We start from the raw sequence: 48,823 nt of genomic DNA, 5'->3' as shown, positions 1-48,823 counted from the left end.
TACTGCACCCGAGAGAGTGTGGGAGAGTAGGACACCGCCGGACAACCATTCAACGGGAAGGCCCCGCACCACCAGGTGCGGGGCCTTCCCCACTTAAACCACACCACCCCGCCGGCACACGGATGCGTGCGACCGGGCGGTGCGTATCCCGTCTCAGAACCGGCCTTTGCAGGGCGGATGACTCCTACAAGGGCGCGACAAGGGTAAGGTTCGGAGGGCTCCATCACATCTACGCCAAGCGCGGAGGTCGATGAAGTGGGCGGCGGCGCTTCGTGGTTCCATAGATAGGTAAGACCCACAGAAAAATAGAGATCCGCCGGCAGAGAAGCGCCGGCACCTGATGAGAGGACCCCGCTGCCATGGCTGAGCAGGAGCACACCGCTGGACGAGACGGGGAGTCCCGGAGTGGGGGAGATGGCACCGGCGGCCGTCAGGGAGGATCCGAGCAGGCGGGTCGTCGTCATTCGTGGGGCTCGAAAGCCGGCAATGCGGGTGCACGGTCCTCGTCACCCCGTAGTTCCAGCACTGATCATTCCCGTGACCGCCGGGAGTCCGGACGAACCGAGTCAGAGCCGGGCAATGCGACGCGCGGCCGGGCGGGCGGAGAGCGCGCGACGTCCAACGATGAACGCCGCGCCCCTCGTTCGGAGGGCGGTTTCCGCGGAACGAGTAGCGGCGGACGGCCCACGGGCGGACGTCCGGCGTGGAAGGGCCAGTCTGATCCACGAGGCGGCGATCGCACAGGCGGGTCGTACGGGCATGACGGTCAGGGTGGCCAGCGTGACCGCCCGGCGTACGGACGGGACGACCAGGGTGGTCAGCGGCGCAGCGAGGGCCGCAACGAACGCACAGGATCAGGTGCTGAACGGTCCTCAGAACGGTTTTCGGAGCGTCCGAGCAGGGCGCCCGAGGGCGGCAGGGGTGCGCAGCTCCGTGGCACAGCCTCTCGTGGTGGTTCAGCATCAGGATCTTCCAGCGACAAGCAGTCCCGTTTTGCGGGTCGGGGCGCCCCGACCAGCCGCACCGGTGAAAGCCGTGATCGTCCCTGGCAGTCGCGCTCAGCATCGGAGGAAGGACGCCCGGGGAGCGAACGCCGTTCGCCCGAGCGGACCGGTACCTTCCGTCGCTCGGCGGATCGACAGGACCGGGGCGGTAGCGGCGAGCGTCGCAATGATGATCGCCGCCGCGGGACCCGGCCCGACGAAGCAGTGTCCGCAGGGCCGCGCCCTCACAACGCGCGTGACCTCCGTAGCGCCAACAGGCCGGATCGCGAGCGTTCTCCCGAGATCGATGCGGACGTCAAGGGCGATGAACTCGATCGGGTGACCCGTGCTCAGGTCCGCAACCTCGAGGAACGCAGTGCCGAGTGGGTGGCGAAGCACCTGGTGATGGCGGGGCGGCTCATAGACTTCGAGCCTGAACTTGCCTTCCAGCACGCCCTGGCAGCGAGTCGTCGCGGTGGGCGCCTGGCTGCAGTCCGTGAAGCCGTAGGCCTGACGGCCTATGCTGCCGGCCACTACGGCGAAGCCCTCCGGGAATTCCGGACCTTCCGGAGGATCAGCGGATCGAACGTCCACTTGCCGGTCATGGCCGACTGCGAGCGGGGCCTCGGGCGTCCCGACAGGGCGCTGGATCTTGCTCGGAGTGAGGAAGCGGAGTCGCTCGACGCTGCCGGCAAGGCCGAGCTCGCCATGGTGGTTTCCGGCGCACGCGCCGATCTCGGTCAACTGGACGCTGCAGTCGCCGCACTCGAGATCCCGCAGCTGGACCTTCACCGGGCCTTCTCCTTCAGCCCCCGGCTGTTCCGCGCGTACGCGGATGCACTCGACGCTGTCGGACGCTCCGACGAGTCGGGTAAGTGGCGTCGTCAGGCAGGCGTTGCAGAGAAAGCCCTCGGGCTCGACGACGATCTCGAACCAGACATCGTGGACCTCGGCGAGGACGACGAGCCTGCGCCCGTGGTGGTGCCCAAGGTCGGTGACGTGCTCGGCAGGGCCGCTGCGGCTCCGGCCGTAGATCCTGCCGGCGATGCCCCCGCACAGGGTGGCGATATCCCTGCTCAGCATGGAGAAGCAACGGATACCAGCGATGCCGAAACCCCGGACGGTGCTACGGACGACACGTTTGAAGGTCTGCCCGACCCTGACGAGGATGCTGACGAGGATGCTGACGAGGATGCAGACGCGGGTCTGCCGCTGAGCACAGAGGGGGCAGAACCCGAGGCAGCAAGCGACCCGGCGGATGACACCGAAGAAACCGGGCGGGACGGGCACGAAGCCGAGGCAGTACCGGCCGATGCCGTGCCGGTCGGCGAGACCGCCCACCCTGTCCAGTCCCTCCAGACCGAGATGCTCTTCAGCATGGACGAGTCGGGTGCGGCGGACATCGCGCCGTCGGGCGACGAAGGATCAGCGGACGAACGCCGGCCCTCGGCGGGCCCGGCCGTCGAGTTCTCGGCAGCAGGATCGAGCCCAGCGGGGCGCAACGCCGGCACCGGCGAGCAGACAGGCGAGCAGACAGGCGAGCAGACAGGTGAACAGGCGGGCGACGAAGCCGATACGCGCGAGCGGACCGGCAAGGCCGAGGCGAGCCAGGACGACGTCGTCGATGACTGAGCGCCTCATCGACGGATACGACGGCGTGCTCGCCGACCTCGACGGCGTCGTCTACGCCGGGCCGCATGCCATCCCGGGGGCTACTGAGGCCCTCGAGAAGCTCGCCGGGGAAGGCAAGAGCCTCGCGTACGTGACCAACAACGCGTCCCGCTCCTCCGAGCAGGTGGCAGCCCATCTCCGGGAACTGGGGGCTCCGGCCACCGCGGAGCAGGTCTTCGGTTCGGCCCTTGCAGGCGCGGAGCTGCTGGCGGGCATGGTGGCCGCGGGGTCGACGGTGCTCGTCGTCGGGAGCGAGACCCTCGCTGACGCCGTCAGGGCGCAGGGCCTGGTCGTCGTCGCGTCGGCCGACGACCGGCCGAATGCCGTCATCCAGGGATTCGCTCCCGGGGTGGGGTGGAAGGATCTCGCCGAGGCCGCCTACGCCGTGGCTGCGGGCGCGGTCTGGGTTGCCACCAACACGGACATGTCCATTCCTCAGGAGCGGGGCATCGCGCCCGGGAACGGTTCCCTGGTGGCGGCGGTCGCCGCTGCCACGGCGAAGTCGCCGGCGGTCGCGGGAAAGCCCGAGGCCGCCCTCTTCGAGACAGCGGCCCGTCACTCCGGCGTCGACCGTGCGTTGGTGGTCGGGGACCGCCTCGACACCGACATCCTCGGCGGAAACCGCGCGGGGATGGCCACTGCACTCGTCCTCACGGGCGTGGACTCGGTCCGCACGGCCCTGGTGGCGCGGGTCGACGAGCGTCCGGACTACCTGATCGGCTCCCTCGCAGAGCTGTACGAGGAGTACCCGGAGGTGACGCACGACGACGGTTCGTACGGCTGCGGCGGGGCCGCGGCCCGTGCGACCGAGACGACGGTGACCATCAGCGGGCGCGAGGGCGACCTCGACAGCTGGCGCGCCGCGTGCGCGGCGTGGTGGGCGGTCCACCCCGAGGAGGCGCCGGCGGCTCTGCCGGAGATCCGATTCACGCCGGGTCGTTAGGCTGGAGGCAGGAACGACAGCTTCGGTACGGAAGGGCGATCAATGGACGACGACATGGGTAGCGGGGACGATGGCGGCCTGCGTCCGCTGACCGGTGACCCGCAGGTCGACCGGATCGTGGCCGTGCTCGACGGGCTGGACGACCTTCCCGTTCCGAAGCACGTCGACGTGTACCTCGACGTCCATGCCCGGCTGAGCAGCGAGCTGAACCCGGAACAACGACTCCGCCAGGCGGGAGCCCATGGCGCGCCTTGACCAGGAGCTCGTGACCCGCGGGCTCGCACGGTCCCGCTCCCACGCGGCGCAGCTGATCGCGGCCGGCCGGGTCCTGAGGGATGGTGCCGTGGCGAGGAAGGCCTCGGCTCCGATCCTCCCTGCCGACCGCCTCGACGTCCAGGAGCGCGGCGAGGAGTACGTCAGCCGTGCCGGTACCAAGCTCGACGGCGCCCTCCGGGCCTTCCCCGCCGTGGATCCGGTGGCCAAGCGATGCCTCGATGCGGGCGCCTCGACCGGAGGGTTCACCGACGTCCTCCTGCGGCGGGGCGCGCGCGAAGTGGCGGCGGTCGACGTCGGGCACGGCCAGCTCGTGCAGCAGTTACGTGACGACCCGCGCGTCCAGGTCTTCGAGGGCATGAACGTCCGCCACCTCGACCCTGCCGACATCGGGGGGCAGGTGCAGCTGACCGTTGCGGACCTGTCCTTCATCTCGCTCCGGCTCGTGATGCCGGCGCTCGCTCGAGCCACCTGCCCCGGCGGCGAGTTGGTCCTCATGGTGAAGCCCCAGTTCGAGGTCGGGCGCAGCGGGCTGAACCGGCTCGGCGTCGTCACGTCCTCCGAGGCCCGACGTGGTGCTGTGGCAGGAGTGCTGCGCAGCGCGCTCGAGTGCGGACTGGAGATCGCCGGGGTCGCGCAGAGCGAATTGCCGGGCCAGGACGGCAACCTGGAGTACTTCGTGTGGATAAAGGTGCCGAGCGGGGGATTGATGCCTAGGATCGAGGGGGAGCTGGACCGGTTGGTGGACCAGGCACTCGCTCAGGGAGCCCTCCATCCGCCACCGCCCCGCCCCACCGATCAGACGGAGCTTGATGAGTAGAAGAATTCTGGTGCTCGCGCACACCGGCCGAAGGAACGCGATGGTCGCGGCGCAGGAAGCATGCACGCGCCTCCACGACCTCGGACTCCAGCCGGTCATGCGTCCCGAGGAACTCGCGGACCTCCAAGGCGAGTACGGTGCCCTCGCCGCTCCTGCCGAAGCGCTGGGCGACGGCGTCGACTTCGGCGACGTCGAACTCGTCATGGTCCTCGGTGGTGACGGCACCATCCTCCGTGCGGCGGAGCTCGTGCGGGAGGCGGAGATCCCCCTGCTCGGCGTCAACCTCGGACACGTCGGTTTCCTCGCGGAGAGCGAGCGGGCCGACCTCGAGGAGACGGTGGGCTGGGTGGCCGACCGCAGCTACACCGTGGAGGAGCGGACCACCATCGAGGTCCTCGTCTGGCAGGGCGACACCCTGCTCGGCCAGAGCTGGGCCCTCAACGAAGCGGCCATCGAGAAGGCGAACCGTGAGCGCATGATCGAGGTGGTCATGGAGGTGGACGGGCGTCCCGTGAGCTCCTTCGGCTGCGACGGCGTCGTCCTTGCCACGCCGACCGGTTCCACCGCCTATGCCTTCTCCGCCAGCGGCCCCATCGTGTGGCCGGAGGTGGAGGCGCTGCTCATGGTCCCGATCAGCGCCCACGCGCTGTTCGCGAAGCCACTGGTGGTGGCACCCACGTCGGTGCTGGCCGTCGAACTCCTGACCCGCACCGAAGCCGCGGGAGTGCTCTGGTGCGACGGACGACGGAGCATCGACCTCCCGCCCGGAGCCCGGGTCGAAGTGCGGCGCTCCGAGCACCCCGTGCGCCTCGCCCGCACGCACCAGACACCGTTCTCGGAACGCCTCGTCCGCAAGTTCGAGCTGCCCATCCAGGGCTGGCGCGGCCCCGTGAAGCACCAGGACGGGCCGCGATGATCGAGGAGATGCGCATCCGCGACCTCGGTGTGATCACCGACGCCACTCTCACCCTCGGCCCCGGCCTGACCGTCGTGACCGGCGAGACGGGCGCGGGCAAGACCATGGTCATCACGGCGCTCGGGCTCCTGCGCGGTGCGCGCTCCGACGCCGGCGCCGTCCGTCTGAACGCGAAGTCCGCGTCGGCGGAGGCCGTCCTCCGGTTGGACCCCAACAGTCCGGCTGCCATCCGTGCCGTGGAGGCGGGGGCGGTGCTCGAGGAGTACGACGGCGTCGCCGAACTGATCCTCGCGCGGACCGTGACGAGCGAGGGACGAAGTCGCGCCTACGTCGGCGGCCGGGCCGCGCCCGTCGGTGTCCTGGCCGAGCTGGGGGACGAACTCGTCGTCGTGCACGGCCAGTCGGACCAGTTGCGGCTGAAAGGCGCCCCGGCGCAGCGGCAGGCACTCGACAAGTTCGGCGGCAAGCCCGTCGAGGAAGCCCTCCGGACCTATGGCGATGCGTTCCGCCAGTGGCGCGACGCCCTTGCCGAGCGGGACCGTCTGCGCAGCGAAGCCCGTGAACGGCTGCGTGAGGCGGAGGGACTCGAAGCCGCGCTGACCGAGATCGGGGATCTCGACCCGCAGCCCGGGGAGGACGTGGCGCTGAAGGCGGAGTCGATGCGGCTCGGCAACCTCGAGGAATTGCGCACAGCTGCCCTCGTGGCCCACCAGGCGCTCGTCTCCGAGGACATCGGAGCCAGTGCCGACGCCGTGTCGCTGGTCGACGAGGCGAAACGGCAGCTCGAGGCCGTCGCCGAGCACGACGCCGACCTGGGCGCGCTGGCCGAACGGCTCGCCGAGGTCGGCTACCTCCTGGCCGACATCTCCGCCGAACTGGCGGGGTACGGCACCGCACTCGACAGCGAGGGCGCGGGCAGGCTCGAGGAAGTCGAATCGCGGCGTGCGGCGCTCTCCGTCCTCGTGCGGAAGTACGCTCCCATGATCGACGAGGTGCTGGCCTGGCAGGAGGATGCCATCAAGCGCCTGCTCGAACTCAGCAGCGACTCCTCCCGTGTGGAGGAGCTCGACGACGTCATCGCGGACCTCGACCGCCAGGTGCACGAACTCGCGGACGGTCTGTCCGCCCTGCGCCGCGCCGCAGCCGAGAGCCTTGCTGCGAAAGTCAGTGACGAGCTCACTGCCCTCGCGATGCCGGATGCTCAGCTGCTGATCGACGTCACCCCGACGGAATCCCTGACGGCCCACGGCGCCGACGACATCGCCTTCACCCTCCAGCCGCATCCCGGCTCGGCGCCGCGCGCGCTCGGCAAGGGCGCGTCCGGTGGAGAGCTCTCCCGCGTGATGCTCGCCATCGAAGTCGTCCTCGCAGCCGTCGACCCCGTGCCCACCTTCGTGTTCGACGAGGTCGACGCAGGCGTGGGAGGCAAGGCCGCCGTCGAGATCGGCCGCCGGCTCGCCATGCTCGCGGAGCACGTCCAGGTCATCGTGGTGACGCACCTGCCCCAGGTCGCGGCCTTCGCCGCACGGCACATCCGGGTCACGAAGAACGTCTCCCGGGACGGCGAGGGCGGCGGCGTCACCGCCAGCGATGTCGAGGTGCTGCCCGAGGAGGAGCGCGTGCGGGAGCTGGCGAGGATGCTCGCGGGCCAGGAGGACTCCGCGTCGGCACGCGCACATGCGGAGGAACTCCTCGCCGATGCGGCCCGCACCTTCGCTCGGTGATAGGCTTGAATTCCGTGGCGCAGCAAATAAACTCCCGGTTCCTGAAATCCGCAACGACCAAGCACATCTTCGTGACTGGCGGCGTGGCCTCCTCACTCGGCAAGGGACTGACGGCATCCAGCCTGGGTCACCTCCTGAGGGCGCGCGGCCTCTCCGTGACGATGCAGAAGCTTGATCCCTACCTCAATGTCGATCCCGGCACGATGAACCCCTTCCAGCACGGCGAGGTGTTCGTCACGGACGACGGCGCCGAGACCGACCTCGACATCGGACACTACGAGAGGTTCCTCGACGAGAACCTCGACGGGTCGGCGAACGTCACGACGGGCCAGGTCTACTCGACCGTCATCGCGAAGGAACGCCGCGGCGAATACCTCGGCGACACCGTCCAGGTCATCCCGCACATCACGGACGAGATCAAGCGCCGCATGCGCCTGCCGGCCGATGCGGTACCGGGGAAGAAGACCCCGGACGTCATCATCACGGAGATCGGCGGAACGGTCGGCGACATCGAGTCGCAGCCCTTCCTCGAAGCGGCCCGCCAGGTCCGCCAGGACGTGGGCCGGAACAACGTCTTCTTCCTGCACGTCTCGCTGGTCCCGTACATCGGCCCCTCGCAGGAACTCAAGACCAAGCCCACCCAGCACTCCGTCGCCATGCTGCGGTCCATCGGCATCCAGCCGGACGCCATCGTGATCCGCTCCGACCGCGAGGTTCCCGCAGCGATGCGGGAGAAGATCGGCCGCATGTGCGACGTCGACCTCGACGCCGTGGTGAATGCCGCGGACGCGCCCAGCATCTACGACATCCCGAAGACCCTGCATGCCCAGGGCCTCGACGCGTACATCGTCCAGGCACTCGACCTGAAGTTCAAGGACGTCAACTGGACCAAGTGGAACAAGCTCCTCGAAGCGGTCCACAACCCGAAGCACCAGGTGGAGGTAGCACTGGTCGGCAAGTACATCGACCTGCCCGACGCCTACCTGTCGGTGACCGAGGCCCTGCGGGCGGGCGGCTTCGCGAACAAGGCGAAGGTCACCATCAAGTGGGTCCCCTCCGACGAGTGCCAGACCCCCGAGGGCGCGAAGAAGGCCCTCGCTGGCGTCGACGCCGTCTGCATCCCGGGCGGGTTCGGTATCCGCGGCCTCGAGGGGAAGCTCGGCGCGCTGACCTACGCCCGCGAGAACAAGATCCCGACCCTCGGGCTCTGCCTCGGGCTGCAGTGCATGGTCATCGAGTACGCCCGGAACGTCGTCGGACTCGAGGGCGCCTCCTCGAGCGAGTTCGAGCCAGACACCCAGTACCCCGTCATCGCGACCATGGCGGAGCAGCTCCACATCGTGGCAGGCGAGGGGGACATGGGCGGCACCATGCGCCTCGGCCGCTGGGAGGCGAAGCTCCAGGAAGGCTCGGTCGTGGCCGGGACCTACGGCAAGACCACGGTCTTCGAGCGCCACCGCCACCGCTACGAGGTGAACAACGAGTACCGCGAGCAGATCGCTGACGCAGGCCTCGTGTTCTCCGGGACGACGACGGACGGCAATCTCGTGGAGTTCGCGGAGCTGCCGAAGGACGTGCACCCCTACTACGTCTCGACGCAGGCCCACCCCGAGCTGAGCTCGCGCCCCACACGGCCGCACCCGCTGTTCGCGGGCCTGGTCAAGGCGGCACTCGAACTCCGCGGCGCGAAGGCCTGACGGTGCAGCCGGCCGGCAGCGCCGACGCCACGTTCAGCGACGAGCAGAGCCCGCGCCGCCTCCTCGGGACCACCAGGGTCTACGAGGGGCGGGTGTGGGACGTCGTCAGCGAGGAGTTCACCCTCGCGGAGGGCGGCGAGGCCATCACGCGGGACTTCATCCGGCACCCGGGGGCCGTCGCCGTGCTGGTCCTGAACGACGAAGGACAGGTGCTCCTCCTGCGCCAGTATCGGCACCCGGTGCGGATGGCGCTCTGGGAGATCCCCGCCGGCCTCCTCGACGAGGAGGGTGAGGACTTCGTCGATGCCGCCGCACGCGAACTCGCGGAGGAGGCCGACCTCACGGCGCGGCAGTGGGACGTGCTCGTGGACATGTTCCTGTCGCCCGGCTCTTCCTCGGAGGCCCTGCGCGTGTACCTGGCGCGGGGGATCGGGGACGTCCCGGAGGCCGACCGGCACACGCGCACGCACGAGGAAGCCGAGATCGAGCTCTTGTGGGCGGACCTCGACGCCGCGGTGGACGCCGTACTGGAAGGCCGCATCCACAGCCCGTCCGCCGTCGCCGCGATCCTCGCAGCACGCGTGGCACGCGAGACCGGCTTCCGCGAGCTCCGCCCCGCGACGACCCCCTGGCCCGAGCACCCGAGCCAGCATGCGACCTGGCCGCGTGGCGCCGTGCTGGAGAGCTGACGACCGTGTCGGATCCCGCGGCAGGGGACGACGGACCGATAGCAGCCCTCATCCGGGACTACCTGCAGCACATGTCGGTGGAACGCGGGCTGTCGGCCAACACACTCGCCGCGTACCGGCGCGACCTCCGGCGCTACGAGTCCTTCCTCGTGTCCCGCGGTACGGATGATGCCGCCCGGATCTCCCGGCACGACGTGTCCGCCTTCGCGCAGGCCGTCGTGTCGGGGGAGGACGGGTTCTCACGCCTGAGTCCGCGCTCCGCTGCACGCACCATCGTGGCCGTCCGGGGTCTCCACCGTTTCTGGGCGCTGGAAGGCGTGACCGACGGCGATCCTGCTCGTGACGTCCATCCTCCGATGACCGGCCAGCGCCTGCCGAAGGCGATCCCTGTCGCCGAGGTGGTGCGGATCCTGGAGGCCGTGGACATCGGGACGCCGTCCGGGCAGCGCGACCGGGCGCTGCTCGAATTCCTGTACTCCACCGGGGCGAGGATCAGTGAGGCCGTCGGCCTCGATGTCGACGACGTCTCCGTCAGTGACGCACTCGAGGGCCCCGCCGTCGTGCGGCTCACGGGCAAGGGCTCGAAGGAGCGGCTCGTGCCGGTCGGGTCCTTCGCTGCCCGGGCCGTCGACGCGTACCTCGTGCAGGGCCGTCCGGCCCTCGCCGCGAAGGGCAAGGGTAGCCCGGCCCTCTTCCTCAATATGCGCGGGGGCCGCCTGAGCCGCCAGAGTGCCTGGAGCATCCTCAAGACGGCCACGGAGCGGGCCGGGGTGACGCGCGAGGTGTCACCCCACACGCTCCGGCATTCCTTCGCCACCCACCTGCTCGAAGGCGGGGCGGACGTGCGGGTGGTGCAGGAACTCCTCGGGCACGCGTCGGTCACGACCACCCAGGTCTACACGCTGGTCACGGCCGACACCCTGCGCGAGGTCTATGCCGCGGCCCACCCCCGGGCCCGTGCCTGAGACCGGACCTGTGCCGCAGGCGTCCCCGGAACCGGAGCCTCCCGGCGAGTGGATGACCGTCGACGGCGTCGCGTACCGCTGCGTGGTCCTGTGCTTCCTCTTCCGGTCCCGCGGCCGCGGTCGGGAGGTCCTGCTCGGACTCAAGCGCACCGGATTCGGCACCGGCAGGGTCGTGGCGCTCGGCGGGAAGATCGACGGGCGGGAGTCCGCCGTCGAGGCCGCCGTCCGTGAGGTCGCCGAGGAGAGCGGCATCGAGCTGGCGCGAGGCGAGCTGCGCGACGCCGGCCGCATCACGTGGTCCTTTCCCGCGCAGCCGGCCTGGAACATGGCGGCGTTCCTCTTCACCGCGGACGCCGGCACCACCCCTCCGGTGGCGAGCGAGGAGATCGAACCGCTCTGGTACGCCGTCGACGACATCCCCTGGACCGGTATGTGGCAGGACGCGCCCTACTGGATACCGGCACTGCTCGACGGGCGCCGTATCGACGCGCGCATCGTGATGGACCCGGACAACGAGGGCGTGGCCAGCGCCGTTGTGGACTGAGCGGTGCGGGTCCTCAGCTGCCGCCCACGTGACGCTCGTCCGGGCCGTTGTAGAGGCTCAGGGGGCGGATGAGCGAGTTCGACGCCGCCTGCTCCATGATGTGCGCCGTCCAGCCGGTGATGCGCGCTGCGATGAAGAGCGGCGTGAACATCTCCGTGTCGAAGCCCATCAGGTGGTAGGTGGGGCCGGCAGGGTAGTCGAGGTTGGGCTTGATGCCCTTGGCCTCGTCCATGGCCGTCTCCAGCCCGGAGTACAGCCCGAGGATCTCGCTGCGCCCGTAGTACCTGATCATCGCGTCGAGTGCCGCCTTCATGGTCGGGACCCGGGAGTCGCCGTTCTTGTAGACGCGGTGCCCGAACCCCATGACCTTCTTCTTCGACGCCAGGGCGTCCTCCATCCACGCCTTCGCGCGGACGGCGGCCTCCTCGGCGGTCTCGTCCTCCCGGATGCCGATCTCCTCGAAGGTGTGCATGACAGCCTCGTTGGCGCCACCGTGCAGCGCACCCTTGAGGGCGCCGATGGCACCCGTGACGGCCGAGTGCAGGTCGGAGAGCGTCGATGTGATGACCCTCGCCGTGAAGGTGGACGCGTTGAACGAGTGCTCGGCGTACAGGACCATGGAGACATCGAATGCGTGCACGACCTCTGCCGGGGCTTCCTCCCCGAAGGTCATCCACAGGAAGTTGGCCGAGTAGCCGAGGTCGTCGCGGGGCTCCACGAGGGCCTGGCCGCGCCGACGGCGCTGGTCATAGGCGACGACGGCGGGGAAGACGGCGAACAGCGCCGCGGCTTTCTCTTTGTTCGCCCCGACCGAGTCGTCCCCTGCGAGGGGGTGGCTCGCCCCCAGGACGGATACGGCGGTCCTGGCCACGTCCATGGGGTGCGCCGACAGGGGCAGCAGGTCGATCGCCGCGACCACGTGCCCGGGCAACGTGCGGTGCGCCCGCTCGAAGGCGTCGAACTGGCGGCGCTCGGAGGCGTCCGGCAGCTCCCCGTTCCACAGCAGGTAGGCGACGTCCTCGAAGTCGCGGTGCCCGGCCAGCTCCTGCACGGGGTACCCCCGGTACAGCAGGGAATTCGTCTCGGGGTTGACCTTCGAGATCGCGGTGTAGTCCACCACGACCCCTGCGAGCCCCTTGTGGATCTCTGGTTCTGTCACGGCTTCTCCTCCTGGGGATGATCCTGCGGAATCCGGTGTGCCTGCCGGCGCGGTCAACGGTCGCTCCGGCCGGAGCGCCCGTCCGGCACCTCGAAGTTGAACACCGAGGAGTCGAAGCGGTTGTATCCCTCGTAGTCCACCAGTTCGTAGAGGCGGCTGCGCGTCTGCATGGACTCCACGGCAGGCTCCTGCGTCCCGTGCGTCCTGATCGAGTCCAGCGTACGCTCGGCGGCGCCCATCGCACTGCGCAGCAGCGTGACCGGGTAGATCACCATGGTCACGCCCGCCTCCTGCAGTTGGTCGACGGTGAAGAGGTCGCTCTTGCCGAACTCCGTCATGTTGGCGAGGACCGGTACGTCGACGGCGGCGCGGATGGCACGGAATTCGTCCAGGGTCCGCATGGCCTCGGGGAAGATGGCGTCCGCCCCTGCCTCCACGAGGGCACGGGAGCGCTCCTGCGCGGCCTCGAGGGTGTCGGTGCCACGGATGTCGGTGCGGGCCATGATGAGGAAGTTCGGATCACGGCGGGCATCCGCCGCGGCGCGGATCCGCTTCACTGCGGTCTCGAGGTCGACGACGTTCTTGCCGTCGAGGTGCCCGCACCGCTTCGGATTGAACTGGTCCTCGATGTGGCAGCCGGCGAGCCCGGCGTTCTCGAGTTCCTGCACGCTGCGGGCCACGTTCATCGGCTCGCCGAACCCCGTGTCGGCGTCGACGATGCACGGCAGGTCCGTCATGCGGGCGATCTGCCCGGCACGGTGCGCGACCTCGGTGAGGGTGGTGAGGCCGATGTCCGGCAGACCCAGGTCGGCGGCGATGACGGCACCGGAGATGTAGACGCCGTCGAATCCCTTGTCCCCGATGAGCCGGGCGGACAGGGGGTTGAAGGCTCCGGGGAACTGCTGGAGGCGTCCGGACGCCAGTCCGTCCCGCAGTGCACGGCGCTTCTGCTCGGGGGTCACGGTCGAGTACAGCACGGCGGCCTACAGGAGTCCCTGCGGCGCGGCGGCCGCATCGATGTACCCGGGCCGGGCGAGGATGTTCAGCTGTCCCAGCGAGCCTGCCGGGAGGTCGGGCAACTGCTCGACGGTGGCCAGGAAACGGTCCAGTTCCGCGTCCTCGACAATGCCCTCGGCGAGCATCCGCAGCTTGGCGATGTAGTCCGCCCGCGCAAAGGGCCGGGCTCCCAGGGGATGGGCGTCCGCCACCGCGATCTCGTCCGTGATCACGGTGCCGTCCGTCAGCGTGATCTCCACGCTGCCGCCGAAGGCCTTCTCGGCGATGTCGAGGGAGTGGTAGCGGCGCGTCCACTCGGGGTCCTCCACGGTGGTGACCTTCCGCCACAGTGCTGCGGTGTCGGGCCTGGCGGCTCGTGCGGGGGCGTAGGAGTCCTCGTGGTGCCAGCGGCCGTCCTGCAGGGCCACCGTGAAGATGTAGGGGATCGAGTGGTCCAGCGTCTCACGTGAGGCACTCGGATCGTACTTCTGCGGATCGTTCGCGCCGGAGCCGATGACGTAGTGGGTGTGGTGCGAGGTGGAGATGACGACGGAGACGACGTTGTCCGGATCGGTGGCCTCCGGGTGGGTGCCGTGCAGGCGCCGCGCGAGGTCGATCCAGGCCTGTGCCTGGTACTCCGCGGAGTGCTCCTTCGTGTACGTGTCGAGGATGGCGCGCTTCGGCTCGCCCGACGCCGGAAGGGGCACCTCGTAGTTCGCCTCGGGGCCGTCCAGCAGCCAGGCGATCACGCCGTCCTCGCCCTCGTAGATGGGCGTGGGGGAGGTCTGCCCGCGCATCGCCCGGTCGATCGCCTCGACGGCCATCTTTCCTGCGAACGCCGGGGCATGGGCCTTCCACGTCGAGATCTCGCCCTTGCGTGACTGGCGGGTCGCCGTCGTCGTGTGCAGCGCCTGGCCGACGGCGTGGAAGATGACGTCGGGCTCGAGTCCGAGGAGGGTGCCGATACCGGCGGCTGCGGACGGCCCGAGGTGGGCGACGTGATCGATCTTGTGTTCGTGCAGGCAGATCGCCTTCACGAGGTCGACCTGGATCTCGTAGCCCGTGGCGATGGCGCGGACCAGGTCCCGGCCCGAGGCGCCGGTGTGCTGCGCGGCGGCGAGGATCGGGGGGATGTTGTCGCCGGGATGGGAGTAGTCCGCGGCGAGGAACGTGTCGTGGTAGTCGAGCTCGCGCACGGCGACACCGTTGGCCCAGGCCGCCCATTCCGCGGAGACGGGGGAACCGACGCCGAAGACGGCGGCACCGGTGCCGTGCGCGGAGACCGGGTGACTGGTCGCCTGCGCGCGAGCGGCGATCACCGGGGCCCGGTTCAGGGACGCGAGGGCGACGGAGGCGTTGTCGATGATGCGGTTGATCACCATGTCGGTCACCTCGGCGGGAACCTCGACGGGGTCGGCGGCGACCTCGGCGATCTTCCAGGCGAGCTGCCCGGTGCGGGGGAGGTTCTCCTCGCTGCGGTGGACGCGGACGGGATGGAGTTCAACCATGGTGTTCCTCTCGGTGGTGTGTGTCGTGGTCCCCGGAACGCGGGGAGCGGAGGTGCTGCAGGCTGTTGTGGAGGTGCACGCGCATGGAGGCTTCGGCGAGCTCGGCGTTGCCCGCACCCAGGGCGAGGGCGATCTGCTCGTGCTCGCGGGCCGAGGCCAGGAGCCGGCGGGGATTGTCCCGTGCCAGCCTGCGCACGCGGGCGAGGTGCGTGCGGATCGGTTTCTGGGCCTGCAGCAGGTAGGCGTTCCGCGCCGCGTCGTCGATCTCCCGGTCCAGCCGTGCGACGAGGCCGTAGTATGCGTCCTGCCCGCCGTCGTCATCCTCGATGAGCCTTCCGGCAGCGGCGAACTCCTCCGCGAGCGCGGTGAAGAGGGCAGGGTCTCCCCGCTGGGCGGCGAGCCGGACGGCCGCGCATTCGAGGGGCAGCCGGACCTCGAACAGGTCCGTCACGGCATCGAGGGAGATGGCGGAGACGACGACGCCGCGGCCGGCGGGGGCGGCGAGCCCTTCGGCGACGAGCCGGGAGAGTGCCTCCCGCACGGGCGTTCTCGAGACGCCGAGCCGGGCGGACTGTTCGACCTCCGCCAGCAGGTCACCCGGGGCCAAGCGCCATTCGACGATGTCGGACCGCAGGAGGGAATAGGCGCGATCGCTGGCCCGCATCCTCGTTGCCTCCGTTCCTCCCGACATCTCCGCGTTGGGGCGCGGAATAGGCCCAATGTATACACAGCAGGAGGAATGAGCAACAGAAAGCAGGGCAGGCCGAACAGACCTGCCAGTTCTGTATACAGGTCCTCGGACTGGTGGGAGTGCCCGTGGTACTGTTCCTCCACGCGCGACGAAGGGCGATCATGGCGGCTGAAGGACACGACGTCGACCACGGGAACGTGGACCAGGCGAATTCGGGGCTGGACCGGTACCGCCGGCTGCACGCTGCGAGCCTGGCCGACCCCGAGGCCTTCTGGCGCGAGGCAGCCGGAGCGGTCGACTGGAGGACGCCTCCGGCGACGGTCCTCGATGCCTCCTCCGCCCCCTCCTACCGGTGGTTTCCCGACGCGTCCCTGAACACCAGCTACAACGCCCTCGACCGGCATGTCGACGCAGGCCGGGGCGGCCAGGCCGCACTGGTCTACGACTCGGCGATGCTCGGTGTCACCAGGACCTACACCTACGCCGAGCTCCTGGACGAGGTCGCCGTCTTCGCCGGTGTGCTGGCGGGGCTCGGCGTAGGGAAGGGGGACCGCGTCCTCATCTACCTGCCGATGATCCCCGAGGCCGTCGTGGCCATGCTGGCCGCGGCCCGGCTCGGCGCAGTCCACTCCGTGGTCTTCGGCGGGTTCGCCCCGGCCGAGCTGGCCGCCCGCATCCGGGACGCCCGGCCCTCGGCCATCCTCACGGCGTCGGGAGGGCTGGAGCCCGGCCGGCGCGTCGAGTACCTGCCGGCGGTCCACGCGGCGCTCGCGCTCGCGGAGAGCGCCGGCACTCCCGTCGTCGCCAAGGCACGCGAGGGCTTCGCGCACGGCATCCGGGACTACCAGGAGCCGGGGACCTCCTGGCTCGACTGGGACGACGCGGTGGCCACGGCCTCCGCTGTCCCACCGGTCGAGGTCGCGGCCACCGATCCGCTCTACATCCTCTACACCTCGGGCACGACGGGCGCTCCCAAGGGGGTGGTGCGCGACAACGGAGGACACGCCGTAGCCCTCACGTGGTCGATGCAGGGGATCTTCGGCATCGGACCGGGCGACGTGATGCTCACGGCGTCCGACGTCGGCTGGGTGGTCGGCCACTCCTACATCTTCTACGGCCCGCTGCTGGCGGGCGCAACGACGGTCCTGTACGAGGGCAAGCCGGTCGGTACGCCTGACGCCGGGGTCTTCGGCAGGCTCATCGAACAGCACTCCGTCAAGGTGCTGTTCACCGCTCCGACCGCACTGCGCGCCATCCGGCGGGCGGATCCCGAGGGCACGGCGCTCCGGTCCCACGACCTGTCCTCACTGACCACGCTGTTCTCGGCGGGCGAGCGGCTGGACACGGGAACGTCCGGGTGGATCGGGGACGTCCTCGGCGTGCCCGTCGTCGACAACTGGTGGCAGACCGAGACCGGCTGGCCGATCTGCGCAAACCCCCGCGGACTCGGCGGCGTACCGCTGCGGGCCGGTTCGCCGTCGCTGCCGTCTCCCGGATTCGACGTCGTCGTGCTCGATCACCAGGGGTCCCCGGTCCCGGCCGGGACGGAGGGGAGCATCGCCCTCCGGCTTCCGCTTCCACCGGGTACCCTGACCACGCTGTGGGGGAGTGAGGCCCGGTACCGGGACTCCTACCTGAGCTCCCTCGAGGGGTACTACACGAGCGGTGACTCCGGCTACGTGGACTCCGACGGCTACGTCTTCGTCATGGGACGCACCGACGACGTCATCAATGTCGCAGGCCACAGGCTCTCGACGGGGGCCATCGAGCAGGTGATCGCACAGCACCCCGCCGTCGCCGAATGCGCCGTCCTCGGCCTGCAGGACCCGCTCAAGGGACAGCGGGCCAGCGGGTACGTGGTCCTCAAATCGGGTGCGTCGGTCGATCCGGGAACGCTGCAGGCCGACCCCGTGGCCATGGTCCGCGCGGCGATCGGCCCGGTCGCGGACTTCAGGTCGGCAATCGTGGTCGAGGCGCTGCCCAAGACCAGGTCCGGCAAGATCCTCCGCAAGACCATGCGGCAGATGGCAGCGGGCGAGTCCTACGTGGTGCCGTCGACCATCGAGGACCCGGCTGTCCTCGCGGCGCTCGAGCCACTGCTGCGACCACCGCCGGAGTGACGCTCCTGCGGTGACGGTCCTGCGGTGACCGTTCCGGGCTCGATCCCGGGTGCCGGCCCTCCGGGAGGCGGCCCGTCATCCCTCCGTGCCGGTCCGCGCCCAGCTGTACTCGAACTCGGGGCGTCCCCGCGTGCCGTAGCGGGGGGTCCGGAGGACGGACTGCTGGTCCGCGAGGTACTCCAGGTAACGCCGCGCGGTGACCCTGGACATGGACAGCGCCTCCGACACCTCGATGGCCGACGTGGGCTCGCGGAGTCCCTTCAGCAGGCGCGAGACCGCCCGCAGGGTCTCGGCCGAGAGGCCCTTGGGAAGCGTGGACACCGTGACGGGCCGGAGGGAGGCGAAGGCCTGGTCCACCTCCGCCTGCGTGGTGGCGGATGCCTGGTCCACCAGGTTCTGGCGGAACTCCCGGTAGGCCTCGAGCTTCTCCCGGAAGGCGGAGTAGGTGAAGGGCTTGATGAGGTACTGCACGATGCCGGACGAGATCGCCGAGCGCACCACATGCAGGTCACGCACCGCGGTGATCGCGATGATGTCCAGCGGCAGGCCGAGCCCCCGCACCCGGCGGATGATGTCCAGGCCGTGCGCGTCCGGCAGGTTCATGTCCAGCAGCATGAGGTCGACGGCGGGTTCCGCCTGAACCGTCCCCTCGCCGGCCGGGTGAAGGAAGACCGCGAGTTCGGCACCGCTCCGGGCGACTCCCGCGAGTTCGAAGCCCTCGAGCCGCCGCACGTATTCGGCATGTGCGTCCGCAGCGACGGGATCGTCCTCCACCACGAGGACCCGGATCGCGCTCATGCCCCGCCACCGGTGTCGGCGCGGAGCGGGACGTCCCGGTCTCCTGCCGCTCGCGGAATGCCGTCTGGATCCTGCGCTGAACTGCCTGCCGGGCTGCCTGCCGGGCTGCCCGCCGGAGTGGCCGGGTAGGGGAGGCGGACTGTGAAACGGGCTCCGCCCTCGTCGCTGTCCGCCACGTCGAGCGAACCGGCGAAACGCTGGACCGCCTGGAGGACGAGGGCGAGGCCGATGCCGCGCCCGGCGCCCTTCGCGTCGGGCGATGCCTTCGTGCTGTAACCGAAATCGAAGACCTTCGCCTTCTCGGACTCGGGCAGGCCGTTGCCGCTGTCCTCCACGACGATCGCGAGCTCCGGTGTCCCGTTCCCGTCGGTCCTCCGGTGCACGGTGAGGAGCACGCGAGGGTCCTCGGAGGCGACGGCCTCGTCGAACGCGTTGTCCAGGAGGTTGCCGATGATCGTCACCAGGTCCACGGGGTTCAGGGAGCCTGCCTGCGCGTCCGGAGCGATGTCCGAGGTCAGTTCAATGCCGCGCTCGTTGGCCTGGGCCGCCTTGCCCACCAGGAGGGCCGCGAGAAAGGGTTCGTCGATGGCCTCGACCACCTCGTCGGTGAGCCGCTGCGACTGCTGCAGGTCCCTCGTCGCGAAGTCGACCGCATCCGCGCTCCTGCCGAGTTCCACCAGCGAGACGATGGTGTGCAGGCGGTTGGCGTGTTCGTGGGTCTGCGAGCGCAGGGCGTCCGTCAGGGTGCGCATGGTCTCCACCTGTCCGGTCAGGGCCTGGATCTCGGTGTGGTCGCGCAGGGTGGTGACGGTGCCGAGGGCCGCCGGGACATGGGCGCCGCGCCCGGCAGCGGTGGGAGGGACAGCAGGCTCCTGGTTGACCACCAGTACCCGGTCACCGGTCAGGTGCACTTCGTCGTGGGCCCGGCGTCCCGACATGAGGAGCTCGCGCAGCGACGGCGGGACCGCGAGGTGCGACGCCGGTACGGGCTCCTGCGTTCCGTCGAGTCCGAGTAGCCGCGCCGCCTGGTCGTTGTAGAGGACCAGGCGCCCCGACGCGTCGATGAGGAGGAGGCCCTCACGGACGGAGTGGAGGACCGAGTCGTAGAAGACGAAGGTGCGCGAGAGCTCGGCGGGACCCATGCCGAGGGTGGCGTCCCGCAGGCGCCGGCTGAGCAGGAACGAGGCGAGGGCACCGAGGGCGAGGGCACCGAGGGCGATGACGGCGACCAGTGGGAGCTGCGCGTTGCGCGCGATGGCGGCACGGTCCACGGTGATCCCCGCGGCGACCATCGCCTGCACCGTCCCGTCGTCGTCGACCAAGGGCACGATGGAGCGGATCGACGGGCCGAGGGTCCCTGCGTACGTCTCGGTGTGCGTACGGCCTGCCAGGGCGTCGGACACCGACCCGATGTAGGGCTTGCCGATCTGCTCCGGGTTGCGGTGCGTGAAGCGCGTCCGATCCGGAGCCATGATCGTGATGAAGTCCACCCCCAGCCGGTTCATGATGTCGACGGCGTACGGCTGGAGCGTGGCGGACGGGTCGGGTCCCTTCACGGCGTCGAGCACGGCCGGGTCGAGGGCGATGGTGGTGGAGACGGCGACCATGCGCTCCGCCGCGGCGTCGTTCACGCCCTCCGCCGCATCCGCGTAGAGGATCACCGAGAGGGACGCCGAGAGGACGAGGATGAAGACGAGTTGGGCCAGGAAGAACTGCCGGGCGAGGCTCCATCGACTCACGCGGTGATCCTGCTCCTTCCGGTTTCTGCGGGCCTCGGCCGGCGGCAATCGCGCCGGATTCGCCGGGCCACGACCAGTATGAACTCAATGGTGACCCCGGTCACTCCCGGTGCCATGATGAGGGGGAAACACTCAACAGTACGCTTCCTGGAGAGACCCCCGCGGACGAAGAACGACCTTCGCCGCCGGCGCCACCGGGCGGCCGACACCAAGGGAGAACATCATGGCTATGGCGCCATCGCGGTCCGACAGCGGACCCGCACAACCCCGCAAGCGGGTCGACAAGACCCACTTCCTCTACATCGCGGTCATCGCCGCCGTGGTGCTCGGTGCGATCCTCGGCCTCATGGCCCCCGAATTCGCCAAGTCGCTGAAGCCGCTCGGCACGGGCTTCATCAACCTCATCAAGATGATGATCGCCCCGATCATCTTCTGCACCATCGTGCTGGGCGTCGGCTCCATCGCAAAGGCGGCGACCGTCGGCAAGGTGGGCGGCCTCGCGCTCGGCTACTTCATGATCATGTCGACCTTCGCGCTCGCGATCGGCCTCGTCGTCGGCAACCTCATCCAGCCGGGCGAGGGCCTCGACATCTCATCGTCGACCTACGAGCTGCCCGCAGCCCCCGAGGGTGCGCCCGAGGGCACCGTCGGCTTCCTGCTCAGCATCATCCCGACGACACTCCTGTCGGCGCTGACCGGCCCCAGCATCCTGCAGACACTGTTCGTGGCACTCCTCGTCGGCTTCGCGCTGCAGAAGATGGGCTCGGCCGGCAAGCCGGTTCTCCGGGGCATCGGGCATATCCAGGCGCTCGTCTTCCGCATCCTCGTCATGATCATGTGGCTCGCGCCGATCGGTGCCTTCGGTGCCATCGCCGCCGTCGTGGGCGAAACCGGGGTGCAGGCGATCATCAGCATGGCCACCCTCATGGTCGCGTTCTACATCACCTGCATCCTGTTCATCGTGGTCATCCTGGGCGGCCTGCTGAAGCTCGTCACCGGCGTCAGCATCTTCAAGCTGATGAAGTACCTGGGCCGCGAGTACCTGCTGATCTTCAGCACCTCCTCCTCCGAGGCAGCACTGCCCCGCCTCATCGCGAAGATGGAGCACCTCGGGATCTCCAAGCCCGTGGTCGGCGTGACCGTACCCACCGGCTATTCGTTCAACCTCGACGGCACCGCCATCTACCTGACGATGGCCTCGCTCTTCGTCGCCGAGGCACTGGGCAAGCCGCTGGCCCTCGGTGAGCAGATCTCCCTGCTGGTCTTCATGATCATCGCGTCCAAGGGCGCAGCGGGCGTCACCGGTGCCGGCCTCGCAACCCTCGCCGGCGGCCTGCAGTCGCACCGCCCCGATCTGGTGGACGGCGTCGGCCTGATCGTCGGCATCGACCGGTTCATGTCCGAGGCGCGTGCGCTGACGAACTTCACCGGCAATGCCGTCGCCACCGTCCTCATCGGCACCTGGACGCGGGAGATCGACCGCGGCCGCGTCGACGAGGTCCTCGAGGGACGCCTGCCCTTCGACGAGACCACGATGAGCACCGATCACCGCTTCGAGAACGGCGACGACGTCGACGTCGAGGAGGGCGCCGCCGTTCGAACCGACGCGGCGGTCCGGGGAACCAGCGCTCACTAGACCCTGCGCCCGCCCAGGCGGCGGCGCGAGCCGAGGACTCGGCAGACAGAACGGCGATGGCCCGGAACACGACCGGGCCATCGCCGTCGTCGTGTCCGGGAAGGTAAGCAGCCACGCGGCCACGCAGGCCGACAGGCAGGTAGGGAGGTCGATGGGGAGGCCGGTGAACAGGCCGGTGGACGGGTCGGTGGACGGGGCCTCGGGCAGGCCGCGGGGCGGCCGGTGGAGCCCCTGCGGACGGCGTTGCCGGGGAACGTTCGACCTCAGGTTGAGGCTCAAGGCTCGTAACGGAAGAGCACTCGTCTCCACGGGCGTTGCCGTAGGCGTTGTACCGTGGACTATAGAAATGCCGCTCGGGAACGATGATCGACCGGCCTGCACCGATTCTGATGGAAGCGTGGAGAAATACGTGAGTAGTGAACAGGGTTCCACAACTCTGCCCAGCGCAGCGGACGCGGGATTCGGCCCGACCGGCCGCCCTGTGACGGAATTCCCTGAGCCACGGGTCCTCGACTCGCACGGCCCGGCGAGGGTCATCGCGATGGTCAACCAGAAGGGCGGCGTCGGCAAGACGACGTCCACCATCAACCTGGGCGCCGCGCTCGCCGAAGCGGGACGCAAGGTGCTGCTCGTCGACTTCGACCCGCAGGGCGCGCTCTCCGCCGGCCTCGGCACCAACCCCCACGAGCTCGACGTGACCGTGTACAACGTGCTCATGGACCGGAAGGTCTCCATCCAGGACGCCATCCAGCACACCGCGATCGACAACATCGACCTGCTGCCCGCCAACATCGACCTGTCGGCGGCCGAGGTGCAGCTCGTCAACGAGGTGGCTCGCGAGCAGGTCCTCGACCGGGCGCTGCGCAAGGTGTCCGACGACTACGACGTCATCCTCATCGACTGCCAGCCGTCCCTCGGACTGCTCACGGTCAACGCCCTCACGGCGGCCCACGGCGTGATCATCCCGCTGATCTGCGAGTTCTTCGCCCTGCGCGCCGTGGCCCTGCTGGTCGAGACCATCGAGAAGGTGCAGGACCGCCTGAACCCGCGTCTCCAGATCGACGGCGTGCTCGCGACCATGTACGACGCGCGGACGCTGCACAGCCGCGAGGTCATCGCTCGCCTCGTCGAGGCCTTCGGTGACAAGGTCTTCGAGACGGTCATCAAGCGCACCATCAAGTTTGCGGACGCGACAGTGGCCGCCGAACCGATCACGTCCTACGCAGCCAACCACTCGGGTGCGGATGCCTACCGCAGGCTCGCGAAGGAGCTCATCAGTAGGGGCGGAGCGCCCTAGTGCCCGTCGATCCCGGGTCCGCCCGGTTCCGCTAGATGGCGGGCACAACGTCCGCGCGCGTGGACGGAGAGGCGACGACGGCGGGGGCCGCCCTGCGCGGGGACCCACGATCCGGCGGCGGCCGTCACACCGGCCGGCGTGCCGACGGTGGTGCCGACGGTGGTGCCGTAGACACTGCAGCCGCGGCGCAGGTGCCCGTCCGCCCGCCGGTCTTCGAGGTGCAGCTGACCAACTTCAGCGGTCCCTTCGACCTGCTGCTGAACCTCATCTCGCGGCGCGAACTCGACATCACCGAGATCGCCCTGGCCCAGGTGACCGACGAGTTCATCGCCCACATCCGCCGCATCCAGGCTGCGGAGGGGGAGTGGAAGCTCGACGAGGCGAGTGAGTTCCTCGTCGTCGCCGCCACCCTCCTCGACCTGAAGGCCGCCCGGCTCCTCCCCGCCGGCGCCGTGGAGGACGAGGAGGACATTGCGCTCCTCGAGGCGCGCGACCTGCTCTTCGCCCGCCTCCTGCAGTACAAGGCCTTCAAGGAGATGGCCCGGCACCTTGCGGGGCGGCTGGAGGAGGAGGAGGCGCGGCACCCGCGGAGCGTACCCCTCGAGGCCGAGTTCACCCGGCTCCTGCCCGAACTCATCTGGAAGCATTCGCCCGAGGAATTCGCGGCACTCGCCGCGAAAGTGCTCACGCCGCGCCAGGAGCAGCCGGCCGAGGTCAGCATCGAGCACCTGCACTCCCCGCCCGTGAGCGTGCGCGACCAGGCGGCCGTGCTGCAGGACCTGCTGCGGTCGCGCGGACCGCTGTCCTTCCGGCAGCTGACCGCGGACGCCGAGTCGCGGCTGGTCCTCGTGGTGCGGTTCCTGGCCCTCCTTGAGCTGTTCAGGGACGGCGTCGTCGCCTTCGACCAGGCCGCGCCGCTGGCCGAGCTGGTGGTGCGGTGGAGCGCGGAGGACGAGCGATGGACGGCCGAACTGCTGGCGAGCGACTTCGAGGACCAGGACCCGGAACAGGACCAGGCAGACAGGAAAGGAGAGCACGATGCATGAATCCGACGAGAGCGCGCCCGACGGACACGGTGTCTCCGTCGAGGATCTCCCGGGCGGGCTCCACGCGGCGGTGGAGGCGATCCTCATGGTGGCGGACCGCCCCGTGACGGACGAGCAGGTCGCAGCCGTGCTCGATCGGCCGACGGCGCAGGTGCACGCGGTGCTGGTGGACCTGCAGCGGGAGTACGACGGTTATACTGGGTCAGGCCCCCGAAGCACCGAATCATTCGTGCCGCGCGGTTTCGAACTCAGGAACATCGCCGGCGGGTGGCGCATCTTCTCCCGGAAGCACTTCGCCTCCGTTGTTGCCGACTTCGTGCTCGATGGTCAATCTGCCCGGCTTTCACAAGCAGCACTCGAGACTCTGGCGGTCATCGCGTACCGCCAACCCGTGTCCCGTGCCCGGGTTTCTGCAATTCGGGGCGTCAACGTCGATTCCGTGGTCCGCACCCTGCTCCAGCGCGGGCTGGTTGTCGAGATGGAGACCGATCCGGAGACCGGCGCGGTCCTTTATGGGACCACCACCTTCTTTCTGGAAAGATTGGGGCTGGGCAGCGTCGACGAATTGCCCCGGATCGCTCCCCACCTGCCGGGCCTCGAAAGCCTTGGGGAGTATGACGAGACGACGTACTGAGCACGACCTACGAGAAGGACTTTCTACATGACACAGCAGCCAGGATCCGGTTCCGGACGCAATACGCCGCGCCGCGGCGGATCGACCGGACGCCCATCCGACGCTGCCCGGCGGACGTCCTCACCGCGCAGCGGATCGGGACAGGGCGGCGCCGGCCGTTCCGGCGAGGGTCGTCCGTTCCAGGAGCGCAACGAGCGCGGCGGTCGTTCCGGTGAGGGTCGTCCATTCCAGGAGCGCAACGAGCGCGGCGGTCGTTCCGGTGAGGGTCGTCCGTTCCAGGAGCGCTCGTCCGAGGGTCGTCCGGCTGCGAGTGGCGATCGCCGTGCCTCCACCCGTTCGGCCGCGGGCAGGCCGTCCGCAGGGACCCCGTCCAGCCGCTTCGGCGTCAAGGCCGGAGGACGTGCCGGCGGGAAGCCTGGGCGCCCGGGTGCCGCGTCCGGTGCCCGTTCCGGCGGCCCGGAGGGTGCCGGTCGCCAGAAGCCCGCGGGAGCCAAGGCCTTCGGGCGGGAACGCTTCGGGCAGAACCTCGGCCCGGTGCGTCCCTCGAAGCCCAAGCGCGCGAGCCGCCCGGCGGACGAGATCGACGTCCACAATCCGGAGGGCGTGCGCCTGCAGAAAGTGATGGCGCTCGCGGGCGTCGCCTCCCGCCGCGTGTGCGAGGAGATGATCCTCGACGGACGTGTGGAGGTCGACGGTACCGTCGTCACCGAACTCGGCGTGCGGGTCGATCCTGAGCAGGTGGCCATCCATGTGGACGGCATCCGCCTGCAACTCAACGAGCACCTGAAGTACTACGTCTTCAACAAGCCGCGCGGCGTCGTCTCCACCATGGAGGACCCCGAGGGCCGTCCCTGCATCAGTGACTTCCTGAAGAACAAGAACAAGAACGAGCGGCTCTTCCACGTCGGACGTCTCGACGCCGAGACCGAAGGCCTGCTCCTGCTCACCAACGACGGCGAACTCACCAACCGCCTGACCCACCCCTCGTACGAGGTCCCGAAGACCTACCTCGTGCAGGTACGGGGACCCATGGCGCAGGGCATCGGCGCGCAGATGAAAGAGGGCATCGAGCTCGAGGACGGCCTCGCACAGGTGGACTCCTTCAAGCTCGTCGACTCCACACCGGGACACGTCCTCGTCGAGGTCGTACTGCACTCCGGCCGCAACCGCGTGGTCCGCAGGCTCTTCGACGCCGTCGGCCACCCCGTCGAGCGCCTCGTCCGGACCCAGGTCGGCCCCATCCGGGTCGGCGACCAGCGCCAGGGCAGCATCCGCGTGCTCGGACGCCAGGAGGTCGGGCACCTGCTGGCATCGGTGGGCCTCTAACCGATGACCATGCGCACGGAGCAGGGAACGCACCTCGCCGGACCGGTCCTGATCATCGGGGCCGGCCTGCTGGGAGCCAGCATCGGATTGGGTCTGCGCCTGCGCGGGCTCGACGTCGTCCTGTCCGATAGTTCGCCGTCGACCGAAGCCGTCGCCCGCGACATCGGCGCGGGCCGGCTCCTCGCCGACGCCCAGGATGCGGCGCAGGTGGTGCCGGAGGTCGTCGTGGTGGCCACGCCGCCCGACGTCACCGCGCGTGTGGTCGCAGCCGCCCTGCTGGCGTACCCCGACGCCGTCGTCGTCGACATCTGCAGCGTGAAGGAGGCGATCCTCCGGGAACTCGCCGCCACCCCCGGCGTCGGCGGTCATCTCTCCCGCTACGTCGGGACCCACCCGATGGCCGGCCGCGAGAAGTCCGGGCCCGTCGCTGCGCGTGCGGAGCTCTTCACGGGCGCTCCGTGGGTCCTCTGCCCCCACCCCGACAGCGCCCCCGAGGCCGTGCTGTGCGCCGAGTCTCTTGCCGTCGACCTCGGCGCCGTGCCGGCGCGGATGTCCGTCGAGGAGCACGACGAGGCTGTCGCCCTCATCTCGCACCTGCCCCAGGTGGTGTCATCGCTCGTGGCGAGCAGGCTGCAGGATTCGCCGGTGCAGGCCCTCTCGCTCGCCGGCAACGGACTGCGGGACGTCACCCGCATCGCGGCCAGCGACCCGCGCCTCTGGGTGCAGATCCTCTCCGCCAACGCCGGGCGCCTCGTCGACATCCTCTACGGCGTCCGGGAGGACCTGAACCGCCTGATCGGCACCCTCGAGGACCCGACGGCCGGCGGAGCCCGGCTCGACATGGCGCAGCTGATGTCCGAGGGGAACGCGGGTCAGGCGCGCGTTCCCGGCAAGCACGGCACGCCGCCGAACTCCTTCGCGCGCCTGACCGTGCTCGTCGACGACGTGCCCGGCCAGATCGCGAAGCTCCTCACCGAGATCGGTCACACCGGCATCAACGTCGAGGATTTCCGCCTCGAGCACTCTCCCGGACGGCAGGTGGGCCTTGCGGAGCTCTCGGTCCTGCCGGGCAAGCGACAAGAATTGACGGAGTCCCTGACGCAGCGGGGCTGGAAGGTAGTGCAGTGACCCAGACTTCAGCAGAAACCACACAGGCACTCCGGGCCCAGGGTCCGGCGGGGGAGTCCGCTCCGTCCGGCCCCTATTCGGGGTTCCGCCTCGGCAAGTCCCTCGTGGTCGCCATCGACGGTCCCTCCGGGTCCGGCAAGTCGAGTGTCAGCCGCGAGGTGGCCCGCCGCCTGCGCGCCGCCTACCTCGACACCGGCGCCATGTACCGGGCCGTCACGCTCCACTGCATCGCCACGGGGATCGACCTCCAGGACAGCGCCGCGGTCGAGGCGGCGGCACGGTCCATCGAACTCTTCATCAGCACCAGCCCCGACCGGGAGTCCGTGACCATCGCGGGCGACGACGTCACCTCCGCCATCCGCGAACCCGAGGTCTCCTCGGCGGTCAGCGCCGTCGCCACGACCATGGGGGCGAGGGCCGAGCTGATCCGCCGCCAGCGCGCACTGATCGCCGGCGCCGGTCACCGGATCGTCGCCGAAGGGCGGGACATCACCACCGTGGTCGCTCCCGACGCGGAGGTACGCATCCTCCTGACCGCGAGCGAGGAAGCCCGCCTGCGCCGCCGAGGCGACCAGCTCGGCGGAACGCAGACCGACGCGCAGCTCAAGCGGCAGGTCACCGACCGTGACGCGAAGGACTCCACGGTGGTCAACTTCCAGCAGGCGGCGGACGGCGTCGTCACGCTCGACTCGTCGGACCTCGACTTCGAGCAGACCGTGGCAGCGGTCATCGGCATCGTGCGCACCGTGGCGCACTAGCCGGGCACCACCGCAAGATCTCGGGCGCGAGCCCACCAGGATTACCGTCGGGAGACGGTGAACACCAACCGAAGGAAACAACATGAGCGAGAACCTTTCGCCGAATGCGACGGACCAGGGCGCCGACGAGGACTACGAGCCGAGCGGCGAGGACCATGTCAGCGAAGTGCTCGATACCCTCGACGATGCCGAGGCCGAGCAGCGCGCCGCCTCGCTGCGTGCCGGGCTCGAGGACTACGAGCTCGACGACGAGGATGCCGCGCTCCTCGCCCGGCAGGACGAGGACTACGACGACGAGGCAGAGGGCCGGCTCAACCCCGTCCTGGCCATCGTCGGGCGACCGAACGTCGGCAAGTCCACCCTGGTGAACCGCATCCTCGGCCGCCGTGAGGCCGTCGTCGAGGACACCCCCGGAGTCACCCGCGACCGGGTGTCCTACCCGGCGCAATGGTCGGGCCGCAACTTCACCCTGGTGGACACGGGAGGCTGGGAGCAGGATGCCAAGGGCATCGCTGCCCGCGTCGCCGACCAGGCGGAGATCGCCGTGGACATGGCCGACGCCGTGCTGCTCGTCGTGGACGCGACGGTCGGCGCCACCGCGACCGACGAGGCCGTGGTGCGCATGCTGCGCCGCAAGAAGAAGCCCGTCATCCTCGTGGCCAACAAGGTCGACGACATCCAGAACGAGGCCGACGCCTCGGTGCTGTGGGGACTCGGTTTCGGTCAGCCCTGGCCGGTCTCCGCCCTCCACGGGCGCGGCACGGCCGACATGCTGGACAAGGTCAACGAGATCCTCCCGGAGTTCTCTGAGCACGGCGGGATCGAGCGGTCCGGCGGTCCGCGGCGCATCGCCCTCATCGGGCGCCCCAACGTCGGCAAGTCCTCCCTGCTCAACAAACTCGCCGGTTCGGACCGCGTTGTCGTCGACCCCCTGGCCGGGACCACCCGCGACCCGGTGGACGAGATGATCGAGCTCGGGGGCCGCACCTGGCGCTTCGTGGACACCGCGGGCATCCGCCGCCGTGTGCACATGCAGCAGGGCGCCGACTTCTACGCCTCGCTGCGCACACAGTCGGCGCTGGAGAAGGCCGAGGTCGCCGTCGTCCTCCTCGCCGTCGACGAGGTGCTCAGCGAGCAGGACATCCGCATCCTGAACATGGCCATCGAGTCCGGCCGGGCGATCGTGCTGGCCTTCAATAAGTGGGACCTGCTGGACGACGAGCGCCGCCGGTACCTCGAGCGCGAGATCGAGCAGGACCTCGCACACGTGGACTGGGCGCCCCGCGTCAACATCTCGGCCCTGACCGGATGGCACAAGGACCGCCTGGTGCCCGCCCTCGACGTCGCGCTCGAGTCCTGGGACCGGCGCATCCCGACGGGCCGCCTCAACGCGTTCCTGGGTGAGCTCGTCGCGGCGCACCCCCACCCGGTGCGCGGCGGCAAGCAGCCGCGCATCCTGTTCGGGACCCAGGCCTCCAGTCGGCCGCCGAAGTTCGTCCTGTTCACCACGGGGTTCCTGGACCCCGGCTACCGCCGCTTCATCACGCGCCGCCTGCGCGAGACGTTCGGCTTCGAGGGCACGCCCATCGAGGTCAGCATGCGCGTCCGCGAGAAGCGGAGCCGGAAGCGCTGACACCGTCCCGGTGTGCGGATCCACCCGGAGAATGCTGTATTGTTATCCGAGTGGTTTGGCCTGCTGGACAGGCCGATCGGGATGTGGCGCAGCTTGGTAGCGCACTTGACTGGGGGTCAAGGGGTCGCAGGTTCAAATCCTGTCATCCCGACACTGCAGGGCCCGTTTCCACCGGCGATCCGCCGGAGGAGACGGGCCTTCTGCATGTCCGGGATCGTATGTCCGGGACGGGGCGGCCTGCCGCCACCGGCCGCGTGAGAGGCGCGTCACGTACCCGCCGGATATGCCTATACTCGACCAGTACCCGGCGGCCGTCCGCCGCCGCTGAAGACCGCGCGTCCGAAAGGCAACCATGAGCAACATTCCCGATGGCCTCTACTACACCGCGGAGCACGAGTGGGTCAGCGAGCCCGCCATCGACGGCACGGTGCGCGTCGGCATCACCGATTTCGCCCAGGACGCGCTCGGCGACGTCGTCTACGTACAGATGCCCGAGGAGGGCACCAGCGTGGCGGGCGCCGATGTGATCGGCGAGGTCGAGTCGACCAAGAGTGTCAGCGACATTTATGCGCCGGTCACCGGCCAGGTCGTCTCGCGCAACGAAGCGCTCGACGACGATCCGTCCCTGATCAACTCCGACCCGTACGGCGAGGGCTGGCTGCTGGAGATCAAGGTCTCCGATCCCTCCGTGGTCCAGGACCTCCTGAGTTCAGCCGACTACTCCCAGCAGGTAGGCTAGAACTACCCGGCGAAGTCAGCGGGGACGGTACGGCCGGCCACAACCGGGCGGATCGCGCAGCAGGGGGAGGAAGACCGATGGTACGCAACGTGAATCGATCCGGAAGAGGAGAAGAGCCGAACATGACGTCTCCTGAAACAACGTCGATCAGTCTGCCGCCGTACTCCGCCGCGGAAGAGATCGAGCGACATCTGACACGGGAGGAGCAGGCCTCCGTTGCCGCACTTCCGGCAGGTTCGGCCCTCCTGATTGCCCACTCCGGACCGAACGCCGGCGCGCGGTTCCTCCTCCACGAGGACATCACCAAAGCCGGACGCCACCCCAACGCCGACATCTTCCTCGACGACGTCACGGTGTCCCGTCAGCACGCCGAGTTCCGGAGGACCGACAGCGGCTTCGTCGTCGTGGACACCCGAAGCCTCAATGGCACGTACGTGAACAACGACCGCGTGGACAGCGTCGCCCTGCGCGACGGCAACGAGGTGCGGATCGGCAAGTTCCGCCTGACCTTCTACGCAGCGCGCAGGGCGCCCGGCCGGGCTCCGCGGCACACGGCAGCGCAGGCCTAGTCCGGTTCATGCCTGTTTCCCGACCCGCCCGCCACCCGGCCGGCATCGCCTCCGGCTCCTCCGGCGCCGGTGTCCTCAACATCGGTGAGGTCCTGCGCGAGCTGGCCGAGGACTTCCCCCAGGTCACGGCCTCCAAGATCCGCTTCCTCGAGGAGAAGGGCCTGATCTCCCCACAGCGGACACGCGCCGGGTACCGGAAGTATGCAGGCCACGACGTCGAACGGCTGCGTTTTGTCCTGGCCCTGCAGCGCGACCAGTACCTTCCCCTGAAGGTCATCAAGGACTACGTCGACGCGATCGACCGCGGAGAGCGGCCCGAGTCACTGCCCGGCGGCATGACGCTCTCCCCGCGCGTCGTATCGGACCAGTTGTCCCGTGAACTCAGCGCGCACGGTCGTCGGCTCACCGCGGAGACGCTCGCCGCCGAGGCCGGTGCACCCCGCCGGCTCGTCGACGACCTCGTGAGCTTCGGCCTGATCACCGCCGTGGACAACCGCTTCGACGAGCACGCCCTGAAGATCACCAAGGCGTGCCTGCAACTCGAGAGCCACGGGATCGAACCCCGCCACCTGAGGCCCTTCCGCGCCGCAGCGGACCGGGAACTGGGCCTCGTCGAGCGCGTCGTCGCTCCTGTCGCGTCCCGCAAGGACGTCGCATCGAAGGCCCGTGCAGCCGAGACGGCGCGGGAGATCAGCGAGCTCTGCCTCGGTCTGCACAGTGCCCTCGTGCACAGCCATATAGCCCGAATGGACAGTTAGGCGGCTTCCCGTGATCGAAGTAGAAGTGGTGGGCGTGCGGATCGAACTGCCGTCGAACCAGCCCCTGGTCCTTCTGCGTGAGACGGCGGGGGAGCGGCACCTGCCGATCTGGATCGGAGCCCCGGAGGCCAGCGCCATCGCCTTCGTCCAGCAGGGCATCGTACCGCCGCGGCCCATGACCCACGACCTCCTGGTCGACGTGGTCGCAGCGGCAGGCAAGACGATCTCCGAGGTGCGCATCACATCCGTGGAGGACACCGTCTATCACGCGCAACTCGTCTTCAGCGACGGTGTGACCGTCAGTTCCCGGGCTTCCGACGCCCTCGCGATAGCACTGCGGGTACCCTGCCCCATCTACTGCGCGGACGAGGTCCTGGCCCTGGCCGGCGTCGAGATAGCGGATGCCGACACCGAGGAGACGGAGGACGGCGACACCGAGGAGACGGCAGAGAAGGAGGTCCTCCAGTTCCGGGAGTTCCTCGCCGACGTCGAACCCGAGGACTTCGAGCGCTGACGCGGCCCTCCCTCGACGGCACGGTGGCGGGCCGGTGACGCGCCCTCGACGCCGGCGGGACGGGCTGCCGGCGACACGGGCAATCTTGCGGCCCAGCGTCTTTGACCTTGACCCTCCCGGGATCTAACGTCGAAGGATACAGTTCCCATTGCGTGTGTGGGGGACTCGGGGCACACTTGAGTGCACATCCCGAGGTCCAGCCCAGCCGGCATTTTTCCCCGGGAACCCGACGAGGAGGCAACACGTGAGTCCGAAGGGTGACGCCGGCAAGGCAGCCAGCCCGGCAGGCACGGGTGTCCCGCCCAGCGCCCAGGGCTTACTCTTCACGGAAGACCTCCCCGTCCTCGACGAGGACGCCGGATACCGCGGCCCCACCGCCTGCAAGGCTGCAGGCATTACCTATCGCCAGCTCGACTACTGGGCCCGCACGGGCCTCGTCGAACCCGCCGTGCGCGGCGCGTCCGGTTCCGGCACACAGCGCCTCTACGGCTTCCGCGACATCCTCGTCCTTAAGGTGGTCAAGCGGCTGCTCGACACGGGAGTGTCGCTCCAGCAGATCCGTTCCGCAGTCGAGCACCTGCGGGAGCGCGGCGTCGAGGACCTCGCCCAGATCACCCTCATGAGCGACGGCGCCAGCGTGTACGAGTGCACGTCGGCGGACGAGGTCATCGACCTCGTGCAGGGCGGGCAGGGAGTCTTCGGTATCGCCGTCGGCCGTGTGTGGCGCGAGGTGGAGGGCAGCCTCGCAGCCCTTCCCAGCGAGCACGCTCCCGACCAGGAATTCCCCGGGGACGAACTCAGCAAGCGCCGCGTGACGCGCAAGATCGGCTAGCACCCGCAGGAGCGGGCCCCTCCGCATTCCCCCCGGCGCACTGCAACCTCCGGGCGGTCCATCGAGCTCGCGGGATCAGGCCCTCTTGGCGGTACGGCCCCGCATCCTGCCCGAATCCAGGACACTCCTCAGCAGCTCATCGAAGTAGCCCGCCGACTGCCGGGCGGAATCTCCGGGCCAGTGGTGCACGGAGTGGGCAGCGCCCTGGATCTGCTGCCAGTCGGCCTGCTCCGGGATCGTCGGGCTGAGCAGGAGGTCGCCGAACATCTGCCGCATCTCGCCGAGGCGGAACGCGTGCTCGTTAGAGGTCGGCCGCACCCGGTTGGCCACGATGCCCGCCGCGTGCAGATCGGGTGCGAACTCCCGGCGGAAGAGCTCGAGGGCCCGCATCGTCCGCTCGGTGCCCGCCACGGAGAACAGGGCGGGCTCTGCAACGAGGAGGACCTTGTTGCTCGCGGTCCAGCCGATGCGCGTGAGGCCGTTGAGCGAGGGCGGGCAGTCGATCAGGACAAGGCTGTAGCCCTTCACGCGGGACAGGAGCGTCGCCAGCCTGCGCTGGTCGCGCCGGCCGAGGTCCGGGCGGTCGTAGATGCCGGAGTAGGCGGAGCCCATGGCGACGTCGAGCGTGGACCGCCCGGACGCCCTGAGTCTCGCAGCGGTGGTCACCCAGCCGCTCGGAACGGTGTTGGCCGTCAGGTCCCCGCGCCGCGCGTCCTTCAGCAGGCGTCCGACGTCGATCTGGTCGGAGGGCCGGACCGCCAGCCCGGTGGTGGCATCCGCATGGGGATCGAGGTCGACGACGAGAGTGGGGACTCCTGCTGCCAGTGCGGCCGAGGCCAGCCCCAGGGTGACCGACGTCTTTCCCACGCCGCCTTTGAGGCTGCTGATGCTCACTACCTGCACGGAATAACCCTCTACCTGTCTCTGGCGGACGCCGAGGCTCGCGGATCGGCCCCCGACCTATTCTAGGGTGATCGGGATGAGCGCCCGGGACGCCCGTAGCCCGCGGATCCGCGGCTTCCGCGCGGTTGTGTAGCAGGATGACACGCACCGTGGACGCGCCGGGCGCGCCGGGTAGGATCGATCCAGCGTGCAGGACCCCACCGGCAAGGATGCAGGAGCGTTATGTTCTCGAAGATTCTGGTAGCTAATCGTGGCGAGATCGCCATCCGTGCTTTTCGGGCCGGGTATGAGGTGGGGGCGAAGACGGTCGCGGTGTTCCCGCAGGAGGACCGGAATTCGATCCACCGGCAGAAGGCGGATGAGGCGTACCTGATCGGGGAGGAAGGGCACCCGGTGCGGGCGTACCTGGATATCGAGGAGATCATCCGGGTCGCGAAGGACGCGGGCTGTGATGCGATCTACCCGGGGTACGGGTTCCTGTCGGAGAACCCGGGCCTTGCCCGGGCGGCTGCCGATGCGGGGATCACGTTCGTGGGCCCGCCGGCCGATGTGCTCGAACTCGCCGGGAACAAGGTCAAGGCTCTGGACGCCGCCCGGGCGGCGGGCATCCCGGTGCTGGCGTCCTCGCGTCCGAGCGCCGATGTGGCGGAGCTGATCGCCGCGGCGGACGAGATCGGGTTCCCGGTGTTCGCCAAGGCCGTCGCCGGCGGTGGCGGCCGGGGGATGCGCCGGGTCGATACGCGGGAGGCGTTGCCGGAGGCACTGGAGGCGGCGATGCGGGAGGCGCAGTCGGCGTTCGGGGATCCGACGATGTTCCTGGAGCAGGCGGTCCTGCGGCCCCGGCATATCGAGGTGCAGATTTTAGCGGACGCGCACGGGAATGTGATGCACCTGTTCGAGCGGGACTGTTCGCTGCAGCGCCGGCATCAGAAGGTCATCGAGATCGCCCCGGCGCCGAACCTGGACGAGGGGATCCGGCAGGCGCTGCACCGGGACGCGGTGAAGTTCGCCACCGCCCTGGGCTATGTGAACGCCGGGACGGTGGAGTTCCTGGTCGACACGGTCGGCGAACGCGCCGGTCAGCACGTGTTCATCGAGATGAACCCGCGGATCCAGGTCGAGCACACCGTCACGGAGGAAGTCACCGACGTGGACCTGGTCCAGTCGCAGCTACGGATCGCGGCCGGGGAGTCCCTGGCGGACCTGGGCCTGTCCCAGGACACGGTGACGCTGCGCGGTGCGGCCCTGCAGTCGCGGATCACGACGGAGGACCCGGCGAACGGTTTCCGCCCCGACGTGGGCAGGATCTCGGCGTACCGGTCGGCCGGTGGTGCCGGGGTGCGCCTGGATGGTGGCACGGTGTATGCGGGGGCGGAGATCAGCCCGCACTTCGATTCCATGCTCGTGAAGCTCACCTGTAGGGGCCGGGACTACCCGGCCGCCGTGACCCGCGCCCGGCGCGCGTTGGCGGAGTTCCGGGTCCGCGGCGTGTCGACGAACATCAGCTTCCTGCAGGCGGTCCTGGATGACCCGGACTTCATCGCGGGGAACGTCGCGACGTCGTTCATCGATGAGCGCCCCGAGCTGCTGACCGCCCGGATCCCCGCGGACCGGGGCACGAAGCTGCTGACCTGGCTCGCGGACGTGACCGTAAACCAGCCCAACGGGGTCCGGCCGGCGCACCGGGACCCCCGGGAGAAACTCCCAGCCCTCCCTGAAGCCGACACCACGACGACCGACACCACGACGACCGACAGTGCCTCCGGCGCTGCGGGCGCTGGTTCTGGTTCTGCTGACAGTGCCGCTGCTGCCTCACCTGTGGTGGGGAGCCGGCAACGCCTCCTGGAACTCGGGCCGGAGGGTTTCGCGCGGGCGTTGCGGGAGCAGACGGCGGTGGCGGTGACGGATACGACGTTCCGGGATGCGCATCAGTCGCTGCTGGCGACCAGGGTGCGGACCCGGGACCTGACCGCGGCCGGGGCGAGCGTGTCGGCGCTGACCCCGGGACTGCTGTCGGTGGAGGCCTGGGGCGGGGCGACCTACGATGTTGCCCTGCGCTTTTTGGGGGAGGATCCGTGGGAGCGTCTGGACGCGCTGCGCCGGGAGATTCCGGACATCTGTCTGCAGATGCTGCTGCGCGGCCGGAACACCGTCGGTTACACCCCGTACCCGGAAGCGGTCACGACCGCGTTCGTGCAGGAGGCCGCCGCGTCGGGGATCGATATCTTCCGGATCTTCGACGCCCTGAACGACGTGTCCCAGATGGAGCCGGCCATCCGTGCGGTGCGGGCGACCGGGACCGCGGTCGCCGAGGTGGCCCTGTGCTACACGGCGGACATGCTCGACCCGGCCGAGACGCTCTACACGCTGGAGTATTACCTGGAGCTGGCGCAGCGGATCGTGGACGCGGGTGCGCACATCCTGGCGATCAAGGACATGGCCGGGCTCCTCCGCCCCGCCGCCGCCGCGCGACTCGTGGCCGCCCTGCGGGAGCGTTTCGACCTGCCCGTGCACCTGCACACCCACGACACCGCCGGCGGTCAGCTCGCCACCCTGCTGGCGGCCGTGGACGCGGGCGTGGACGCCGTCGACGTCGCCAGTGCGCCCCTGGCCGGGACCACCAGCCAGCCCTCGGCGTCCGCGCTGGTCGCGGCCCTGGCCCACACACCCCGCGACACCGGGCTCGATCTTGGGAACGTGTGCGCGCTGGAGCCGTACTGGGAGGCCGTGCGGCGGATGTACTCCCCGTTCGAGTCCGGGCTGCCCGGCCCCACGGGCAGGGTGTACCGGCACGAGATCCCGGGCGGTCAGCTCTCGAACCTGAAACAGCAGGCCATCGCCCTCGGGCTCGGGGAACGCTTCGAGGCCATCGAGGACATGTACACGGCCGCGGACCGGATCCTCGGCCGGCTGGTGAAGGTCACCCCGTCCTCAAAGGTCGTGGGCGATCTGGCCCTGGCCCTCGTCGGCTCCAACGCCGACCCGGCCGAGTTCCAGGAGAACCCGCAGGCCTTCGACATCCCGGACTCGGTCATCGGGTTCCTCAACGGGGAGCTCGGCAACCCGCCCGGCGGCTGGCCCGAACCCTTCCGGACCAAAGCCCTGAAGGGCCGCGAGGTCAAACCCCGCGACGCCGAGATCACCGCCGAGGACGAGAAGAGACTCGCCGGCACGCCGAAGGAGCGCCGCACTGCGTTGAACACCCTGCTGTTCGCCGGACCCACGAAGGACTTCACCGCCACCCGGGACACCTACGGGGATGTGTCCCTCCTCGGGACCGCGGACTACCTCTACGGCCTCCAGGCCGGCACCGAGCACGTCATCGAACTCGAGAAGGGCGTCCGGCTCATCGCGACCCTCGAAGCCGTCTCGGACCCGGATGAGAAGGGCATGCGGACCGTCATGTGCACCCTCAACGGGCAGATGCGCCCGGTGACCGTCCGCGACCGCAGCATCACCAGCGCCGTGAAGACCGCCGAGAAAGCCGACCCCAGCGTCCCCGGCCACATCCCCGCACCCTTCGCCGGATCCGTCACCATCAGCCTCACCGAAGGAACACCCGTCACCGCCGGAGACACCGTGGCGACCATCGAAGCCATGAAGATGGAAGCCAACATCACCACCCCCATCACCGGCACCATCCACCGCACCACCTTCACCGGCGTCCAACCCGCCCAGGGCGGAGACCTCCTCCTCGTCATCACCCCCGCCTGACGGCCTGCCGCGCCCGCCCTTCCCACCGAGCAGGGGGCGGGCGCGGCTAGACTGCCTCGTGTGACCCACTACGACCTCGCGATCATCGGCTCCGGCTCAGGGAACACGCTCATCTCGCCTGCGTGGGATGACCGGAAGGTGGTCCTCGTCGAGGGCGGTACCTTCGGCGGTACGTGCCTCAACGTGGGGTGCATCCCGACGAAGATGTACGTCTACCCCGCCCAACTGGCCTCGGCGCCCGCGGAGGCGTCGCGGCTCGGGGTGGACCTCACCCTCGACGGCGTGCGCTGGAGGGAGATCAGGGACAGGATCTTCACCCGGATCGATGCCATCTCGAGCGGCGGAAGGGACTACCGAGCGGACGAGCTCGAGAACGTGACCCTGATCGAGGAGTACGTGCGGCTCACGGGGGAGAAGTCGTTCGAGACTCCCTCGGGCGATGTCATCACCGCGGACCAGCTGGTCATCGCGGCGGGTTCGCGGGCGGTCCTGCCCGAGATCCCCGGCATCACCCTGCCCCAGGTCCACACCTCGGACACCGTGATGCGCCTGGACGAACTACCCCGCCGTCTGCTGATCGTCGGCGGCGGATACGTCTCGGCGGAGTTCGCCCACGTGTTCGGCGCCTTCGGGACCGACGTCACCATCGCCGTCCGTTCCGGCGGCATGCTCCGGCATCTCGACACGACCGTGTCCGAGGCCTTCACGCGCCAGGCCGCCCACCAGTGGGACCTCCGGGTGGACACCGACGTCACCCAGATCGTCGCGAACGACGACGGCAGTGTGACGGCCCGGCTCAACGGGCCGGCCGGTCCGACGGAGATCGAGGTCGACGTCGTCCTCATGGCCGTCGGGCGCACGCCCAACACGGACAGGATCGGGGCTGCGGACGCCGGCCTGGACCTGCACGACGACGGCCGCCTGACCGTCGATGAGTACCAGCGTGTCCTCCGCCACGGGGAGCCCGTCGAGGGGCTGTGGGCGCTCGGCGACGTGAGCAGCGCCCACCAGCTGAAGCACGTGGCGAACCACGAGGCGAAGGTCGTCGCGCACAACCTGCTGCACCCCGACGCACTGCGCGCCAGCGACCACCGTTTCGTGCCCGCGGCGGTGTTCTCGCACCCGCAGGCAGCCTCCGTCGGCATGACGGAGGAGGAGGCCCTCGCCCATGCCGACGCATCGGGAACCCGGATCGTCACCGCCGTCCAGCACTACGGCTCGACGGCGTACGGGTGGGCGATGGAGGACACCCAGGGCTTCGTCAAGCTCATCGCCGAGCAGTCGACAGGGCGCATCCTCGGCGCGCACATCCTCGGCCACGAGGCCTCGATGATCATCCAGCCCGTCATCCAGGCCATGTCCTTCGGACTCGACGCGCACACCACGGCCCGGGGCCAGTACTGGATCCACCCGGCACTCACCGAGGTGGTCGAGAACGCGCTGCTGTCCCTTCGGACCGGCTGACTTCTCCGGCGCCTCGCCCCGGGGGCGGGGCACCGCGTCCCCTAAACCGTGGCCGTCGCGTAGATCGACTCGACGACGTCGGAGTAGTCCGCGAGGACCTGCGCGCGCTTGATCTTGAGGGACGGCGTCAGGTGGCCGGTCGCCTCCGTGAAGTCGGTCGGGACAATCCGGAACACCTTGATGGCTTCCGCGCGGGACACCGTCGTATTGGCGCTGTCCACGAGGTCCTGGATCTCGGCGAGGACCGCGGGATGCCCCGCGGCCTCGGCCGTCGTGGTCCCGGCCGGCAGGTGGTGCCGCTCGAGCCAGCCGGGCAGCGCCTCCTCGTCGAGCGTGATGAGCGCCGAGATGAAGGGGCGCTGGTCGCCGAGCACGACGCACTGGGAGACCAGGGCGTTCGACCGGATGGCGTCCTCCAGCATCGCCGGGACGACGTTCTTCCCGCTGGCCGTCACGATGATCTCCTTCTTGCGTCCCGTGATGCGGAGGAATCCCTCGTCGTCCAGCTCGCCGATGTCACCGGTCCGGAACCACCCGTCGACGAAGGTCTCGTCGGTGAGGTCGGGCCGGTTGAAGTAGCCCTTCATGACGCAGACACCCTTCGTGAGGATCTCGCCGTCGTCGGCGATCCTCACGGCATTGCCGGGGAGCGGAGCACCCACCGTGCCGATCCTGACGCGCTGCGGGGTGTTCACCGTGATGGGGGCGGTCGTCTCCGTCAGGCCGTAGCCCTCCAGCACCAGAAGGCCGATGCCGTGGAAGAAATGGCCGAGCCGGTCTCCCAGGGGTGCGCCGCCCGACACGGCGTACTGCACACGCCCGCCCATGGCGGTCCGGATCTTGCCATAGAGCAGCCGGTCGAAGACGGCGTGCTTCACCCGAAGGCCCAGCGGGATCCTGCCGGCCTGCTCGGCCTTCGACCAGGCGATGGCGACGTCTGCCCCCGCATGGAAGATCTTGCCCTTGCCGCCGTCCTCGGCCTTCAGCATCGAGTTGTTGTACACCTTCTCGAAGACGCGCGGCACGGCCAGGATGAACGTCGGCTGGTAGCTCTGGAGGTCCGGGAGCAGGTTCTTGACGTCGGGGGTGTGGGCGACAGTGGCGCCGGCCGCGACGCACAGCACGGAGATGAACCGGGCGAAGACGTGTGCCAGGGGCAGGAACATGATCGTCTGAGCGCCCTCGGCCAGCACTTCGGGAAGCGCGGCAGCGGCGTTCTCGGAGAGCTCCACGAAGTTGCCGTGCGTCAGCTCGCAGCCCTTGGGTTTCCCGGTGGTGCCGGAGGTGTAGATGATCGTCGCGACGTCGTCGAGCCCGGCGTAGGCGCGGCGGTCGGAGAGGGTCTGTTCGTCGGTCCCGGCCCCAGCGGTCCGCAGCGTGTCGAGCCCGTCGCCGTCGAACTGCCAGACGTGCTGCAGGGATCCGATGGTCCCCAGCGCGACCGCCTGGCGGACCACGTCCTCATGGCGGGCCGATTCGACGAAGGCGCCGACGGCCCCGGAATCACCGAGGATCCACGCGACCTGCGCGGGGGAGGAGGTCTCGTAGACCGGGACCGAGACCGCGCCGGCGAACCAGATGGCGAAGTCGGCCAGCGACCACTCGTACCGCGTGCGGGCCATGATCGCCACGCGGTCACCCGGCTGCACGCCCGACGCGATCAGGCCCTTCGCGACGTCCTCGACCTGCCGGCGGAACTCCGTGGCCGAGATGTCCTGCCACTCGCCCGATGCGCCCTTGACGGCGAACAGGGCCGGATCGGAGGGCTTCGCCGCCTGCCGGACCACCAGGTCCGTCGTATTGGTCCCGCGGGGGACGTCCACGAGGACGGGAACGCTGATGTCGCGCACGATAACTCCTTTGGTATCACCTTGACCGGTTCCTTCAGCCTATCGGGTTACCCGCTCGATTTACTGTCCAGTACTGTACGAATCGGTAACGGCGGCGCGTCGACGCGCAGCACACGACGAGGAAGGGACCGCATGCCGATCATGCCCGAGGCGGCCGGCCCCCATGCCCGTCGGCTGCGAACGGAATACGGTCTCGCGTGGCGCGGCAACGGCCCGCTGACCGCGCGGGCCGCCCGCAGCACTTTCCCCAATCCCGCACGGCGCGGACTCTCCGTCGGCATCGACATCGGCGGGACGAAGGTCGCAGCGGGCGTGGTCGACGTCCACGGGCAGATCCTCGCCGAAGCGCGCCGTGCGACCCCGGGCCAGGACCCGCGCGCGGTCGAAGCCGTGATCACCGACCTCGTCCGGGAGCTGTCGGCGGACTACAGGGTCCGTTCGATCGGCATCGGAGCGGCCGGGTGGATGGACCTGTCCAACAGCACGGTCCTGTTCAGCCCGCACCTCGCGTGGCGCAACGAGCCGCTGCGGAGGAACCTCGAGAAACTGCTCCGGCGGCGCGTGACCGTGGTGAACGACGCCGACGCCGCCGCCTGGGCCGAGTGGCGGTTCGGCGCGGGCCGGGGGGAGTCCCGCCTCGTCTGCGTCACCCTCGGCACCGGCATCGGGGGCGCGATGATCCTGGGCGGGCGCGTGGAGCGCGGCCGGCACGGCGTCGCGGGGGAGTTCGGACACCAGATCATCGTGCCCCAGGGCCACCGCTGCGAGTGCGGCAACCGCGGATGCTGGGAGCAGTACGCCTCGGGCAACGCGCTGGGACGCGAGGCACGGGAACTCGCCGCAGCGAACTCCCCGGTGGCCCAGGCGATCATCGCGGCGGCCCAAGGCGACGGCGCGGCCATCACCGGTGCGCTCGTGACCCGCCTCGCGATGGAGGGCGACCCCGCCTCGCGCGAGCTGGTCGACGACGTCGGGCAGTGGCTGGGTCTGGGGCTGGCCAACCTGGCCGCCGCCCTGGATCCGGGGACGTTCGTCATCGGAGGCGGACTGAGCGCGGCCGGCGACCTGCTGCTCGAGCCTGCTCGGCGAGCCTTCGGAAGGAACCTGACGGGCCGCGGTTTCCGCCCGGCCGCACGCATCGAACGCGCGGCCCTGGGACCCGAGGCCGGGCTCATCGGAGCGGCGGACCTGTCCCGCCTGCTCTCCCGCAGCGGAACCTGACCGGTCGCCGTCCCACCGGGGAGGGCAGCGCTAGACTTCTGCGCCGTCGTCCCCGATGTCGCGGTTGTTCGGCAGCTTCGTCACGAGGTAGCCGGCACCGGCGAGGAAGACGGCCAGGACTCCGAGCGTCGCCGCCAGCGGCGCGTTCCGCCAGAACATGGCGAACAGGAGGAGCAGGATGGGCCCGCCCGCCGCGCCGATCCAGGCGAGGACCGTCAGGGGATCGCCCGAGCCGAGGGGCGGGGGCTCCTCCGGTATGAAGCCCTCGTCGTCCTCCGGCTCGATCGGCGCGGAGTCCCGCGGACCGCCGGGGCGAAAGGGCTGGTTGCGGAAGATCGCATCGGCGCGCTCGCGGTCGGTCGGTCCGTCGGCACCCGAGGCACCGGATTCACCGCGCGCGTCGGTCCGTTCCCGGCCGGCGCCCCCGTCCGGATTCGTCCGTCCGACGGCGGAGGAACCGGACGCGTTCGGCGCGGGGGGATCCGCGGAGGTTCCTTCCAGGCGGGCCACGAGGTCCTGCCAGACTGCGTCATCCGTGGATTCGTTCGGTTCCTGACCTCGGGGGCCCATACGTTGCTACCTGCCGTCGCGTGCTGCGGCCCGGGTCCGGAGGGTATCCGGCCGGCGTCCTGGAAATCAGAGGGCGTGCTGATTCAATCGTGGACATCCGGCGCCCCTACGTCAACAGGACGCTCCCCACCCGGTCCTGGCGCCCGGACTGCCGACCCGTGGGGACGGTATCCGGAAGATCGCCGCCGCCGAAAGGCCCCAGCGCCCTTAGAGTAGGCTTCCACAGGGAAAAGCGGGCGGCATGCCGGATGCCGCACCGTCCATGCAGGGAGGCTGGCAGCGTGTTCTATTGGGTGATGAAGCGGATCATCGTCGGTCCGATCCTCAACCTCCTCTTCCGGCCGTGGGTGAAGGGTCTCGACAACATCCCCTCGTCGGGACCGGCGGTGATCGTCAGCAACCACCTCTCCTTCTCCGATTCGATCTTCCTGCCGATCGTGGTCCCGAGGCCTGTCGTCTTCCTCGCGAAATCCGAGTACTTCACGGGCAAGGGGGTCAAGGGCAGGCTGACCGCCCTCTTCTTCCGGTTGTCGAACCAGTTGCCGATGGACCGCTCCGGCGGCGCGGCGTCGTCGTCCTCGCTGACGGCGGGCATGGACATCCTGAACGAGGGCGGCATCCTCGGCATCTACCCGGAGGGGACCCGCAGCCCCGACGGCCGCCTGTACCGCGGCAAGACGGGGGTCGCGAAGCTGGTGCTGGCCACGGGCGTGCCGGTGATCCCCGTGGCGATGATCGGGACGGACAAGGTGCAGCCCATCGGCCGCCGTATCCCCAACATCCGCCGCGTCGGCATCATCATCGGCGAGCCCCTCGACTTCACCCGGTACGAGGGACTGGAGGACGACCGTTTCGTCCAGCGTTCCGTCACCGACGAGATCATGTACGAACTGATGCGCCTGTCCGGGCAGGAGTACGTCGACGCCTACGCGAGCACGGTGAAGGAGCGACTGGCGGCGGAGAAGGCAGCAGGCCGCAAGACGCCGAAGCCCGGAGCCGACAGCCGCAGGGCCGCCGTGCGCATCTCCAGCGACCCCGCCGGTCCGGCGCCGGGTACCGTCACGGAGATCGGCCGCGCCACTCCGGCGGACAAGGTGACGCCGGCGAACGACAGGGACGCAGGAACCGAAGCGGTGTGACGCTCCGCGGGACCTCCCGTCCGCCTGTATGACATCGCGCGAAGCGGCGATGACAGGCCGAATCGGGGGCCAGGCCCGCAGCCAGTAGAATTTCCGTGTGACCGATTCACTAGCTCCCGTCCTTCCGCGCATCGCGGCTCCTGCCTCGTCCCCCACCGCCGGCCTCGATGCCTGGCGTTCGATGACGGCGGTCCAGCAGCCCTCGTGGCAGGACCCGGATGTCTATACGGCGTCGGTCAAGGAACTCTCGAGCCTCCCGCCGCTGGTCTTCGCCGGTGAAGTGGACGTGCTGCGTGAGCGGCTCGCGGCCGCGGCGCAGGGGAAGGCATTCCTTCTGCAGGGCGGCGACTGCGCTGAGACCTTCGACGGGGCGACCGCCGACAAGATCAGCGCGCGCGTCCGCACCATCCTCCAGATGGCCGTCGTCCTCACCTACGGCGCCTCGCTGCCCGTCATCAAGATGGGGCGCATGGCCGGCCAGTTCGCCAAACCGCGTTCGTCGAACGACGAGACGCGCGACGGCGTCACGCTTCCCGCCTACCGCGGTGACATGGTCAACGGCTACGACTTCACGCCCGAGACCCGCGGGCACGACGCGTCGCGCATGGTGAAGGCGTACCACACCTCCGCATCGACCCTGAACCTGATCCGTGCGTTCACGCAGGGCGGGTTCGCGGACCTGCGGCTGGTCCACCACTGGAACAAGGGCTTCATGGCCAACCCCGCGCACTCCCGCTACGAATCGCTGGCGCGGGAGATCGACCGTGCGGTGAAGTTCATGGACGCGTGCGGAGCGGACTTCGAGGCACTGAAGCGCGTGGAGTTCTTCGCCAGCCACGAGGCCCTGCTCCTCGACTACGAACGCGCGCTGACCCGCATCGACTCGCGCACATCCCTGCCCTACGACACCTCCGCCCACTTCCTGTGGATCGGGGAGCGGACACGGGACATCGACGGCGCGCACGTGGACTTCCTGTCACGCGTGCGGAACCCGATCGGTGTCAAGCTCGGGCCGTCGACGTCCGGTGATGATGCGCTCGCCCTGATCGACAAGCTCGATCCGAACCGTGAGCCCGGCCGGCTCACGTTCATCACGCGCATGGGTGCCCAGAACATCCGGGAGAAGCTGCCCAAGCTCGTCGAGCGCGTGACCGGCTCGGGCGCCCAGGTCCTCTGGGTCACCGACCCGATGCACGGCAACACCGTGACCTCGCCCAACGGGTACAAGACACGCAACTTCGATGACGTCATCGACGAGGTGCGCGGCTTCTTCGAAGTGCACAACTCGCTGGGGACCTTCCCCGGCGGCCTGCACGTGGAGATGACGGGCGACGACGTCGCCGAGTGCCTGGGTGGGTCCGACCCGATCGACCAGGACGCGTTCATCGAGCGTTACGAGTCGGTCTGCGATCCCCGCCTCAACCACATGCAGTCGCTCGAGATGGCGTTCCTCGTCGCCGGAGCGCTGTCCAAGCGCTGACCCACCCGTTCCCGTTCGCGCAGTGCACCGAAGGCGGCTACCCCTGGTAGCCGCCTTCGCTGTCCCGAATGGCTTCGGTATCCCTGATTGCGGAGCAGCCCCGGTCAGGTGACGGTGATGCGGATCGTCGTCCCTTCGGGCTGGTCGCCCGTGGGACTCTGTCCGGCCACGAGGCCGAGTACGGCGCTGCCGAAGGTGTAGTCCACCTGCACGGTGAAGCCGGCAGCCTCGAGGGCCGCGACAGCCCGGTCCTCGGGAAGCGAGAAGACGGTGGGGACCCGCACCATGCGTGGCCCCTTGGACAGCGTGAGCGTGACGCGCGTTCCCCGCTGCACCTCGCCCGAGGGATTCTGGCCGAGGACGGCGCCGGCGGGCACGGTCCGGCTGTACTCGGCGGCGTCGTTCACGACCGCCTCCAGCCCCGCCTGCTCCACCGCCGCGACGGCATCCTGCTCGGGGAGGCCCGTGACGTCCGGGACGGCGACCCGCTCGGGACCGAGCGAGACGACCAGGTCCACGGCGGAGCCGCGGCGCCGCTCGGCGCCCTGCTCGGGTACCTGCCGGACGATGATCCCTGCGGCCACCGACTCGTTGTACTGCTCCTCGATCGTTCCCACCGCGAAGCCGGCCGCTCCCAGTTCGGCAGCCGCCGTGAGCTGCGTCAGGCCGAGCAGATCGGGAACCCGGAACAGTTCGGGCCCCTTCGACACCATCACTCGGACCCGCTCGAACCGTCGGACGTCGGAGGATGCTGCGGGGTCGGTGCCGATCACCAGGCCCGGCAGCACGTTCTCGTCGAAGACCTCCTCGGTGGACTGGAATGCGATCCCTTCCTCGTCCAGTGCGGCCCGCGCCTTAGCGAGCGGGACGTCAGCGACGTCCGGCAGTGAGACGACGCCCCCCGGTCCGGTCCCGAAGAACCAGCCGGCCGCGGCGGCGATGCCCGCGAGCAGCACCAGGAAGACCACGAGCAGCCGCACCGAGCGCCGGGCGGTCCGGCCGTGCAGGGTGTTCTGCGGTCGTTGGGCCTGCCGTGCCTGCTGCCTCCTGGACGGCGGGCGGACGGAGCTCCCCGTTCTGCCGCCCGCGGGACGGGCGCCGGCGGACGCTGCGGACGACCCATGGTGGTGCTGCTCGTCGCCGGGACCGTCCTTGCCGGGACGGGGCTTGCCGAACTCGTCCTCGTCGAAGCCGTCCTCGCCGAACTCGTTCTCGCCGAAGCCCTCCTCGTCGGAGACGCCGAGGCGATCGCCCCGCGCGGCCCTGTGCGGGAAATCGCCGACCGGCCCGGCCGGGCCGGGTGAAGCGGGAGGCGAGGACGGCAGCGGCGGCACTGCCGGCACCGCGCCGATCACCCTCGTGACGTTGGAGTCCCGGCGGAGAACACGTGTGGCGTTGTCGTGGGCTGCGAGCGGCAGCACGTCCGCCGATCCCGGCGTGGAGGCAGCGTCCTCGCCGTCGAGGTGACCCCTGGAGAGCGCCTCTGTCCACCCGTCGTCGGGCAGCCGCGGAACCACCGCCGCCGTGAGCTGGTCCTGGTGGAGCGCAGGGGAGGGGGCGGCTGCGGGCGCGAAGTCGAGTTCCTCGTCGGTCAGGGTCTGCCGGATGTGCCGCAGTTCGCCGAGCAGGGCCGAGCCGTCCACCGGACGGTCCTCCGGGTCCCGCGAGGTACACCACTGGACGAGCTCGTCGATGTCGGGCGCCAGCCCGGGAAGCAGCACGGACGGGGCCGGTATCACCGACTGCGCGTGCTGTATCGCCACCTGGATGGGCGTCTCGCCCGCGAAGGGCTGGTGGCCCGTCAGGAGTTCGAAGAGCAGGACGCCCGTCGAGTAGATGTCGCTCTGGGCTTCCGCGGGCCTGCCGAGCACCAGCTCGGGGGAGAGGTAGGCCACCGTGCCGACGAGCGTCGCGGTTCCTGTGGTCGCCGACACCGCGCGTGCGAGGCCGAAGTCGGCGATCTTTACCTGCCCGGCATCGGACAGGAGGACGTTCTCCGGTTTGACGTCGCGGTGGATCAGGCCGGCCTCGTGTGCCGCCGCGAGCCCTTCGACGACGGCATCGAGCAGGTCCAGCGCACGGCGGGGTGGAAGGCGGCCGTGCTCGCGCAGCACATCCCGCAGCGTCCTGCCGGGGACGTACTCCATCACGAGGTACGCGACCGTCTGACCGCCGATGGTGTCGACGCCCTGGTCGAGCACTCCCACGACACGGGGATGGGACAGGCGCGCGGCGGATTTCGCCTCCTGCTCGAAGCGGTCGACGAAGCCCGGCTCGTCCGCGAGGTGCGGATACAGGACCTTGAGCGCGACGCGGCGGTCCAGCCGGCGGTCCGTCGCCAGGTAGACGGTGGACATGCCCCCACGGGCCAGCCGCGACTGGACGACATATCGACCGTCGACGGTCGCCCCCTCGAGCGGGTCCTTCCGTTGCTGGTGCACCCTCCGATACTAAGCGCGCACGGCAGAAGGGGGCGGGACCACCACGCGATCCCGCCCCCGTACCCTGCTCGTATTCACCTGATACCCGGGGCGTCCGGAACAGGCCCGCGCCTGCCGGACTCCCCGGGCCGAGGAGTGGCCGGTCCTACCGGAAGTTCTTCTGGTGGGCCTTGATGGACGCGACGTACTGCTTGGTGTCCTCGTACATCCCCCGGGTCTGGACCGAGTACTGGCCCTGGTAGTACGAGGCGATGGCGATGTCCAGGGACGGACTGGTGCGCACCAGCGAGCGGATGATCGCGATGCCCGCTGTCGCGTTGTCGTACGGATCCAGGAGGTTCAGCCTGCGGCCGACGAGGTCGCTCGCCCACTCCCCGGAGGAGGGAATGACCTGCATGGTGCCGATGGCATTCGCGGGAGAGACGGCCCGTTGGTTGAACCCCGACTCCTGGTAGGCGAAGGCGAGCGCGAGGCTGGGATCGACGCCCATGGAACGGGCGGTGTCAGCGACGATCTGCTGCATCTGCGCGGGCGACGGCGCGGGGAGTGAGTTGAGCAGTGCCTTGTTGGCGTTCGCGTCGGCAACGACCCTGTCCGGGTAGGTGTAGCCGAGGAAGGTCGAGGGGACGAGGTCGGAGGGAGCGGGTGCGGGAGCCGGTGTGGCCTTGCCGGGGAGGGCGAGCTTCTGCCCCGGGTAGATGACCGTGGTCGTCGTCATCCTGTTGGCAGCGAGCAGCGCCGAGAGGCTGACGCCGTTGCGGGCTGCGATGGCACCCAGCGTGTCACCGGCCTTCACCGTGTAGGTGCCGGGTGCGGGTGCGGGTGCCGGCTGGGTGGCCTTCGGCGGCGTCGACTGGGTGGCGCCGGTGAGCTTCAGCTTCTGCCCGGGGTAGATGGTCGAGCTGAGCGAGAGGTTGTTGGCCGTGAGGAGGCTC

General features: G+C 69.6%; 40 protein-coding genes and 1 tRNA gene. 30 read left to right on the top strand and 11 right to left on the bottom strand.

Features of this window, described 5'->3' with window-relative positions:
- Nucleotides 1–1,208 precede the first annotated feature (1,208 nt).
- The 10 genes from ACX80I_RS16915 to ACX80I_RS16870 all read left to right on the top strand — a co-directional run bounded on the left by ACX80I_RS16915 (nt 1,209) and on the right by ACX80I_RS16870 (nt 11,225).
- On the top strand, nt 1,209–2,615 hold the full coding sequence (locus ACX80I_RS16915) for a hypothetical protein (protein ID WP_459346263.1): 1,407 nt from the start codon (nt 1,209–1,211) through the stop codon (nt 2,613–2,615).
- On the top strand, nt 2,608–3,597 hold the full coding sequence (locus ACX80I_RS16910) for an HAD-IIA family hydrolase (RefSeq protein ID WP_459346262.1): 990 nt from the start codon (nt 2,608–2,610) through the stop codon (nt 3,595–3,597). Before ACX80I_RS16915 ends, ACX80I_RS16910 begins: the two co-directional genes overlap by 8 nt.
- A 42-nt stretch (nt 3,598–3,639) precedes the next feature.
- Nucleotides 3,640–3,852, top strand: coding sequence for a hypothetical protein (locus ACX80I_RS16905; RefSeq protein WP_459346261.1), 213 nt, complete (start codon nt 3,640–3,642; stop codon nt 3,850–3,852).
- Nucleotides 3,839–4,690 (top strand): TlyA family RNA methyltransferase, encoded by an 852-nt coding sequence (locus ACX80I_RS16900; protein ID WP_459346260.1) that lies wholly within the window; start codon nt 3,839–3,841, stop codon nt 4,688–4,690. Before ACX80I_RS16905 ends, ACX80I_RS16900 begins: the two co-directional genes overlap by 14 nt.
- Nucleotides 4,683–5,606 (top strand): NAD kinase, encoded by a 924-nt coding sequence (locus tag ACX80I_RS16895; RefSeq protein WP_459346259.1) that lies wholly within the window; start codon nt 4,683–4,685, stop codon nt 5,604–5,606. The genes ACX80I_RS16900 and ACX80I_RS16895 overlap by 8 nt, the downstream gene beginning before the upstream one ends.
- Entirely contained in the window at nt 5,603–7,330 is a 1,728-nt protein-coding gene (recN, locus tag ACX80I_RS16890) for a DNA repair protein RecN (protein WP_459346258.1), read from the top strand. The genes ACX80I_RS16895 and recN overlap by 4 nt, the downstream gene beginning before the upstream one ends.
- Nucleotides 7,327–9,027, top strand: coding sequence for a CTP synthase (gene pyrG, locus ACX80I_RS16885; protein ID WP_301228551.1), 1,701 nt, complete (start codon nt 7,327–7,329; stop codon nt 9,025–9,027). Before recN ends, pyrG begins: the two co-directional genes overlap by 4 nt.
- Before the next feature lie 2 nt (nt 9,028–9,029).
- Nucleotides 9,030–9,716, top strand: coding sequence for an NUDIX domain-containing protein (locus tag ACX80I_RS16880; protein ID WP_459346257.1), 687 nt, complete (start codon nt 9,030–9,032; stop codon nt 9,714–9,716).
- A 71-nt stretch (nt 9,717–9,787) separates the two neighbouring features.
- Entirely contained in the window at nt 9,788–10,681 is an 894-nt protein-coding gene (xerD, locus tag ACX80I_RS16875; protein ID WP_459346266.1) for a site-specific tyrosine recombinase XerD, read from the top strand.
- On the top strand, nt 10,674–11,225 hold the full coding sequence (locus ACX80I_RS16870; RefSeq protein ID WP_459346256.1) for an 8-oxo-dGTP diphosphatase: 552 nt from the start codon (nt 10,674–10,676) through the stop codon (nt 11,223–11,225). Before xerD ends, ACX80I_RS16870 begins: the two co-directional genes overlap by 8 nt.
- Before the next feature lie 13 nt (nt 11,226–11,238).
- Here the strand turns inward: ACX80I_RS16870 and ACX80I_RS16865 are convergent, their stop codons facing one another.
- The 4 genes from ACX80I_RS16865 to ACX80I_RS16850 are packed head-to-tail and all read right to left on the bottom strand — an operon-like array spanning nt 11,239 to nt 15,552.
- A complete protein-coding gene (locus ACX80I_RS16865; protein WP_459346255.1) occupies nt 11,239–12,384 on the bottom strand; it encodes a bifunctional 2-methylcitrate synthase/citrate synthase in 1,146 nt (381 codons plus the stop codon).
- Between the two features lie 53 nt (nt 12,385–12,437).
- Nucleotides 12,438–13,361, bottom strand: coding sequence for a methylisocitrate lyase (prpB, locus tag ACX80I_RS16860; RefSeq protein WP_459346254.1), 924 nt, complete (start codon nt 13,359–13,361; stop codon nt 12,438–12,440).
- Nucleotides 13,362–13,367: 6 nt separating this feature from the next.
- Complete coding sequence (locus ACX80I_RS16855) at nt 13,368–14,888, bottom strand: MmgE/PrpD family protein (RefSeq protein WP_459346253.1); 1,521 nt, start codon at nt 14,886–14,888, stop codon at nt 13,368–13,370.
- Entirely contained in the window at nt 14,881–15,552 is a 672-nt protein-coding gene (locus tag ACX80I_RS16850; RefSeq protein WP_459346252.1) for a GntR family transcriptional regulator, read from the bottom strand. Before ACX80I_RS16850 ends, ACX80I_RS16855 begins: the two co-directional genes overlap by 8 nt.
- A 188-nt stretch (nt 15,553–15,740) precedes the next feature.
- Here ACX80I_RS16850 and ACX80I_RS16845 point away from each other — a divergent pair, with 188 nt between their 5' ends.
- On the top strand, nt 15,741–17,699 hold the full coding sequence (locus ACX80I_RS16845; RefSeq protein ID WP_459346251.1) for an AMP-binding protein: 1,959 nt from the start codon (nt 15,741–15,743) through the stop codon (nt 17,697–17,699).
- A gap of 75 nt (nt 17,700–17,774) precedes the next feature.
- Here the strand turns inward: ACX80I_RS16845 and ACX80I_RS16840 are convergent, their stop codons facing one another.
- Both ACX80I_RS16840 and ACX80I_RS16835 read right to left on the bottom strand, forming a co-directional pair.
- On the bottom strand, nt 17,775–18,497 hold the full coding sequence (locus ACX80I_RS16840; RefSeq protein WP_459346250.1) for a response regulator: 723 nt from the start codon (nt 18,495–18,497) through the stop codon (nt 17,775–17,777).
- Nucleotides 18,494–20,236 (bottom strand): sensor histidine kinase, encoded by a 1,743-nt coding sequence (locus ACX80I_RS16835; RefSeq protein ID WP_459346249.1) that lies wholly within the window; start codon nt 20,234–20,236, stop codon nt 18,494–18,496. Before ACX80I_RS16835 ends, ACX80I_RS16840 begins: the two co-directional genes overlap by 4 nt.
- Before the next feature lie 229 nt (nt 20,237–20,465).
- Between ACX80I_RS16835 and ACX80I_RS16830 the strand changes: the two genes are divergently transcribed.
- From ACX80I_RS16830 to ACX80I_RS16765, 14 genes are all read left to right on the top strand, one after another.
- Nucleotides 20,466–21,872, top strand: a complete 1,407-nt coding sequence (locus ACX80I_RS16830; RefSeq protein ID WP_459346265.1) for a cation:dicarboxylate symporter family transporter — start codon at nt 20,466–20,468, stop codon at nt 21,870–21,872.
- 409 nt (nt 21,873–22,281) lie between these two features.
- Nucleotides 22,282–23,169 carry a ParA family protein gene (locus tag ACX80I_RS16825; RefSeq protein WP_459314308.1) on the top strand — a complete coding sequence of 296 codons (888 nt, stop codon included), beginning with the start codon at nt 22,282–22,284 and terminating at the stop codon, nt 23,167–23,169.
- 35 nt (nt 23,170–23,204) lie between these two features.
- Nucleotides 23,205–24,215, top strand: coding sequence for a segregation and condensation protein A (locus ACX80I_RS16820; RefSeq protein WP_459346248.1), 1,011 nt, complete (start codon nt 23,205–23,207; stop codon nt 24,213–24,215).
- The gene (gene scpB / locus ACX80I_RS16815; RefSeq protein ID WP_459346247.1) at nt 24,208–24,849 is read left to right on the top strand and encodes an SMC-Scp complex subunit ScpB; all 642 of its coding nucleotides are present in this window, start codon (nt 24,208–24,210) and stop codon (nt 24,847–24,849) included. Before ACX80I_RS16820 ends, scpB begins: the two co-directional genes overlap by 8 nt.
- Nucleotides 24,850–24,876: 27 nt before the next feature.
- The gene (locus ACX80I_RS16810; protein WP_459346246.1) at nt 24,877–26,175 is read left to right on the top strand and encodes a pseudouridine synthase; all 1,299 of its coding nucleotides are present in this window, start codon (nt 24,877–24,879) and stop codon (nt 26,173–26,175) included.
- Nucleotides 26,176–26,184: 9 nt separating this feature from the next.
- A complete protein-coding gene (locus ACX80I_RS16805) occupies nt 26,185–27,303 on the top strand; it encodes a prephenate dehydrogenase (RefSeq protein ID WP_459346245.1) in 1,119 nt (372 codons plus the stop codon).
- A gap of 104 nt (nt 27,304–27,407) precedes the next feature.
- Nucleotides 27,408–28,061 carry a (d)CMP kinase gene (cmk, locus tag ACX80I_RS16800; protein ID WP_459346264.1) on the top strand — a complete coding sequence of 218 codons (654 nt, stop codon included), beginning with the start codon at nt 27,408–27,410 and terminating at the stop codon, nt 28,059–28,061.
- 82 nt (nt 28,062–28,143) lie between these two features.
- Nucleotides 28,144–29,694, top strand: a complete 1,551-nt coding sequence (gene der / locus ACX80I_RS16795) for a ribosome biogenesis GTPase Der (protein ID WP_459346244.1) — start codon at nt 28,144–28,146, stop codon at nt 29,692–29,694.
- 77 nt (nt 29,695–29,771) lie between these two features.
- Nucleotides 29,772–29,845, top strand: a tRNA-Pro gene (locus ACX80I_RS16790).
- Nucleotides 29,846–30,046: 201 nt separating this feature from the next.
- The gene (gene gcvH / locus ACX80I_RS16785) at nt 30,047–30,433 is read left to right on the top strand and encodes a glycine cleavage system protein GcvH (RefSeq protein WP_087073750.1); all 387 of its coding nucleotides are present in this window, start codon (nt 30,047–30,049) and stop codon (nt 30,431–30,433) included.
- 77 nt (nt 30,434–30,510) lie between these two features.
- Nucleotides 30,511–31,002, top strand: coding sequence for an FHA domain-containing protein (locus ACX80I_RS16780; RefSeq protein ID WP_459346243.1), 492 nt, complete (start codon nt 30,511–30,513; stop codon nt 31,000–31,002).
- Nucleotides 31,003–31,010: 8 nt separating this feature from the next.
- Nucleotides 31,011–31,760, top strand: coding sequence for a transcriptional regulator FtsR (gene ftsR / locus ACX80I_RS16775; RefSeq protein WP_459346242.1), 750 nt, complete (start codon nt 31,011–31,013; stop codon nt 31,758–31,760).
- A 10-nt stretch (nt 31,761–31,770) separates the two neighbouring features.
- Nucleotides 31,771–32,274, top strand: a complete 504-nt coding sequence (locus ACX80I_RS16770; RefSeq protein ID WP_459346241.1) for a bifunctional nuclease family protein — start codon at nt 31,771–31,773, stop codon at nt 32,272–32,274.
- Nucleotides 32,275–32,518: 244 nt separating this feature from the next.
- Nucleotides 32,519–33,106 carry a MerR family transcriptional regulator gene (locus ACX80I_RS16765; protein WP_459346240.1) on the top strand — a complete coding sequence of 196 codons (588 nt, stop codon included), beginning with the start codon at nt 32,519–32,521 and terminating at the stop codon, nt 33,104–33,106.
- A 75-nt stretch (nt 33,107–33,181) separates the two neighbouring features.
- Here ACX80I_RS16765 and ACX80I_RS16760 read toward each other — a convergent pair whose 3' ends face one another.
- Nucleotides 33,182–34,009 (bottom strand): ParA family protein, encoded by an 828-nt coding sequence (locus ACX80I_RS16760; RefSeq protein ID WP_459346239.1) that lies wholly within the window; start codon nt 34,007–34,009, stop codon nt 33,182–33,184.
- Between the two features lie 222 nt (nt 34,010–34,231).
- Between ACX80I_RS16760 and ACX80I_RS16755 the strand changes: the two genes are divergently transcribed.
- Together ACX80I_RS16755 and ACX80I_RS16750 are read left to right on the top strand one after the other, a co-directional pair.
- Nucleotides 34,232–37,723 (top strand): pyruvate carboxylase, encoded by a 3,492-nt coding sequence (locus tag ACX80I_RS16755; protein WP_459346238.1) that lies wholly within the window; start codon nt 34,232–34,234, stop codon nt 37,721–37,723.
- Between the two features lie 60 nt (nt 37,724–37,783).
- Entirely contained in the window at nt 37,784–39,187 is a 1,404-nt protein-coding gene (locus tag ACX80I_RS16750; protein ID WP_459346237.1) for a mycothione reductase, read from the top strand.
- 41 nt (nt 39,188–39,228) lie between these two features.
- Here ACX80I_RS16750 and ACX80I_RS16745 read toward each other — a convergent pair whose 3' ends face one another.
- Nucleotides 39,229–41,037 carry an AMP-dependent synthetase/ligase gene (locus tag ACX80I_RS16745; protein ID WP_459346236.1) on the bottom strand — a complete coding sequence of 603 codons (1,809 nt, stop codon included), beginning with the start codon at nt 41,035–41,037 and terminating at the stop codon, nt 39,229–39,231.
- A 132-nt stretch (nt 41,038–41,169) separates the two neighbouring features.
- Here ACX80I_RS16745 and ACX80I_RS16740 point away from each other — a divergent pair, with 132 nt between their 5' ends.
- Nucleotides 41,170–42,258: an ROK family glucokinase gene (locus ACX80I_RS16740; RefSeq protein ID WP_459346235.1), complete on the top strand. Its 1,089-nt coding sequence runs from the start codon at nt 41,170–41,172 to the stop codon at nt 42,256–42,258.
- 30 nt (nt 42,259–42,288) lie between these two features.
- Here the strand turns inward: ACX80I_RS16740 and ACX80I_RS16735 are convergent, their stop codons facing one another.
- Nucleotides 42,289–42,828, bottom strand: a complete 540-nt coding sequence (locus ACX80I_RS16735) for a hypothetical protein (protein WP_459346234.1) — start codon at nt 42,826–42,828, stop codon at nt 42,289–42,291.
- A 281-nt stretch (nt 42,829–43,109) separates the two neighbouring features.
- On the opposite strand from ACX80I_RS16735, the gene ACX80I_RS16730 reads away from it, so the two are divergent.
- Nucleotides 43,110–43,967 (top strand): lysophospholipid acyltransferase family protein, encoded by an 858-nt coding sequence (locus tag ACX80I_RS16730; RefSeq protein ID WP_459346233.1) that lies wholly within the window; start codon nt 43,110–43,112, stop codon nt 43,965–43,967.
- A gap of 130 nt (nt 43,968–44,097) precedes the next feature.
- Nucleotides 44,098–45,447, top strand: coding sequence for a class II 3-deoxy-7-phosphoheptulonate synthase (locus ACX80I_RS16725; protein WP_301228834.1), 1,350 nt, complete (start codon nt 44,098–44,100; stop codon nt 45,445–45,447).
- 104 nt (nt 45,448–45,551) lie between these two features.
- On the opposite strand, the gene ACX80I_RS16720 is transcribed toward ACX80I_RS16725, so the two are convergent.
- Together ACX80I_RS16720 and ACX80I_RS16715 are read right to left on the bottom strand one after the other, a co-directional pair.
- Complete coding sequence (locus ACX80I_RS16720) at nt 45,552–47,888, bottom strand: protein kinase domain-containing protein (protein ID WP_459346232.1); 2,337 nt, start codon at nt 47,886–47,888, stop codon at nt 45,552–45,554.
- A gap of 145 nt (nt 47,889–48,033) precedes the next feature.
- On the bottom strand, nt 48,034–48,823 hold a 790-nt coding region (locus ACX80I_RS16715), incomplete at its 5' end, for a lytic transglycosylase (RefSeq protein ID WP_459346231.1).

Source organism: Arthrobacter rhamnosi, assembly GCF_054510855.1.
Note: the sequence above shows the minus strand (reverse complement) of the source record. Positions and strands in the feature narration are given on the sequence as shown.

Bases quoted from the DNA above. Each gene is read 5' to 3' on its own strand.
- ACX80I_RS16855 (WP_459346253.1), bottom strand. From the start codon at position 14,888: ATGGTTGAACTCCATCCCGTCCGCGTCCACCGCAGCGAGGAGAACCTC.
- ACX80I_RS16740 (WP_459346235.1), top strand. From the start codon at position 41,170: ATGCCGATCATGCCCGAGGCGGCCGGCCCCCATGCCCGTCGGCTGCGA.
- ACX80I_RS16805 (WP_459346245.1), top strand. From the start codon at position 26,185: ATGCGCACGGAGCAGGGAACGCACCTCGCCGGACCGGTCCTGATCATC.
- ACX80I_RS16845 (WP_459346251.1), top strand. From the start codon at position 15,741: ATGGCGGCTGAAGGACACGACGTCGACCACGGGAACGTGGACCAGGCG.
- ACX80I_RS16900 (WP_459346260.1), top strand. From the start codon at position 3,839: ATGGCGCGCCTTGACCAGGAGCTCGTGACCCGCGGGCTCGCACGGTCC.
- ACX80I_RS16905 (WP_459346261.1), top strand. From the start codon at position 3,640: ATGGACGACGACATGGGTAGCGGGGACGATGGCGGCCTGCGTCCGCTG.
- ACX80I_RS16910 (WP_459346262.1), top strand. From the start codon at position 2,608: ATGACTGAGCGCCTCATCGACGGATACGACGGCGTGCTCGCCGACCTC.
- ACX80I_RS16735 (WP_459346234.1), bottom strand. From the start codon at position 42,828: ATGGGCCCCCGAGGTCAGGAACCGAACGAATCCACGGATGACGCAGTC.
- ACX80I_RS16820 (WP_459346248.1), top strand. From the start codon at position 23,205: ATGGCGGGCACAACGTCCGCGCGCGTGGACGGAGAGGCGACGACGGCG.
- gcvH (WP_087073750.1), top strand. From the start codon at position 30,047: ATGAGCAACATTCCCGATGGCCTCTACTACACCGCGGAGCACGAGTGG.
- xerD (WP_459346266.1), top strand. From the start codon at position 9,788: ATGTCGGTGGAACGCGGGCTGTCGGCCAACACACTCGCCGCGTACCGG.
- der (WP_459346244.1), top strand. From the start codon at position 28,144: ATGAGCGAGAACCTTTCGCCGAATGCGACGGACCAGGGCGCCGACGAG.
- ACX80I_RS16840 (WP_459346250.1), bottom strand. From the start codon at position 18,497: ATGAGCGCGATCCGGGTCCTCGTGGTGGAGGACGATCCCGTCGCTGCG.
- scpB (WP_459346247.1), top strand. From the start codon at position 24,208: ATGCATGAATCCGACGAGAGCGCGCCCGACGGACACGGTGTCTCCGTC.
- ACX80I_RS16755 (WP_459346238.1), top strand. From the start codon at position 34,232: ATGTTCTCGAAGATTCTGGTAGCTAATCGTGGCGAGATCGCCATCCGT.
- recN (WP_459346258.1), top strand. From the start codon at position 5,603: ATGATCGAGGAGATGCGCATCCGCGACCTCGGTGTGATCACCGACGCC.
- ACX80I_RS16780 (WP_459346243.1), top strand. From the start codon at position 30,511: ATGGTACGCAACGTGAATCGATCCGGAAGAGGAGAAGAGCCGAACATG.
- ACX80I_RS16830 (WP_459346265.1), top strand. From the start codon at position 20,466: ATGGCGCCATCGCGGTCCGACAGCGGACCCGCACAACCCCGCAAGCGG.
- ACX80I_RS16850 (WP_459346252.1), bottom strand. From the start codon at position 15,552: ATGCGGGCCAGCGATCGCGCCTATTCCCTCCTGCGGTCCGACATCGTC.
- ftsR (WP_459346242.1), top strand. From the start codon at position 31,011: ATGCCTGTTTCCCGACCCGCCCGCCACCCGGCCGGCATCGCCTCCGGC.
- ACX80I_RS16895 (WP_459346259.1), top strand. From the start codon at position 4,683: ATGAGTAGAAGAATTCTGGTGCTCGCGCACACCGGCCGAAGGAACGCG.
- ACX80I_RS16810 (WP_459346246.1), top strand. From the start codon at position 24,877: ATGACACAGCAGCCAGGATCCGGTTCCGGACGCAATACGCCGCGCCGC.